Genomic DNA, 57,671 nt, shown 5'->3' on the forward strand with positions numbered 1-57,671 from the left:
CGTTTCCGTCTCTGGCCCCTGTCGGAGCGGGTCGGCCGTCCGGCTTTCGCTTTCCGGCCTTTCCGACTCTATCAGACCCGATTTCGTTCCGTTGCCGGTTCTCATTCGGTCCGATTTCCCGTCGGAGGGGGTTTGCCTTTCGGCTGATCCGACTTTATCAGATTGCTCTGTGCCGGAATTCCGCCTGGTTACACGAGGCGCTCCGTACGCACAAGCGTGCGGCGCTTCCCGATCAGGAGGAGACGTAAACGTACTGGAGCGGGGCGCCCGGATGCAAATCCGGGCGCCCCGCTCCGACTTGAGTACTTCGTGTGGCTCTGTGCGTCAGACCTCGACGACCACGGGGAGGATCATCGGGCGGCGGCGGTAGTTATCCGAGACCCACTTGCCGACCGAGCGGCGGATCAGCTGCTGGAGCTGGTGCGCGTCCGCGACGCCGTCCTGGGCCGCCTTGGCCAAGGCCTCATCGATCTTGGGGGCCACGCCCAGCAGAGCGGAGTCTTCGATGCCGGAACCACGCGCATGCAGGTCCGGGCCGCCGACGATCTTGCCGGTGCTGCTGTCCACGACCACGAAGACCGAGATGATGCCTTCGTCGCCCAGGATGCGGCGGTCCTTCAGGTGGGTTTCCGTGACATCGCCGACCGAGAGGCCGTCGACGTAGACATAGCCCGCCTGAACCTTGCCGACGATCTTGGCAACGCCGTTGACCATGTCGACCACGACCCCGTCCTCGGCGATGACGATCCGGTCCTTCGGTACACCGGTCAGCGCACCCAGCTCGGCGTTGGCGCGCAGATGGCGCCATTCGCCGTGTACCGGCATGAGGTTCTTCGGCTTGCAGATGTTGTAGAAGTACAGCAGCTCGCCGGCCGAGGCGTGGCCCGAGACATGGACCTTGGCATTGCCCTTGTGAACGACGTCCGCACCCCATCGGGTGAGGCCGTTGATCACGCGGTAGACCGCGTTCTCGTTGCCCGGGATGAGGGAGGACGCCAGGATCACGGTGTCGCCCTGGACGATCCGGATCTGGTGGTCGCGGTTGGCCATCCGGGAGAGGGCGGCCATCGGCTCGCCCTGGGAACCCGTGCAGACCAGCACGACCTCGTCGTCGGGAAGATCGTCGAGAGTCTTGACGTCGACGACCAGGCCCGCGGGGACCTTCAGATACCCCAGCTCGCGGGCGATGCCCATGTTGCGGACCATCGAACGGCCGACGAAGGCCACCCGGCGGCCGTACTCGTGCGCCGCGTCGAGGATCTGCTGGATGCGGTGCACATGGCTGGCGAAGCTGGCCACGATGATGCGCTTCTGGGCGTTCGCGAACACCGTGCGCAGGACATTGGAGATGTCCCGCTCGGGCGGGACGAAGCCCGGGACCTCGGCGTTCGTGGAGTCGGAGAGGAGAAGGTCGATGCCTTCCTCGCCGAGCCGCGCGAAGGCGGGAAGGTCGGTCAGGCGGCGGTCCAGCGGGAGCTGGTCCATCTTGAAGTCGCCGGTGTGCACGACCATGCCCGCGGGGGTGCGGATGGCGACGGCCAGGGCGTCGGGGATGGAGTGGTTGACCGCGACGAACTCGCAGTCGAAGGAGCCGATCCGCTCCGTGTGCCCTTCCTTCACCTCGAGGGTGTAGGGGCGGATGCGGTGCTCCTGAAGCTTGGCCTCGATGAGGGCGAGGGTCAGCTTCGAACCGATGAGGGGGATGTCCGGCTTCTCGCGCAGGAGATAGGGGACACCACCGATGTGGTCCTCGTGGCCGTGGGTGAGCACGATGCCGTCGATGTCGTCGAGGCGATCCCTGATGGACGTGAAGTCCGGCAGGATCAGGTCGATTCCGGGCTGCTCCTCCTCGGGGAAAAGCACTCCGCAGTCGACGATCAGAAGCCGGCCGTCGTATTCGAAGACCGTCATGTTGCGGCCGATTTCACCCAGGCCGCCGAGGGGGGTGACCCGCAGGCCACCCTTGGGAAGCTTCGGCGGGGCGCCGAGCTCAGGATGCGGATGACTCAAAAGACTCTCCTCACCACACACGCCACGCTGCCGTCGAGGGCACGTGGCGCGCATGACATTCGTGCACTTGCTATGTGGCGGTTGTTGGTCCGTATTCAGTTGTGAAGTCTGTGGTCAGAGGTGTACCCCACCGGCGGCGAGATCGCGCGTGAGCTGTTCGGTCTCCTCGGGGGAGAGCTCCACGAGCGGCAGCCGCAGCGGGCCTGCGGGCAGACCCTGGAGGCCGAGGGCGGCCTTGGTCGTGATCACGCCCTGGGTGCGGAACATGCCGGTGAAGACGGGCAGCAGCTTCTGGTGGATCTCGGTGGCCTTGGTGACGTCACCGTTGAGGTGGGCGTCCAGGAGGGCGCGCAGCTCGGGGGTGACGATATGCCCGACCACGGACACGAAGCCGACGGCGCCGACCGAGAGCAGCGGGAGGTTGAGCATGTCGTCACCGCTGTACCAGGCGAGGCTGGAGCGGGCGATGGCCCAGCTGGCACGGCCGAGGTCGCCCTTGGCGTCCTTGTTGGCGACGATCCGGGGGTGCTCGGCGAGCCGGACGATGGTCTCGGTGTTGATCGGGACACCGCTGCGGCCCGGGATGTCGTAGAGCATGACCGGCAGGTCGGTGGCGTCCGCAATAGCCGTGAAGTGCCGCAGGAGGCCCTCCTGCGGGGGCTTGCTGTAGTACGGCGTCACCGCGAGCAGGCCATGGGCGCCGGCGTCCTGGGCGGCGCGGGCCAGCTCCAGGCTGTGGCGGGTGTCGTTGGTACCGGCTCCGGCGACGACAAAGGCCCGATCGCCCACCGCATCGACCACCGCGCGCACCAGCTGAGCTTTCTCCGCGTCGCTGGTGGTCGGGGACTCTCCGGTGGTGCCGTTGACGACAAGGCCGTCATTGCCGGCATCCACCAGGTGGGCAGCGAGCCGCTGCGCGCCGTCGAGATCGAGAGCGCCATCCGGCGTGAACGGCGTGACCATCGCGGTCAGCACCCGCCCGAAGGGGGTCTGCGGTGTGGAAGTCGGAGCCATGGGTCCCACGCTACTCGTAGCTCACCGCGGGTTGCGCCTCTGGGGAGCAAGGATGTGGACTCCGGCACTGCCTGCTCGGGGGTTCAAGCAGTGCCGGGTCCGTCTGTTCAGCGTAGATGAACTTCTCAAAATGCCGCAATCCGGACACATCGCACGTCTGTCCCGCGGGCCGCGGAATCCGGCCCGCAACCTGGGCCTTACGGAGCGATCCGGCCGTTCGCATTGAATGCGCCGTACGTGAGCGGCATGAGCTGGGCCCAGTGGGCCTCCATCCGCTCGCCGACCATTTCGATCTCTCGCTGCGGGAAGGAGGGCACCTTCGCCTGCTCGTGCTGGGTGCGCAGACCGAGGAAGTGCATCAGGGAGCGGGCATTGCAGGTCGCGTACATCGAGGAGAAGAGGCCGACGGGGAGCACCGCGCGGGCGACCTCACGGGCGACGCCGGCGGCGAGCATCTCCTGATACGCCTCGTAGGCCCGGCGGTAGGAATCCTCCATGACGCGGCCGGTGAGCTCCTGCTGCGCCGGAGTGCCCTCGACGAATTCGTACTTGCCGGGGCGGCCCTGCTGGACGAGCTTGCGGTCCTCGCCGGGGACGTAGAAGACCGGATCCAGCTGGCGGTAGCGGCCGGATTCCTCGTTGTACGACCAGCCGACGCGGTGCCGCATGAACTCGCGGAAGACGAAGATCGGCGCGCTGATGAAGAACGTCATGGAGTTGTGCTCGAACGGGCTGCCGTGCCGGTCCCGCATGAGGTAGTTGATCAGGCCCTTGGAGCGCTCCGGGTCCTTCTGGAGCTCCTCCAGGGACTGCTCGCCTGCCGTGGAGACCCGGGCCGCCCACAGCACGTCGCTGTCCGCGGCACTGTGCTTGACCAGCTCGACCGTCACCTCGCTCCGGAAGCTGACGGCTGCACTGTCGGGGCTCTCAGTGCTCTCGGCGGGGGTGTGGGACACCGGCGGTTCCTTCCGTTCGATCCTCGTGCGCGACCAGCCTACGGCCCGCCACTGACAGTCCGGGAAACCTGGCGTGATGCCGCGTTAGCCACAAAACGGGCGTCGTATAGCAGCACACGGACCGGCCGTTGATATTTTTCACAGAAGTCCCTGAAAACGGGCACCAACCGGACGCCACACACGTCTAACCCTGTGACAGTGCCCACTTCGAGGTTCCTAGGAGAGCCCGCTCATGTTCCGCCGGCGAGAGCCCGTCCCGTTCGCCTTCGTTGCCGAGGCAGACCGGTTCCGCAGCAATGTCACTCCCCCGCCGCGGCAGCGCGCCTCTCGTGCGCAGCTCCTCGGCCAGTCTCTCATCACGCTGACAGTCGTGGGCGGCCTGGCCGGCGCCCTGCTGTTCGGCGTTCCCGCGCTCCAGCAGGACAGTTCCGGGTCGAGCCGGGTGCATCACTCCGAAGCTGCCCATCGCTGAACGGGCGGGCGGGGCGTGCCGCAAAGTGGTTCCGCCCCGCCGGTCCGGATAGCCTCACCGGTCAAAGCTTCAGTCAGCTTGCCCATGAGTGAGGATCAGCCGTGCCCCTGCCCTTCCTGACGGCCGACCGCGACCTCGATCCCGACACCCCTGCCGCGGATTCGGCCGCCCTTCCGCATGACGAGCCCGACCATTGGCGCCGTCCCTACCGCCCCGGACCGTGGCGGGTGGGGGCGGCGGCGGTGTTTTTGCTGCTCGCCTCGTTCGTGCTGATCTCCGCAATGATCATCGCGATGGCCGGCTCGCTGCCCGGCGCCGCGGCCTGTGCGGTGCTCGGCGCCGTGCTGATCGCCTTTGCCGTACGGCTGCTGCGGGTCGGCGTGTGGGTCAGCGCGCACGGTCTGCGGCAGGTGAATCTGCTGCGTACGGCGACCGAGCCGTGGAGTGCCATCGCCGCCGTGCGTACCCGCCAGGAGCCGGTGCGCTGGCTGGGACTGCCGCGGACGGTGCAGGGGCAGTCGCTGATCATCGAGCGGACGCAGGGTGAGCCGCTGCGCCCTCTGATCACGGACCACAACGGCGACTTTCTGTCCCGTCCAGAGGCGTTCGAGCGGGCCGCGGATGTGCTGGAGGCCTGGGCGGCGGAGTACCGCGACTGAGGCCCGGGGGCCTCTGCCCCCTCCTGGCGCCCACCCGGGCGCCGCATCGAGCCCGTACGGGCCAGGACCGGTCCGGCCAGGTCGGCCGGACCGGGCTCAGGCGGCCGGTACGGGCTTGTTGTCGTGCAGCGCGATGGCGCGCTGCATCGCCTTGCGGGCGCGCGGGGTGTCCCGGGCGTCGTGGTAGGCGACCGCGAGCCGGAACCACGTACGCCAGTCGCCGGGCGCGTCCTCCGTCTCGGCCTGCCGCCGGGCGAAGACCGCGTCGGCCGCGTCCCGGTCGATGCGGCCGCCGGGGGTCCGCGCCGGCTCGTCGACCGGGAGTCCGCCCTCGGCCTCCAGGGCGTGCGCCAGCCGGTGGGCGTTGCGGGCGAAGCGGGTGTTGTGCCAGAGGAACCAGCCACCGATGCCCGGCAGCAGGAAGGCCACCGCGCCCATGCCCATGGCAGCCGGCTCGCCGGTCATCAGCAGGAGTACGCCCTCCAGCGCCACCACGCCGAAGACGATGACCAGCACGGTGGCGAGGAAGAAGTACGTGATCTTTCCGCCCATACCCGTCAGCCCAGGTCGAGGAAGTTTTCCAGGCCCACGGTCAGGCCCGGAGTGGTGACCACGCGGCGCACACCGAGCAGGATGCCCGGCATGAAGCTGCTGTGGTGGAGGGAGTCATGGCGGATGGTGAGCGTCTCGCCCTCCCCGCCGAGGAGCACCTCCTGGTGCGCCAGCAGCCCGCGCAGCCGTACGGAGTGGACGGGGATGCCGTCCACGTCCGCACCGCGGGCGCCGTCCAGCGCGGTGGTGGTGGCGTCCGGCTGCGGGTCGCAGCCGGCCTCCTCCCGGGCCTGGGCGATCAGCTGGGCGGTGCGGGCGGCGGTGCCGGACGGGGCGTCCGCCTTCTTCGGGTGGTGCAGCTCGATGATCTCGGCCGACTCGAAGAAGCGGGCCGCCTGCTGGGCGAACCGCATGGTCAGGACCGCGCCGATGGAGAAGTTCGGGGCGATGAGCACGCCCGCCCCGGGCGAGGCGGCGAGCGAGGTGCGCAGCTGCGCGAGGCGCTCGTCGGTCCACCCGGTCGTCCCGACCACCGCGTGCATGCCATGACGCACGCAGAAGTCGAGGTTGCCCATGACCGCGCCGGGGGTGGTCAGCTCGACCACGACCTGGGCACCGGTCTCGACCAGTGTCTCCAGCTTGTCGCCCCGGCCGAGGCCAGCGACCAGCTCCATGTCCTCGGCGGCCTCGACGGCCCGTACGGCCTCGGAGCCGATGCGCCCCTGGGCTCCCAGTACGGCCACGCGCAGCTTGCTCATCGTTTCCCGTCTCTCTTTCGGTGGTTCGCCGGGCGGGGGCCTAGGCGACGACGTCGTCCAGCCGGGCCGCCTGCCGGTCCTTCAGGGGGCCGATGACGGACAGCGAGGGGCGGGTGCCCAGCACCTCGCGGGCCACCTCGCGCACCTCGTCCGGGGTGACGGCCGCGATCCGCGTGAGCATCTCGTCGACCGACATCTGCTCGCCCCAGCACAGCTCGCTCTTGCCGAGGCGGTGCATGAGCGCGCCGCTGTCCTCCAGGCCGAGGACGGTGGACCCGCGCAGCTGTCCGATCGCGCGGCGGATCTCGTCGTCGGTGAGGCCGTGGGACGCCACCTGGTCGAGTTCGTCGCGGCAGATCTTGAGGACGTCGTGCACCTGGCTCGGGCGGCAGCCGGCATAGACACCGAACAGCCCGCAGTCGGCGAACCCGGAGGTGTACGAGTACACGCTGTAGGCCAGACCGCGCTTCTCACGGACCTCCTGGAAGAGGCGGGAGCTCATCCCGCCGCCCAGGGCGGTGTTCAGCACGCCCATGGCCCAGCGCCGGTCGTCCGAGCGCGACATCCCCGGCATCCCGAGAATGACATGGGCCTGCTCGGTCTTGCGGTTGAGCAGTTCCACGCGGCCGGCGGCACGGATGCCGCGGGTGCCGGAGCGCGGCGCGACCGGAGCGGCGTCCGCCCGGTCCAGGGCCCCGGCCTGCTCGAAAGCGCGGCGCACCAGGCGGACGACCTTGGCGTGGTCGACGTTGCCGGCGGCCGTGACGACGAGGTGCGTGGGGTCGTAGTGCTTCTTGTAGAAGCGGCGGATGCGCTCGGGGGTGAGGGCGTTGACGGTGTCGACCGTGCCCAGGACCGGGCGGCCGAGCGGGGTATCGCCGAGCATGGTGTGCGCGAACAGGTCGTGCACACAGTCGCCCGGGTCGTCCTCGGTCATCGCGATCTCTTCGAGGATGACCCCGCGCTCGGCGTCCACGTCCTCGGCCTCGACCAGCGAACCGGTGAGCATGTCGCACACCACGTCGATGGCGAGCGGCAGATCGGTGTCCAGCACCCGCGCGTAGTAGCAGGTGTACTCCTTCGCGGTGAAGGCGTTCATCTCACCGCCGACCGCGTCGATGGCGGCGGAGATGTCCAGTGCGCTGCGCCGCTCGGTGCCCTTGAAGAGGAGGTGCTCGAGGTAGTGCGTGGCGCCGTTGAGCGACGGCGTCTCGTCGCGGGAGCCGACGTGCGCCCAGATCCCGAAGGTGACGGAGCGGACCGTCGGCAGCGTCTCGGTGACGATGCGGAGGCCGCCTGGGAGGGTGGTCCGGCGGACCGTGCCTGCGCCCGCGGTGCCCTTGAGAAGCGTTTGGGTACGGGCGACGGCCCGCCCCTCCGAAGAGGTGCGGGCCGTCGTCGTGTGCGTCCGGGACGTCACTTGGCGGCGTCGTCCTTCGTGTCCTCGGCCGCGTCCTCTTCCTCGATCACAGGGATCAGGGAGAGCTTGCCGCGCTGGTCGATCTCGGCGATCTCGACCTGGACCTTGGCGCCCACACCGAGCACGTCCTCGACGTTCTCCACGCGCTTGCCACCGGCGAGCTTGCGGATCTGCGAGATGTGCAGCAGGCCGTCCTTGCCCGGGAGCAGGGAGACGAACGCACCGAAGGTGGTGGTCTTGACGACCGTGCCCAGGTAGCGCTCGCCGACCTCCGGCATGGTCGGGTTGGCGATGCCGTTGATCGTGGCGCGGGCGGCCTCGGCGGCCGGGCCGTCGGCGGCACCGATGTAGATGGTGCCGTCGTCCTCGATCGTGATGTCGGCGCCGGTGTCCTCCTGGATCTGGTTGATCATCTTGCCCTTGGGGCCGATGACCTCACCGATCTTGTCCACCGGGATCTTGACCGTGATGATCCGCGGGGCGTTCGGGGACATCTCGTCCGGAACGTCGATGGCCTCGTTCATGACGTCCAGGATGTGCAGACGCGCGTCACGGGCCTGCTTCAGCGCGGCGGCCAGGACCGAGGCGGGGATGCCGTCGAGCTTGGTGTCGAGCTGGAGCGCGGTCACGAACTGCTTGGTGCCGGCGACCTTGAAGTCCATGTCACCGAAGGCGTCCTCCGCACCGAGGATGTCGGTGAGGGCGACGTAGTGGGTCTGGCCGTCGATCTCCTGGGAGATCAGGCCCATGGCGATACCGGCGACCGGGGCCTTGAGGGGCACACCGGCGTTCAGCAGCGACATGGTCGAGGCGCAGACCGAGCCCATGGACGTCGAGCCGTTGGAGCCGAGCGCCTCGGACACCTGACGGATCGCGTAGGGGAACTCCTCGCGGGTCGGCAGCACCGGCACGATGGCGCGCTCGGCGAGCGCACCGTGGCCGATCTCGCGGCGCTTGGGCGCACCCACGCGGCCGGTCTCACCGACGGAGTACGGCGGGAAGTTGTAGTTGTGCATGTAGCGCTTGCGGGTCACCGGGGAGAGGGTGTCCAGCTGCTGCTCCATGCGGAGCATGTTGAGGGTGGTGACGCCCAGGATCTGGGTCTCGCCACGCTCGAACAGCGCGGAACCGTGCACCCGCGGGATGGCCTCGACCTCGGCGGCGAGCGTACGGATGTCCGTGACGCCGCGGCCGTCGATGCGCTTCTTCTCCTTGATCACGCGCTCACGGACCAGGTTCTTGGTCAGCGACCGGTAAGCGGCGGAGATCTCCTTCTCGCGGCCCTCGAACTGCGGGAGCAGCTTCTCGGCGGCCACGCTCTTGATGCGGTCCAGCTCGGCCTCGCGCTCCTGCTTGCCGGCGATGGTCAGCGCCTGGGAGAGCTCGTCCTTGACCGCGGCGGTGAGCGCCTCCAGGACGTCGTCCTGGTAGTCGAGGAAGATCGGGAACTCACCGACGGGCTTGGCGGCCTTGGCGGCGAGGTCCGACTGTGCCTTGCACAGGACCTTGATGAAGGGCTTGGCGGCCTCGAGACCGGCGGCGACGACCTCTTCGGTCGGGGCCTCGGCGCCGTCCTTGACCAGCTGGATGGTCTTCTCGGTGGCCTCGGCCTCGACCATCATGATCGCGACGTCGCCGTCCGGGAGGACGCGGCCGGCCACGACCATGTCGAAGACGGCGTCCTCGAGCTCGGTGTGGGTCGGGAACGCCACCCACTGGCCGTTGATCAGCGCGACACGGGTGCCGCCGACCGGGCCGGAGAAGGGCAGGCCCGCGAGCTGCGTGGAGCAGGAGGCGGCGTTGATCGCGACCACGTCGTAGAGGTGGTCGGGGTTGAGCGCCATGATCGTCTCGACGATCTGGATCTCGTTGCGCAGGCCCTTCTTGAAGGAGGGGCGCAGCGGCCGGTCGATCAGCCGGCAGGTGAGGATCGCGTCCTCGGAGGGACGGCCCTCACGGCGGAAGAAGGAGCCGGGGATCTTCCCGGCTGCGTACATCCGCTCCTCGACGTCGACGGTCAGCGGGAAGAAGTCCAGCTGGTCCTTCGGCGTCTTGGAAGCGGAGGTGGCCGACAGCACCATGGTGTCGTCGTCCAGGTACGCCACGGCGGAGCCGGCGGCCTGCTTGGCCAGGCGGCCCGTCTCGAAGCGGATGGTGCGGGTGCCGAAGGATCCGTTGTCGATAACGGCTTCGGCGTAGTGGGTCTCGTTCTCCACCAAGAAAATCTCCTCGTCAGCGTCCGCTGCCCGTGTGGCAGCAGACCGTCTTCGGTGGAGCGCCGGAACGGGCCGGTCTTCGATCGAAGCACCCGGAGTGATGACGCTTGCGTCAGGGATGTCCGGGGGCCACTACCGAGGACCGGCGGCCAGGAGCGCTCCTACCGCGTTCATTTTTGCGCTACGGCACCAGACTACAAAGCTTCCGTCCACCATGAGAGGGCGTGAGCATCCGGTGCGTATGGCAAAGGGAGCGGCCCCCGGTAGGAGCCGCTCCCCTTACAGCTTCTTACTTGGCGCCCGCCGCGCCGCGGCGGATGCCCAGGCGCTCGACCAGCGCACGGAAGCGCGTGATGTCCTTCTTCGCCAGGTACTGGAGCAGGCGACGGCGCTGGCCGACGAGCAGCAGCAGACCACGGCGGGAGTGGTGGTCGTGCTTGTGGGTCTTGAGGTGCTCGGTCAGGTCCGAGATGCGGCGGGAAAGCATCGCGACCTGGACCTCGGGGGAACCGGTGTCACCCTCCTTGGTGGCGAACTCGGTCATGATCTGCTTCTTCGTAGCGGCGTCGAGCGACACGCGGTACTCCTCAGGGTTCCAGCCGGTGAGCGCCCCTGGTTTACCTCACAGGGAATCTTGGATGACTCGTCCGGGCCGTCACACAGCGTACCAGCTGGAAGCGGCCCCCCGACCGGGTGGTCGGGGGGCCGCGGACAGGCCGGTGAGCGGCCGCGTCAGCTGCCGGTGAGGCCTCGTACCTTGCCGTACACGTCGAGGACCGCCAGGCACAGCGGCACCAGGGACAGCAGGACCAGGCCGTCGAAGATGTCGAAGAGCCGGCCCCAGAAGGGGGTGACGCCCTTCTGGGGGACGACCAGGCCGACACCTACCAGGAGGGCGGCGCCCGCCGCGATGCTGCTGGAGAACCAGACGGTGCGGATGTTCAGCGGACCGGAGTCGTCGAACCGGGCGAGGTCGATGAAGATGTCCGTCGGCGGGTGCAGCGCGATGCCCAGGATGAGCAGGACGATCGTGAGGATGCCGGCGATGGTCAGGCAGGCGACCTGCGCGGTGTAGTCGAAGAGCCGGGCCCGGAGCATGACCGTGATGCCCGCGGCCAGCGCCAGCAGCTGCGCCCAGCCGTTGTCGGAGAAGCCGAGGACGGCACCGGCCGAGCCGACGACCAGGGCGGCGCAGCCGGCGACGAGGCCGAGGAGCAGCTCGTGGCCGCGCTTGGCCTGGTTGCCGATCTTGACGAAGTCGACGGACTCGGTCTCGCCGCCGCCGTCGTACGAGCCCTTGGCGATCTGGTCGGGCGACTTGTAGCCGATGGGCAGCCGGGCGAAGCGGGCGGAGAGGCCGGGCAGCCAGGCGACCATGGCGATGGCGACGACGGCGGTGACGGCGGCGACCTCGCGGGGCGCGGCGTCGGTGAGGATCGCGGCGAAGACCGCGAGGGTGCCGATGGCGGACAGGAACGCGGCGGCGACGAAGGGTGCGTCACCGCGCGGCAGCAGGACCACCAGGAGCACGGACGCGATGAGTACGGTCACACAGCCGACGAGGAGGTGCAGCCGGCCGGGGCCGGATCCCGCCTCGACGGGGAAGATGCCGGAGCCGGCGAGCAGAAGGTGCGGCAGCGAGGCCAGGCCCAGCGCGATGGAGGATCCGTGGTCGTCGTAGACGCGGGCACGGACGCCGGCCAGCGCGACCAGGACGATGCCGACGACACCGGCGATGATGCCGGGCAGGCGGTGCATGTCGCGGTCGACGGGGTTCGAGAACCACAGCGCGAACGCCATCATGACGAGCAGCAGCACACCGGCGGGGAGGCCGACGACACGCATGAGGTCGTCGCTCCAGCGGCTGCGGTTGCGCTTGACCGCGGAGGCGACGGCGTCGGAGACATCGTCGAAGACCGGGAGCGGCAGCGACTCGGCGAACGGCTTCAGAAGAAGGAGGTCGCCGTCGAGGATCTGCTGCTGGGCGAGCGACTGTCCGGCGTCAAGAACCGTGCCGTCGCGGCGTACTAGGTGATAGCCGGTCGGTGCGCCCTCCGCCTGCGACTGGCCGGAGAGCCGCAGGATCTCCGGATAGATGTCGACGAGTGCGACGTCCTCCGGCAGAGCCACGTCGATCCGTGCATCCGGCGCGGCGACTGTGACCCGGCAAAAGCCGGTGCCAGTACTCGTGCTCACCTGGCGGTTCCCCCTATCCGTTGGGCGTTTTGTCGCGTCGCGCGCCCTATATATAGAGCCGTCACTTCAGGACGTGGGCACGCTCGCGAGGCGTCAGCGTACCGTCCAATTCAGCGACTGCCCCACCCACCCCGAGACTTGACGTTTAACAGTAGGATCAACGCCTGGTTCGGGCCAAGCACTTGGTCCGGGGGGACCGTCGAATCCAACGGGGGCGGTCCGAGACTGCGAGATGCATGAAGGACTGATGCCTCGGTGAGCGTTGTCATCGTCAAGCGCCCGCCCCGCGCGCTGCCACCCGAAGTCCCCTCGGAGGAGGTGACACTCGAGGCACCTCCGGAGCTTCCGCGTGAAGGCGAATCAGAGAACATGCTGATGACCCTTATGCCCATGATGGGCATGGCGTCCTCGGCGGGATTCTTGTTCATGGGCAATCAGCCGTTCATGAAAATCATGGGCGGCTTTATGGTGGCGTCCACTCTGGCAATGGCGATCGTGCAGATCGTCAAGGCCCGCCAAGGGCCTTCCGGGCAAATGCTCCAAGAGCGCCAGGATTACCTCAAGTACCTTACGCAGAAGCGAAAAGAGGTACGGCGGACCGCGCGCAAGCAGCGCGACGCGCAGTTGTTCACCCACCCCGACCCGAGCCAGTTGTGGTCGATCGTGGCCGAGGGCAAACGCGTATGGGAACGCCGGACGACCGATCCGGACTTCGGGCAGGTACGGCTGGGGCTCGGCCCGCAGCAGCTGGCCACTCCCCTGCGGGCTCCGGAGACCGCTCCGGTCGACGAGCTGGAGCCGCTCACCGCGCATGCGATGAAGGAGTTCCTCGACAAGCACGGGCAGTTGGACGATCTGCCGCTCGCGGTCTCGCTGCGCGCCTTCTACCACCTGACCGTCTCGGGTGACCCGGACACGGTCTACGGCGCCTCGCGCGCCATCATCGCCCAGCTGTGCACGATGCACTCGCCCGAGGACCTGGTGGTGGCGGTCGTCGCCGCGCCGGGTGCGCAGGCGGAGTGGGAGTGGACCAAGTGGCTGCCGCAGGTGCAGGACAAGACCACGGACGGCGCGGGTACCCGCCGGCTGGTCGTCGGCGACCTCGGTGAGATCGAGGAGCTGCTGGCGGACGAGCTGGAGGGCCGTGGGCGGTTCAACCCGCAGGGCACTCCGGTGACCGACGCCCCGCATGTGGTGATCGTGCTGGACGGCGGCGAGGTCCCGATGGACTCGGTGATCGCCGGGGCCGAGGGCCTCCAGGGCGTCACCATCCTGGAGGTCGTACCGGGCGACCTGGACGAGATCCGGGGCGGTCTGGCCGTGCAGGTGTGGCCGGGCAAGCTGGTGCTGGAGTCGGCCAGCGGCGCGGTCTACCACGGTGTCTGCGACACGCTGTCGATCCCCGAGTCGGAGTCGCTGGCACGTCAGCTGGCCCCGCTGCGGGCGGGCTCCGGCGCCGACGGCGAGGAGCCGCTGCTGTCGAACCTGGACTTCACCGATCTGCTGAACCTCGGTGACGCCGGGTCCGTCGATGTGGCGCGTACGTGGCGGCCGCGCACGCTCCACGAGCGGCTGCGGGTGCCGATCGGTGTCGACAAGGACGGCCAGCCCGTCATGCTCGACATCAAGGAGGCCTCGCAGGAGGGCATGGGCCCGCACGGCCTGTGTGTCGGTGCGACCGGTTCCGGTAAGTCCGAGGTGCTGCGCACCCTGGTGCTGGCGCTCGCGGTCACCCACTCCTCGGAGACCCTCAACTTCATCCTTGCGGACTTCAAGGGTGGCGCCACCTTCACCGGTATGTCGGAGATGCCGCACGTCGCGGCCGTCATCACCAACCTCGGTGAGGACGTCACCCTCATCGACCGCATGCGCGACTCCATCACCGGTGAACTCCAGCGCCGTCAGGAGCTGCTGCGCTCGGCGGGCAACTACGCCAACATCACCGACTACGAGAAGGCGCGTGCCGCGGGTGCCCCGCTGGACCCGCTGCCGTCGCTGGTGATGGTGCTCGACGAGTTCTCCGAGCTGCTGACCGCCAAGCCCGACTTCATCGACATGTTCATCCAGATCGGCCGTATCGGCCGGTCGATGGGTGTGCACATGCTGCTCGCCTCGCAGCGCCTGGAAGAGGGCAAGCTGCGCGGTCTGGACACCTTCCTGTCCTACCGGCTGGGTCTGCGGACCTTCTCCGCGGCCGAGTCGCGGACCGCGATCGGTGTGCCGGACGCCTACCACCTGCCCAACGTCCCGGGTTCCGGCATCCTCAAGTACGACACCGAGACGATGGTCCAGTTCAAGGCCGCGTATGTCTCGGGCCCGTACCGCGGTCCCGGCGCCGGCGGCGGTCCCGGCGGCAGCCGGACGAACCGGCTGCCGGTGCCGTTCACGGCGGCCCCGGTCGTCGAGCAGATCATCGAGGACCCGACGCCGGTCGTGCAGGCCGAGCCGGAGCAGGACGACGCGCTCGCCGACACCGTGCTCGACGTCATCGTCCAGCGCATGCAGGGCCAGGGCCCGCCGGCGCACCAGGTGTGGCTGCCGCCGCTGGACGAGCCGCCCACGGTCAACCAGCTGCTGCCGACGCTCGCGGTCACGCCCGAACGGGGTGTGCACGCACCGGAGTACACCGCGCTCGGCAAGCTCGTGGTGCCGGTCGCGCTGGTGGACAAGCCGTTCGAGCAGCGGCGTGACGTGATGTACCTGGACTTCTCCGCCGGTGCCGGTCACGGTCTGGTCGTGGGTGGTCCGCAGTCCGGCAAGTCCACGCTCATCCGGTCCGCCATCGCCGCGTTCGCACTCACCCACACGCCGTCCGAGGTGCAGTTCTACTGCCTCGACTTCGGTGGCGGCGGCATGCTCGCCATGGAGGGCCTGCCGCACGTCGGTGGTGTCGCCTCGCGTCTGGACGCCGAGAAGGTGCGCCGTACGGTCGCCGAGGTCGTCGGCATCCTCAACGAGCGCGAGGAGTTCTTCCGCTCCAACAACATCGACTCGATCGGGACCTACCGCCAGCGGCGGGCCGCGGGCGCCTTCCCCGACCAGAAGTGGGGCGACGTCTTCCTGGTCATCGACGGCTGGGGAACCTTCAAGACCGACTACGAGCAGCTCGACCCGGTGATCCTGGACATCGCCGGCCGGGGTCTCGGTTTCGGTGTCCACCTCATCCTCGCGGGTTCGCGCTACACCGAGGTTCGGCCCGCGCTGCGTGACCAGCTCCTCAACCGCGTCGAGCTGCGCCTGGGCGACCCGATGGAGTCGGAGTTCGACCGCAAGCGCGCGGAGAACGTCCCGATGGGCAAGCCGGGGCGCGGTATGTCCCCCGAGAAGCTCGACTTCCTGGCGGCGCTGCCGCGCCTGGACGGGATGGCCGACCCGGAGACGCTCAGCGAGGGCATGGCGAACCTGGTGGAGACGGTCAGCGAGCACTGGCAGGGCGAGCCCGCCCCCAAGGTGCGGATGCTGCCGACGATGCTGTACGCCAACGAGCTGCCCAAGGGCAACGACTACCCGGAGCACGGGATCGCGATCGGTGTCGACGAGACCACGCTGTCGCCGGCGTTCATCGACTTCGAGACCGACCCGCTGCTGGTCATCTACGGCGAGAGCGAGTCCGGCAAGTCCTCGCTGCTGCGCCTGCTGACCAAGCAGATCGCCGAGCGGTACCCCTCCGACAAGGCGCTGATGGTGGTCTCCGACTACCGTCGCGCGCTGCTCGGCGAGGTCCCCGAGAGCCACCTGTACAAGTACTGCGCCGCAGGGCCGCAGTTGCAGGAGGTCATCACCGGTCTGGCCGGTTCGCTGGGCCGGCGGATGCCGGGCCCGGACGTCACGCCGGAGCAGCTGCGCAACCGCAGCTGGTACGACCTGCCGGACGCGTTCGTGATCGTGGACGACTACGACCTGGTGGCGACCAGCAGCGGCAACCCGCTCCAGCCGCTGCTGGAGTACCTGCCGTTCGCCCGTGACCTGGGTCTGCGCCTGATCATCGCGCGCAGCTCCTCGGGCGCCGGGCGCTCGTCGTTCGAGCCGGTGATGCAGCGTACGAAGGAGCTCGGCGCGCAGGGTCTGATCCTGTCCGCCGACAAGGCCGAGGGTCCGCTGATGGGCAACGTCAAGGGCCAGACCCTGACGCCCGGACGGGCGACGTTCATCACGCGCAAGCGCGGTGCGCAGCTGGTCCAGACGGGCTGGCTGCCGGCGAGCGGCCGCTGACCGGCCGCTGACCGGCCACGCGCGACAACGGCGGTGGGGCGTTCCTCCTGGGAGGGGCGCCCCACCGCCGTTTCGTCTGTGCGCCCGGTACGTCAGCGCCGGTGCCGCGGGCTGCGGGCTGCGGGCTGCGGGCTGCGGGCTGCGGGCTGCGTCAGCCGAAGGCGCCGTGCTGGGTGACGTCCGGGCCGGTCCGGCCGGGAGCCTCGCCTTCGGGCGCCGAGGTGCCCTTGGGCGGGGCATCGTGGGGCGCGGTGTCGCTCGCCGTGGCGTCGTTGGCCGTGGCGGCAGGGGCGGCGGGCTTCGCGGCCGCCCCCTTCGTCTCCTGCCCGGCCTTCGGGGTCCGCTCCTCGCCGGGGGCCGGTTCCACTTCGGCCGGCCGGCTCCGCACGCCCTTCGCGATGCCCTCGCCGCCGCGCGTCTTGGCCTCGCCGTCCCGCGCCGGTCCGAACGGGTCGGGCCCCGCCGCGGCCGTGGAGGTGTCCCACTGGTGCCGTACGGCCGGCCCCCGCGACTGGCCGCCGCCCCCGCCGCCGCGCTTGCCGAACGCGCCGCCGAGGCCGTTGGCGAGCTGGCCGAGCGCCATGAAGCCATAGGCGGTCTCGGGGCCGGACGACGACTGCGCGGGTGCGGAGTGGTTCACCGGCGGCGCCCCGTGGTGGTCCTCGCCGCCCTTGTCCTCGGCGGGCGCGGCTGCCGCGTTCTCCAGGTCGGCGGCGGCCAGTTCGAAGACCGGCAGCGACTCGTCGACGGACCGCTTGAGGCGGTGCCACTCCCCCGCGAACGCCTCGCCGGCCGGGCCGTGCCAGTTGGCCGCGGTGGCCGTGCCGACGTGCCGGTCCAGATCGCGGACGAGGCCGTCGAGGTGCTTGCCCATCTCCCGCCAGCCGGCCGCCGCTTCGTGCAGGGCCTCCGGGTTGCCTCGCTCGCTCACTGGACCCTCCGGATCATCTCGGCCAGCTCTTCCTCGGCCGTCTGCGCATTGGCGACGGTCTCCTTGATCCCCCCGCCCACCTCGGCCAGGCGCTGCTGAAGCTGGACGAGCGCATGCTCGGCCTGCTCGTACAGCTCGCGGTAGGGCCGGGCCGCCTCGTCGCTGCCGAATCCGTCCCGCAGGGCCTCGGCGTCCGCCCGCCTTCTGAATGCGGCCAGCTGCCGGCTCAGTTCTTCCGCGCGCGTCTCGAAGGTCGCACCGAGCGTGTGCAACTCCTCGGTACTGAGCCGGACTTCCTCGGACATCATTTCTCCCCGAATTGAATGACGACTGCCTGCCGGCATCGCCTCAGGTCTAGCACACCCGCAATAGGCCCGAAGCCGTCCGCGGAGCGGGTGGGCGAGGGATCGCGGAATACCGGTGGAGCAATATCCGGCAATACCGACAACCCCCGCCTTGACGCCCCGTTCACACCCGTCATTACACTCAGGACGCCGGTGCCGCACACGCGGTTGCTGTGCCATCACGTTCAAGGGGGCAGACATGAGCAATGAGCGGCAGATCCAGGATGAGGACCTGATGGACGTCGCCCAGGATCCGGAGCAGGCACACCGGCTGCGCAAGGCGCTGAAGGTCCTGGCGGACAACCCCAATGTCGGCGGCAAGCTCCAGGAAATGGCCCAGGAGGTGCTCTCCGGGCGTATCGGCATGAAGGACGCCATCGAGACACCCGGCTACATGGACGCGCTGGGCGACCGGATGAACCAGATCCGGTCGGCCGCGGAGAACCAGACCATGGCCGAGCGCGAGGAGTCCCGCGAGAAGTTCGCCGCATGGCAGAAGGAGCAGGAAGCCAAGGAGGACGAGGAGCGCGCCGAGCGCGACGGTCCGACGGGCAACATCGTGAGCACCCCGCGCCGCGGCGGCCGGGGCGGCGGACACCGGGGCTGACCGGACCACCGCGCGAGCGGTCCGCGGTGAACGGCCCGCCGCCCGGCAGTTGCCCGGCGTCCCGTCACTCTTTCCTCTCGCCGAAATCCGTTCACAAAGCCGGAGAACCGATACGGAAGAAAGCAGATCGGCCGACGGAACCCTCGGCGGATCTGCTTTCTTTCCGCACAAGGTGATCTCGAATTCTCCACATCGGGCCCCAGGGGCAACTCACTTCACGCTCGCTCCCCCCTTCCTCCCGTGCGACCGCCCGCGCACCGGCCCCGGCCTGCCTGTTCCAGTTCCGGCACAGCCGCCCCCGCGCCATGCCCCGCGCGCGGTCCGGATCATAGGATCGAGGCGGTACACGCAGAATCCACAAAGGTGGAGGCGGGATTGATGGGGGACGAGGAAGCCATGAGCGCCTCAGACGAAGGAAATGCCGCGGCGGCCGGATATGCACCGCATCCGTACGTCGGCGGGCGCACCGCCGTGCTCCGCGCACTGGCGGCCTGGCGCATGCGGTGGCCCGGTGCGCCGCGTGTCATCGTGCTCACCGGAAACCCGGGCAGCGGACGTTCACGCCTGCTCACCGGCTTCCTGATGATGTGCGATCCCGGCTACCGCAAGCAGTTGCCGCTGGACGATCTGGACCCGGCGACGGTGCCCCCGGACCTCCCGGCGCCCGCTGTTCCGAGCCCCGCGGGGCGCACCGCGGCGCAATTGCTGTGGCTCATCTCCGACCATTTCGGGCTGAACGCGGACCACACCGACGACATTTTCACCGAACTCGCCACTCGTGAAGAGCCGGTGACCCTCGTGGTCCCGGATGTCGATCAGGCCGGTCCGGTACGCGCCGCGAACGAGCCGGCCCGCGTCGTCCAGGACGTGCTCAAGCCGCTCGCCGCCACCGAAACGGTTCAGCTGCTCGCCGACGTACCGCGCGAACTGGCCGCGGAGCTGGCCGGGGCGCTGCCGCGCGGCCAGGTGCAGATCATCGATCTCGACGAGGCCGAGTGGGCCGACCCCAAGGGCCTGGTGCTGCACGCGGAGACCGCGCTCACCCCCGAGTCCGGGGCGCCGGAACTCCCCTACACCACCGACCCGTCCGCGCGCCGGGCGCTCGCCGAGGCCATCGCCGCGCGCGCGGACGGCAACCGCCTGACCGTCCAGCTCGCCGTGCAGTCGCTGCTGATGCAGCCCGAGGGCTTCGACCCGGCGGACGCCTCTCTGCTGCCCGGCAGTGTCGGCGAGGCGCTCGATCTGCATGCGCGCCGGCTGGGCGCCGATCCGCAGACCCTGCGGCTGCTGCTGGCACCGCTCGCGTTCGCCGAGGGCGAGGGGCTGCCCGTCCAGCTGTGGGGCGCGCTGGCGAACGCCGTCGCCGGACGGGACATGAGCCAGGATCTCGCCGACGGCATGCTCCTGGCCGCGCCGTTCATCCAGCCGGTCGAGGCCTCCCCGGAACAGGACGAGAACGACGAGGTCGAGGCCTCGGACGACGGCGGGGCCGGATCCGGAGCCGACGCCGGCCGTACCCTGCTGCGTCTGATGCACCCGGGGCTCGCCGAGGAGATCCGCTCCGCCCTGCCGGACACCCGGGACGCCCAGACCAGGATCGCCATGGCGCTGCTGGAAGCGGTGCCCCAGCAGGACTGGTCCAAGGCCGATCCGTACATCCGCGACCACCTGGCGGCGCACACCCTCGACGCCGGCCTGCTCCCCCAGCTCCTCACCGACCCCGGCCTGTTCGCCCATGCCGACCCGGTGACGATGCGGGCCGCCATCGAGGCCGTACCGCTCGAGCAGCTGGGCGCGCCGGCCCGTACGTATCTGCGCACCGCCCCGCTGCTCACCCGCTCGCAGGCGCCGGCCGATCTGCGGGCGGCGTTCCTGGAGTCCGCGTTCGTCGAGGACGGACTGGCGCCGTACGCGGAGGCCCTGCACACGCTCGGCCTCACCCTGCCGTGGCGCACGCTGTGGAGCGTGCCGCTGGTGGGCGTCCGCGCCGTGACGACGGGATCCCTGCCCCCGCAGGGCGGAGACGGCGCGACGGCGGACGCGGCCGGGGAAGCGGACGGCACGACGGCGGCCCAGGCCCCGGACGGGACAACGGCCGCACAGCCCGGCGGCCCGGTACCGGCGTCCGGCACCGCCGCCCCCCGCCCCGTCGCCGCCTTCATCGTCCCCGAGGGCACCCCTGGTTCCCGTACGGTGCCCCGCCCGGACGGCGACGACTCCGAGGGCGACGGCCGGGCACTGCTCCTCCACGACCTGCTGCGTCCCGAGTACGTCGACGCCGACCCGGCACAGGTGCAGCTGCCGTCCGAACAGGCGCAGGCGGCGGCTCCCTTCGGGCTCAGCCGCGGCGCCGACTATCTGCGGGTGTGGGCCCGCGCCGACCGGGAAGTGGTGGCCGCACTGCTCTCCGACACCCCGTTCACCGGCGCCGACCTCTCCCCGGACGGTGTGCTCGTCGTCGCCACCGCGCGCGGTGTGACCGCCCGGCAGATCCTCGCCACGCCTCCGCCGGCCACTCCCACCGTGCCGGCCCAGCGCACCGGCACCGCTGACTCCGACGCTTCCGACGGCCTCGAAGGAGACCACTCGTGATCACCCAGGCGCAGGCACATGCCACCGCCGCCCGCTGGCTCAACCCCGAGGGCCATCAGGGCCCGCCGCGCGAGGTGGCCATGCAGGAGTTCGACCTCGGCTGGGTGGTGTGGGCCGTACCGCCGCCCCCGGAGGTCGACCCGCGGACCGGGCAGCGGCGCCCGTCCGCCGAGGTCGGCGCCGCCTGCGGTGTCGTCGACCGGGCCTCCGGCGAGCTGACGGTGTGGCCGTCCGTACCGGTCGACGAGGTCGTGCGGATGTACCGGCAAAAGCACGGCGCCGGGTCCGGCGCGGCCCCGGCGGCACCCGCCGAGCGGCCGGTCACCGGCCCCGGCAACACCGCCGTCGCGACCTACAACGACCCGTCGACCGGCGAGGAGACCAGCCTCGCCCGGGTGTCGGGACCCGGACAGCCGCCCGCCGAGTACCAGCTCCACGACGAGCTCCGGCGGCTGGGTGTGAACCCCGCGGACGTCCGCGCGGTCCACACCGACCTGCGGTCGGCCCTGCTGCCCGGCGGCTACCCCGGCGACTTCATCCTCCGCACCTTCTCGAACGCCACGTTCTCCTGCACCGAGGGCTACGGCATGCGTCCCGAGGAGCGCACCGAGGGCATCGCCGGGCTGGTGCGGCACGTGGAGATGATGCACCAGCTCGCGGGCCGGCCGGCGCCGCCGCGACCGCACCGGCTGCCGGTGCCGCAGCAGGTCGAGCCCGCGCCGCAGATGCGGGACGTGGCGCTCGGCAAGCACCTGGTGGAGGTCCTCGGGCCGCAGGGCGTCAGCCGCCCGGACGCCGACGATCTCGCCACCACCCAGCTGCCCGAGGCCACGAGGAACACCCTGATCTGGGCCGGACTCCCGGCCGAGGTGCCGTTCTTCTTCCACGCAGACCGGTCCGACGCGCCACCTGCGGGCGGCCTGTTCACGGACGTGGCGACCTATCTGCGCGAAACCGGCACCGAAGCCCGCGAACAGACGCTGACCACCCTCGCCGGCTACGTCCGGCTCGGCACGGACGGTCTCTACACGCTCGCCGTCCAGTGCACCGCTCCGGAGCAGAACCAGAGCCTCGTCGGCACCGTCTGGGCGGTCCAGCCGTCCTCCGGCGGCGGCCGCTTCGTCAACCGCACGCTCTCCGCATACCTGCGCTCGCTCGCCCTGCTGGTCACCACCCGCCAACAGATGCAGGGCATGGACCCGTACGCGGCAGGCGCGGCGGTCGCCGCCTTCCAGGAGCAGATCGCGGCGATCGACTCGTGGGCGCTGGACGACGACGGCAACTGGTGGTCGCTGGTCATCGAGCAGATGTGGCACGGGTTGTTCTGAGGGGCCGCCGGGCCGGGTGCTTCTCGAGAGGGGGAGGGTTCCGGGAGGGGTTGCTTGGGCTTCGGGGGCGGGTTTCCGGGGCTCCCGGGGGCGGGTTCGCGAGTGCGGGGTCGGCTCCCGGGGCCGCCCTTGCTCCGCTCCCGTACGAGCCCCACGGGGCGGTGCGCCCCGCCCTCCCACTCTCAGGGCAGCAGCAGCCAGTCCGCGGCCAGTGCGGCCGCCAGGCCGATGCCCAACAACCAGGTGCCGAGCCGGGTACGCCCGTTCCGGCTGAGTTCGATCACCACACCACAGAGCACCAGCGCAGCTCCGTACACCCCGACCACCAGCACCGACGTACGCGACGCCAGGCGCACCACGAGCACCCCCGCCATCGCGGCCATCAGCACCGAGGCCAGGACGATGCGTATTCGCCGAGCCTGACGAGGCGTCAGCCCCATGGGGCTCTCGACGAGGGACTCTTCATTGCCGGGTACGTCCATGAGCGGGAATGCTACGGGACCAGTGATCGCCGGTCCGCCCCGCTCCCCCCGCAAAGCCACCACAACTCCGCCCGTGCCCCGGCTCGTTCGGCCGATCCACCCCTCGCCGGGAAACCTACGACGGTACGACCGGACACCGGAGCAACAACACCACACACCCGGTCGAATTACTCACTTCCGCACGCCCATTCCGCCATGGGTCCCTTCGTCCACGACCGTCAACATGCCACACCCACTCCTGCGAGCCATTCCCTGACGCACTCGATTGACGCCGCAGACACCCGCCATTGCTCACACAGCCACCTCCCGGCAACCAACAGAGGACGACCCTGCCCCACAATTGACCAATGCCGTACCAATATTTAACCTGCCCTTTCAGTACGTCGGCCGGGAACCCTGACGCCCCCTCCCCCCACCGGATTCACCAATGCCACAGGCAGGTCAATTCACCAAAATCCGCACGGGATTCAGTCTCAGGATTCCCACGTTCCCTCCACACATCTCGCCTTGACATGCCTGCGCTCAGATCGCCTAATGTGTGAGATCGCTAAGAACGCGACAAGTATCTGTGTGGCACACCGCATAACGGGGGCAAGGGTGGCAGGCAAGGCATTTGACGTCGATCCGGATGTGCTGCGCACGCAGGGCAACGCATTCGTCCACATCGGCAGCGATTTCTCCAAGGCGTCGAAGAAGCTTCAAGACGATCTTGAAGGCCTCGGCAGCCCCTGGGAAAACTGCGACTTCGGCGACATCTTCGAAACGATCTACACGCCCATCAGGGACGGCATGTTCGAGTCGATGGACTCCCTGGGCGAGCGCCTCGAAGGCATCGGCGACAAGCTCCAGAACATGGCCGGCTCGTACACCGAATCCGACGAGCAGGGCATCCACACCATCAGCGCGGTCGGCCGCCCGGCAATCTGACGCCCGGCCCACCGCACGTGCGGCCGGTCGTACCTCTCATACGCTCGGGCCCGCCACGCCCGTGAAGCGGCCGCCCGAAGCCTGTCAGCGGCCTCTCGGCGCCAGAAGTCCCGCCGCCACCACCCACACCCCACCCTCTTCTTCACCACCACCTTTCCACTCCGCAATCGGCTACAACTGCACGGGGGACGATCGCTGTGTCATTGACGCTGCCAAGCGAGGTAGCTTGGGTCTTGGACCTCCTCGGCTACAACTGGCCGGATGCCGACGAGGACAAGCTCCACGAATGCGCGCAGGCCTGGCGCAACTTCGCCGAGTCGGTCAATCAAGCGTCTTCCCAAGGCTCTTCGGCAGCCAATGAAGTCGTCTCCGCCAACTCCGGCGAGGCGATCGAGGGCTTTTCGAACGAATGGGGTTCCTTCTCCGGCGGCGGGGACAGCGGGGACAACTACCTCCGCGACGCCGCCGCGGCGGCTGAAGTCATCGCCCTCGCCTTCGACGCGGCCGCCATCGCCGTTCTCGCCGGCAAGATCGCCGTCATTGTCCAGCTCGTCATCCTGGCCGCCGAGATCATCGCCGCCCAGGCCGCTGCGCCCTTCACACTGGGCCTGTCCGAGATCGGCGCAGCAGGCGGCACCCAGGCGACCCGCGTGATGGTCCGCCAAATCCTCGACAAGATCAAACGCGAGGTCATGGAGGCGGCCACCAAGGCCATGGAGCACGCCACCATGGATGCCATCAAGAAGATGGCAAAGAAGGCCGTCTCCAAGGAAGCCCGCAAGATCGCGGCGGACTACGTGAAGAAGACGGTCAAGGAGACCGTCAAGGACAAGGTCATCGACCAGGCGAAGGAAATCGCCAAGGACAAGATCGTCGAAGAGGGCAAGGCAAAGGCCCAGGAGGCCGCCACGGAGATGGCCCAGAACGTTGCCCAGCAGGGCATCGAAAGCCACTTCGGCGCCCGCGACGGAATTGACTGGGGCGAAACCGCCGACATCGGCAAGGAAAAAGCCGGTGAATACGTCGACGGCATCAAGGAAGGCGCCCAGGAGTACAAGGACGGCGTCACCAGCCTGGCCGACCCCACCACCTACATCGACCACGCCAAGGAAGACCTCACCAACCGAGGCCTCGACCACGCCCAGCGCCATACCGACCGCCACACGGGCGGCGCGGCCACCCGCCACCAGGACGTAACGGACGAGGTGCGGTCGGTGTTCGGCTGAGGCGCTCACGGGAAGCGTCTCGGTACGCGCGTCAGAGGCCGCCGCTCAACAGCGGACGGCGCCCGCCACCGTGGGAAGCCGCCAGGCATCGTGCACACTCCCGTGTGCCTTGGCCCGCCATGCACGCCAGGCCTCCGCCTCAAGGGCCCGGCGAACTTCCTGCCGTGCAGGCTCCTCCTCGCTGCTCCCAAGGGAGGCGAGGCACCCGAGCGCACAACGGCGCCGCCTCACCCACCGCAGAACAAAAGGTGGGTGAGGCGGCGTCGTGCGCCTCCCGGCGCGAGAGGCGTCAGAACAGAACTACTGGCGCAGCTTGAGAGCGACCATGGCGTACGTCTTCGTCCCCACGATCATGTCTGCGGAGCCGATGGCCGTCATGTACAGCCGACCGTCCCGCCAGTAGGGCCTGGCAGAGAGATCGAGGCCCTCGTCTACCTCGGCCGGGTACTCGACCACGGTGTGGGGAGTACCGGTCTTGGGGTCGTACTCGACGAGTTCAGGGCCCTTGTCCTTGGAGTTGTTCCGCGCATAGGCGAGGATCTTGTCGCCGACCGCACCCGGCAACGGGTAGTAGTCCCTGGACTTGTCCGCCTTGGTCTTCCACAGCAATTTACCGCTGTCGAGGTCGTAGGCAGCCAGCAGCTGACCCTTGTTGCTCCCCTCTGAAGCACCCACGACAAAGGTGTTCCCGAAGACTCCGTCCTCCATCCACGGCGTCCCTTCGGGACTCTGGCTCTGCACATACTCGGCCGGAGTGTGGGGGGAGAAACGGCTGCGGAGCTTGCCCGTCTGATTGTCCAGCGCGATCAGACCCGTGTCCTCGCGCTCCGGGTACAGCACGACCGGGTCCGTGCTGATGACCTCGCCACCGTTGGACATCCCCGGGTTGTAGCGTCCCTTCTCGGGATGGAACGTGTAGGTCCACTTGGCCTTGCCCGTGGCGGGATCAATCAGGGAGACCTCGTCGTACTGCACTCCGTCCAAGGGTTTGGTGCTGCAATTGCGCACACGGATCAGGGCCTTGCCGCCGGTGTACTCACCTGCGCCCCCGCACTTGCCGGACTCCTCCGGTTCCCATGCCGGGGAACCGTCGGAGATCTTCAGGGCCTGGGTGGTTCCCCATACCTGCGCGATCACGACGTCACCCGAGCGTGCGTAGGAGGCATCCCGTGTGTCGGGGGCGCCGGAATCACCTGGCTGGAACCTGCCGTCGGAGCCAGGCTTGGCCTTGGACCTTTTCTTGAGCCCCTTGGTCCACATCTGCTTGCCGGCACCGAGGTCATACGCGACGAGGTGGTCGCAGGCGCCGGCCTCACCGTACGCGACGATGCCGATGCCGCCGGCTGACTGCGACGGCGCGGAACAGACGGTGTTGCTGTCACCCGGAAGCGGCGTCGCCCACATCCGCTTGCCCGTGGCGACGTCGTACGCCTTCACACCGTCGGGAAGGGTCTGAACGACGGTCTTGTCGGTGATCCATGTGCCCTCCACCTCCTTGGACATCTCGCCCGGGAGCCGCTTGCCCCCCTTGTAACTGGGCTGGGACCACAGCACCGCGTCGTCCGAGGAGGACCCGGCCAGCAGATACCAGGCACCGGCACCGGCACCGGACAGCACCACCAGAGCCACGACCAGCAGCACGATCAGACCGGCCTTGCCCTTCTCGGCCGGGGGCGGGGCCGGAGCGCCGTACGGGACCTGGGCCGGGTACTGTCCCTGCGCCGGGAAGGGGGCGGGCGGCGACTGCCGAAGTCCTGGAGCCGCCTGAGGGCCGGGCGCGCCACCGTACCCCGGCGCCACGCCCCCCGCGGGCGGAGGCGGAGGCTGCTGCGGAGCGCCGTACGCCGGCTGTCCGAAGGGCGCGGAACCGTGCCCTTGGGCGGGCGGTGGAGCTTGCTGCGGGAAGCCGTAACCCTGCTGCGGCTCGGCCTTCTGCCACGACACCCCTCCGGACGGAGGTGGCGCCTGGGGCTGCTGGCCTGCGGGGCCCTGGGCGCCCGGAGTGCCATCGGCTGTCATCGGACCACGCTCCTCACGTACTTGGCCCAGCCGCTCTCGAACGCGGTGCCGCTCTGCCCCACGGCCTCCTGCAATTGCTGGTCCAGCTTCTTCGGGTTCTGATAGTGGTCCACGACGAACTTCAGCGTCTTGGCCTGGCCGCCCTGCTTCTCGATGTACTTGAGGGCGAGATAGCCAAGGGCGTAGTCCATGTGGACGCTGTGTGGGTAGGAGCCGAATTCGGTGTCCGGCAGCTTGCCGTCGAACTTGGCTTTCGGGTCCGAGTAGCCCGAGCGCATCTTCTCCGCGGCGGCCCGCGGGTCGAACTGGGAAGCTACGTACTCGGCGAATCCTTCGACCACCCATGTGCGCGGGCCGCCGTCGCCCATCGTGAGGATGCTGTAGTCGCCCTTGTCCAGCGCCTGCGTGATGGAGTGCGCCATCTCGTGGTGAGAGATCGCCTTCACCCCGCCCGGCCAGTCCTTGGTGGTGAAGTAGTTCGAGGTGGCGTCCATCTTGATCCGGGCGCCGCCGAACTGCGGCTTGTCACGCACATCCTCGTAGGCCTCGGAGAACGCCGGCATTCCCACGCTCATCCCCGCGTCCCAACCGGGGTCTTTATCCGCACTCGCGTACATCGTCGCGTATGTCTTCCGGTTGGGCTCCACATTGACGAAGAACGCCGTGGGAGTCGACGCACCGGACGGCGCGTTCGCGCTCCAGAAGGAGAGGTCGTCCGCAGCCGCCTTCTCGATGTGCGGGGCATAGCGGCCGGCCTGCGCCGCGTTCTTCTTGTCGGCGACAATCACCGTGTGTGCCTGCCGCTTGACGTACATGTCGTCGTAGACGTCCCAGGGGGCGGGGTAGTAGACGAACCCCTTCGCCCCGTAGGCGGACGGTGATCCGCCCACCTTCGTGATGGACGGCTTCTCGCCCTTCGACGCCCGCTTGACGACCCACCGGTACCACTCGGCGACCGGCTGGACATCGACATTCTCGATCTTGTGGACGAACGCCACGTCGAGCGCGACGGTCGCGCCGTCACCGTAGTCACTGCTGCCCGAACCGGTCTGCCTCAGAACGCGGTAATCAGCCTGCGCAAAGGGCACCTTGCGCAGGTTCTCGTAGATCTTCTTCTGATGGACCCTCGCCGCACCCGAGAACGGCGAGAGGAAGGCATCCTCGTCCCCGTTCTTGAGTGCCTGGGTCCGCCCTCGCAGCAGGCTGGAGATGTCGGACTCGCTGAGCAGCTTCTCCTGCGACCCGTCTCCGCCGGCGGCTTCCGGCAGTTCATTGCCACCGATGCCCTTGGAGATCGCCACCCCGCCGATCCCCAAGAGCGCCAGCACGGCCAGCACGACGACACCGATGACCACCCGCTTGAGCCCCTTGTTCTCACCACCGGGCGGCGGGGGCGGAGGCGGTGACACAGGGCCACCGGCCTGCTGGGGCCAGGCCTGTGCCACATACGGCGAGCCCTGAGGGACCGGGCCCTGTCCCCCAGATGCATAGGGAGGCGAGGGTACGTGGCCTGGGGCTGCGGGCGGTGCGCCGGCGGACTGGGAAGGTGGACTCGCCTGTCCGTACGCATGGCTGCCGCCCGGCCCTCCAGGCTGCGGAGGGTACGACATATGTTTCCTTTCGGACACGGAATGATGGCGCGGCGCCGCACTGCTACGCACGCGGGCAGAGGTGGAGTGGGCCTCAGGCAAAGCTCCCGAAAGGGCCGGGAGCACAATGGAGATGATGGCCGGTCGATGCCGACGCACGTGATCCGCGCCGCACCCAGATACCGCTGACAACACCCCGTTGGCCAAGGCGCGAAGAAGGCAAGCCTTGACCACTCCCCCGTTACTGCTGACGCGTACTCTACAAGCGCGGCTACCACTCATCGGCGACAGGTCCGACGTTGTCCGATAAACGCGCCTTAGACGCGAACGACTAAGTGGCGTTTGCGAATTCTCGCCCGGTTATGTGCAGCACCCGGGGGGCCTTACATCCCGACGACGCAGCTGAGCGACGAACGCCCGTAACGCAACCAAGCTCTGGGGGTATGCGAAGGCCCCCGCCAGGGTCCAACACTGGTGGGGGCCGTCAAGCGCATATCACATGCCTGCGGCATAGCTGTGGGCCAGGAAAGATCCCTGTGGCGCCACGAATTCAGCCGAATCAAACACTTGGGTCCGCAGCCTGATGGCTGCGGACCCAAGGAGACTATGGCGATTGGCGCCGACGAGCTACGCGCCATCCTCAACCATCAGGAATCGGAACGTTCTGTCTGAGACAGTCCAGTCGAAAACTGACTGGTTCACGTACTCAATTCCGGCTGAGGCACGATTTTTTGCAGCAGGCCGTCACTGGCCCGGGGGCTGGGTGGGCGGCGCGGGCGGAAACGCACCCGGAGCGCTGGGCTGCTGCTGATACGGCCCGGGCTGCTGGTACGGGCCCGGCTGCTGGTACGGACCCTGCTGCTGCGGCGGGAACCCAGGACCGCCGGGGCCGCCAAAGCCACCAGGACCACCGGGGGGCGGGCCGTTGCGGCCGTTCTTCTTCTGCCGGACCACGACGATGACGATGATCGCGACAACGGCCAGGACACCGACCCCGATGCCCACGATGGCACCCGTGCCGAGTCCGTCGTTCTGCTCGCCGGCCTGGTCACCACCGGTGCCCGATGCACCGGGAGCGGACGCCCCACCAGCGGCCGGAGCCGACTCGGCCTTAGGGGTCTTCAGCGGGCCGTTCTTGGAGCCGGCCGGGATGTTCTGCGTCAGCGCGCGCAAGGGCCGGATGAAGCCGTAGCCGTAGTGCGGGTCCGGAAGCTTCATGCCTTCCTGCCCGGGCGGCAGACCAGCGGTCTTCACGAGCCGATTCGCAACTTGACCGGCGGTGAGGTTGGGGAACTTGGCACGGAGGAGGGCTGCGGCTCCCGAGACGTACGCTGCCGAGTCAGAGGTGCCACTTGCCAACCGATACGGCTTGGATGCCGCCGCAGATCGGATGTGGGTGCCAGGTGCCGCGAGCATCGTCTGCGAACCAGAATTTGACTCGTCCCACACCTGGCCAGCTTTGTCCACTGCACCAACAGCGACTACCCCCGGGTAGGCAGGCAACTCGCCAAGGCGCCCACGACTTTCGTTACCTGTGGCAACAGAAAGGAAAACATCCTTCTTGATTGCATAAGAAAGAGCCTTCTTTTCTTCCTCCGTCAGCACGGAAAAGTCAACCGACATGTTGATGACAGATGCGCCGTGATCAACAGAATACTTCAGCGCCTCAGCCAGGCTATCCTCATCCTGCGCGGATACGTCATCTTCGCCAGGGATTGCTACCGGCAAGATCTTGGCCTCTGGAGCCAGGCCCTTCACTCCTTGCGAATTACCGGAACCGTGCCCATGGCCGGCAATAATCGAGGCCATTGACGTACCGTGATCATTCGCGCCTTCTTGATTAGCAGCCCCGCCTTGACTCACGTCTTTTCCTGGCAGGACGTTTCCCTTCAGATCAGGGTGGCTGCCGTTAACGGCATCATCGATCACTGCGACCGTGACGCCCTTGCCTGTCGAGACCTTCCACACATTTTCGGCGTCAAACGACTTCAACGGCCATTGATCATCTCTGATCTGGTCCGCAGAAGCAGCCGAAGCGGAGCCGAAGAGCAGTGCTCCCGCCACCACCGCGCCGCCAACTGCACGCAGCGTCCGCGTAAAGCTCATGCCGTTACACCTCTCCCTAACAGGGGGCGGGCCCGCAGTCCGGGGACTGCGGGCCCCACTTCGATTCCGCTGTGCGTCGGAACTAGCCCGACAAGGTTCTACTCGATGACCTTGGGCGCCACGTTACGCTCCGGCGTCCAGGTCTCCTCATCTTCTACCAGGTAGTCCGGACGCTGTCCGTTCTCGCCGCCCTTGTCCTTGCCCTTGGCGCCGTGAGCACCATGCGCTCCGGCCATCCCCGCCGGACGGCGACCGCCTGTCGCACCCTGCTGCGTACCGCCACGGCTGCGGTGCAGACCGGATCCTCCCTGCCCTGCGGCTCCGGCCTTGCCGCCCTTGCCGCCGACGAGGCCGCCCTTCTGCCGCGCCATCGCGCCGCCCTTGCCGCCGGCGCCCTTGGCACCAGCGCCCTTGGCTCCGCCACCAGCGGCACCGCCCATCCCGGGCATACCGGCACGGCCGCCCCGTGCGCCTCCTCCAGCCCCGGCGCCACCGGTACGAGCTCCGGCGCCGGCGCCTCCGACCATGCCTGGCATGCCGGCGCCGCCCATACCCGGACCTGAGCCTGCGCCACCGCTGCCGGAGCCTGCGCCGAGACCGCCAGTGCCCACGCCTCCGCCGACACCGCCACCGATTCCCCCAGCACCTGTGCCACCGCCGGGCCCAAGACCGCTGCCTCCTGAGAGGCCGTCAAGGCCGGTTCCAATGTGGGGTGCAGGCGTCTTCGGGATGCTGCCGACGCCGCCGTCGATGCCGTGCGGCCGAGGCGCTTCCATCGGCTGCGGGGTCGTATATCCACCACCCTTGACACCGGGAATGTTCGGTGTCGTGCCACCCTTCGGGCCGGACGGAGCCGGGCCATACGGGCCAATTGGGGGGATGGGGCCGCCACCGTCGTAGTCAGGAACTTCGTCGCCGTTGTCCTCACGGCCACCACGCCCAGTACGCCCACCAGGCTTCCCAAGGGCCCTAGCGCCCGCCCGATAGGTCGTAGCCAGCTGCTCCATGTAGTGAGCAGCCTGGAGCTCACGCTCCCGGTCGATCGACAGGCTTCCACGGTTCTTGTTGACGGCATCGAAGATGCTCATCTTCGGATTGGCGAGGTCAGCATTCAGCTGGGTGTCATCCCGGCCGTCGCCCCCGGTCATCCCACCGATCAGGCCGCCGACCAGGGCGCCCCCTCCACCCGGCATGATGGTATTCCCGATGGCTGCACCCTTACCGGCCCCAGAACTCAATCCGTCGGCAGCCCGGTCCTTGATGCGATCCAGCTCACTGGGCTCTTCAACGTCCGCGACCGCCTTCTTGACGTCCGCCAGATGCTCGCTGATCTGGTGAAGGACATAGCCGGTGTTGTGCGGGTAGGCAGCAAGCTTCGCGAAGTTGTTGCTGATCTTCTGCGCCGCAGTCGCGAACTGTTCCGCGGAGTGTCCGTGCCAGGTCTCCAGGACCTTGGTCACGGCATCATCGAATTTCTTCTTGATGCCGTCATTCCAGTCCTGGGCGTTCCAGTCGTGACCGCCGCCCACCAGCTTGATGCGAACAAGCTTCCAGCCCTCGGCGACATTGCCGACTTCGCCCGGATTGGAGCCCTCGACCATCTGCTTGACCTGGTTCAGCCTCAGCTTGGTGAACTGAGGGCGACTCTGGCCGATTTCGTAGCTTTCCTCTTGCGCCGCGCCCGAACCTGTGGGCGCCGGGTCAGCGTTCTTCGGTACGTGGACCTCGGCGGGCTTGAACTTACCGTCATTCGATGCCATCTACTGTCCCCCACTCCGTCATCGAACTTGCTCTCTCTGTCACTGCAATCCGCCCGCTGACGTCAACTCATGCTGACGGTGTTGTCGGCCTCGGCGTCCTGATACGCGCCCCGGACCTTGGACGACTTCTTCCCGAAGCGATCGACCAGGCCCTCGACCATCTCCATCAGCTGCTCGATCTCGCCCTTCATCGCGCCGTGAGCCTGGTACAGCTGGCCTTCCTCGGCGAACCCGTGCCCCAGGGTGCCCTTCGCCAGGTAGGTGCTGTTCTTGGCCGTGCTCTTCGAGTCACCCATCATCTGGAGGACGTGGTTGAGCTCCTTGACCACTTGGTCCAACGCGTCCAGATCGACGCCGTACTCGTCTTTACCACCCATGATTAAGCCTCCCCGTGTGTCTTCAAACCAGTCTTACGGCGCCAGTCCCGGATAGCGATCGAGGATCCGACGACCGCGCCGACGGCGAGAAGTCCGCCGCCGACAATGTAGATGGAAATGCGGGCACGTCGTTCCTCGGTGCTTTCGCCGATGGTGAGGACGGCCGGTTGGATGTTGGAGCCGTCAGCCGCGTTGGAGGGCTTGTCCGGCTTGGGTTCGGCAGTGGGCTCGGTGTCGTCGTTGAGGGCTGCCACCGGGTCGATGACGCCCCAGCCGATGAAGTCGTCGCGGTTCGCGCGCACGCGCTCGGCGGTCTGCTCGAGGTGCCAGATGAGCTTCTGCGGCGTCCAGGTCTTGTGCTTGGCCTTGAGGAGGGCCGCGGCTCCCGTGACATAGGGAGCGGCGAAGCTGGTGCCCTGGTCGACGCAGTTGCCGCCGTCGGGGACCGTGGAGACCATGTCGACGCCGGGAGCGGCGATCTGGACGAACTTTCCGGACTGGGAGAAGGGCGCGCGCTCGTTGTTGCGGTCCGAGGCGGCCACTGCCAGGACGTTGGGGTAGTCATCCGAGAAGGCGGCGGGGTACATGTCCTTTTCGCCGCCGTCGGCGCCGCCGTTGCCGGCGGAGGCGACCACGAGAATGTTCTTCTGCGCGGCGTTCTGGATCGCTTGCTCAAGGGTGGGCAGAAAGCGACGGTCGGCGCCGGTTCCCTGCGAGATGTTGATGATGTCGACCTTCTCAGCCACGGCCTTGTTGATGGCCTTGGCGAGGCTTTCGGCGGTGCCGGGCTTCTCTTCCGAGGTCTGCTGGAACGGGATGACGGTCGCCTTGGGCGCGATTCCGAAGAAGCCGGAGCCCTTGATAGGGCGGGCGGCAATGATTCCGGCGACCTTGGTGCCGTGGCCGACCTTGTCCTCGGTCGGCTTGCCCTTGACGAAGGTCGCGCCGCCGCTGCCGATCGCGCCCTGGAGCTGCTTGTTGCCCGCGTCGATACCGGTGTCGATGACGCCGACGCGAATTCCCTGACCCTTCATCCGGCCGTTCGCCCACAACTGATTGGTCAGGAGGCGCTGGAGCGACCAAGGGGTCTCTTCGATGTTGTCCGTGCCGAACTTGCACTCACCGCTGTTGAGCGGCACGTTCTCGTCCGCGATCGCCGGCGCGGCGGTGACGCTGGAGAGGCCGGCAATGCACGCCGCCGTAACCAGAGCGCCCGCCGCTCGGCGGCGGTGCCCGGCTCGATGACCAATGGCGCGAGATCCCACGGGTTGTCTGCTCTCCCTGTGTGACGGAATGGGCGGGGACGAGGAGTGAGGAAACGGCGGAGAAAGAGGCGATGTGGAGGAGGTGGTGGGGGAGTTACGGGGCGGTGCTGGACGGCAGAAGGGCGAGCGCACTGATGCAGCGCGCTCGCCCTCATTGACCACTGTGCGAGCCGTCGGGCTGCTCAGCCGATCGCTATCCGTGCTTGTGCCGACGCGAGGTCAGCCCGCCCAGATACCGGAGTTCTTGTGCTCGGTGGCCTGGTAGTTCTGGGCGGCCTGGTCCAGCGCCTTGGCGATGGCCTCAAGCGTCGAGTGCAGGGAGGCGGCGCGCTGGTCCCACTCGCGCTGGCGGGCCTGGTAGCCCTCCTGCGCCGCACCTTCCCAGCTGGCGGCGATCTTCTTGACACCCGACTCGAGGTCGTCGAGCTGCTGGCGGATGTTGTTGGCAGTACCGCGCACGTCGGAACTGGCCTGCGAGATCGTCGCGAAATTAACGAGGATCTGGCCTGACATGGTGTCTCCTCAGGAGTTGATGAAGCCTGGTCGATACATGCCACAGCGGGCCGACGGGGACTGCCCGGCTGGCCCGTGCTGTGGCTGCTGAGCTACGCCGCACAAGCGCGACGCGGCCCCATCATCCGAACGGGGAAGCCGAGGCGGAGACGTGCGAGATCGACTGGGCCTGCTCCTCTTCGGAGGCGGAGTAGTTCTTCGTGGTCTCGTCGATCGCTTCCTTGATCTCACCCAGAAGCTGGTTGAGACGGTTGGCGTCCTCGTTCACCTGCGACTGCAGCTGGTTGTACGAGGAGGCCGCAGCACCCTTCCACCCGGACGTGATGGTGTCGACGACCGTGTTCAGGCGCGAGATCTCGCCCTGGATCGACTGGTTGACCGAGGAGATCTTGCCGCTGAACGCGACCATCTCCTCCTCGGTGGTTGTGTACTGCTGACCAGCCATAGTCAACGTCCCCCATGAGACTCGTACGTCGTACCGCGGCATGCCGCCACAGGCGCTCGCGCGGTAGGCATCTCCTGCTGACGCCTTTGGCTACTTTACCCACTCCATATGCCCGTTCCCAACAGGGGGACGGTTGTTGTGACGGGATCACAACATTGTCAACTGGCCGTCGCTGAAACGTTGTTCAAAAGAATCGGACAGAAGTGATGCTATCGGTCAGGACCGGGCTCGCCGGAGTGCGACGAAGATCGCACCGAGAAGGCAGCGGACGACCTCGTGAATTTACGGTGCAGAGAATCGGCGATGCGCCGAAGTCCGCGCCGGTAGCCCGTCCCGGGCGTCGGCGCGGACTTCACACATATCAGGACGACTGCGGCTTCTGGGCGCTCCGGATGTCCAGCGAGGGGCCCTCGGAGAGCAGCGAGGACCAGGCCTTCAGAATCAGCGGCGGATGCGAGGCCCCGTAGCCGAGGTGGAGCCTCGACTGGTCCTGCTCCTGCTTGTCGTTGCCGGCCTTGTTCCCGCCGTCGTTGTTCCTGGGAATGGAGTAGCGCAGTCCCGTGTCGGTCACCAGGAACAGGCTGCCGCTCTTCGCGGAGGGGGTGGGCACCTCCGTGTAGAGCAGCCCGCTGCCGGGGGTGACATACGAGCTGGCGCCGCTGGCGATCTTGGCCGGGTAGTCCGTGCCGACCCAGGCCTGCATCTTCGGCACGCCGTTCGGGTAGCCGAGCTGCTTCTCCTCGCCGCCCGGGTACTTGTCGTTGGTGCCCTTGTAGACGCTGCACGACACGCCGCTCTTGGTGGGGCTGGTGAAACCACCGGTCTGGGAACCGTGGTCGAAGTCGTTGGCCGCCGAAACGGCGTCGGTCGGCCACGGCGACGGGACGCCGAACAGCGTGCCCATGAAGTCCGTCGGCTTCTGTGCGTCGTCCAGCTTCGGGTCGACACTGCCGGTGGCGATCGGGACGGGCGTCAGCGGCGAACCGTCACCGTTCAGCGTGTCCGCGTTCGCGCCCTCCTCCAGGAGCTTCGCCACGAAGTTGGACACCTGCTCGACGCCGTCCTTCTCCACGACGTACTTCTGGCCGTTGCTGTCCTTGAGGATCGAGCCGACCTTCCTGGCCTTCTGCGGGACCTTCGGGTCAGTGGTCTCGCTCCCCGCGCCGGCGACCGTGGGCATGCTGATGCCGGCCTTGTCCGGAACCGTCAGGAGGGTGTCCATGAACTGCTGCGACACCTTCTGCGGGGTGGCGTCGGAGCCGAAGATGATGCGCCGCAGGGCGGCCCGGCCCGTTTCCTGGGGGGAGTTGAACGCGAAGGCCTTGCCGCTGTTGTCGACCAGCCACTTCTTGCCGTCGGGGTCCTCGACGTACAGCGCCTGGTGCAGGTCGAGCTTGCCCTTGTTGTCCTCGACGAGCTGCTTGTCCTTGCCGGCCAGCACGAAGACGGCCTGCTGCGGCTTGCTGTTTTCACCGGTGCCGGGGCGGTTGCACACCGCCCAGGTCTTGGGCTTGTCGGCGTCCTCCGTGGCGGGCAGCCGGTCGGGGGCGTACGGGATGCCGATGGCGGGCCCGTGCGGGAGCTTTCCGTCCAGCTCGGATTCCTTGACCTTGACGACGCTGAACTTCGGGTCGAGAAGAAGGCGGGCGGAGGCGAGGTTCAGGATGGGGTGCAGCAGTTTCTGGCTTTTGCCGTTGCGGTCCTTGTTTTCCAGCACGATGTAACGCGTGGTGGATTGGTCCCCGACGATGACATTCTTGCCGACTTCGTCCCACCCCTGCGGCGCAACGGGCTTGAGAATGCCGCAGGCCCCAAATCCCACAAGCACCAAGACACCCACGACGATGCTGGGCACCACCGCCTTGAGCGGCCTGGGGGCGCTCTCGATCGAACCGTTCGGCAGCGGCTTCAGAAATGCCGCATTCGTGCGCTTTCGAGCAAACGAATACGCATTCAGCTCGTCCCGACGTGATGCCATTGTTGCTTTCTCTCCCCGCCTGTTGGATCCACAGCGACCGCCCCCGGCACTCACGCCGTAGCGCCCTCTACTATGCCGTGTATCGATCGACCCGTACGGTACGGGTGCCACCTTCCAACGCACCAGCCTCAGCGGGCGACCGATACGCCTAGAAGCCACACCACCAGTAGAGGAGCAGGCCGGGGGATGTCCAGCGCCACCAGGGCTCGACGCCGCAATGGGCGGCAACAGCAGCAACAGCCTTCCGCTGCCCCGCAATACGCGGGAAATGCTGGCCAAAACGGTACAGCTTCGGGCAACAGAGGAAATGGCGGCCGGGATTCCGCGGCCCGTCCGGCCGGTCCGGTGGCACCGCGGCTGCGCCAACAGGCCGGAACCATCGGCGGGGTGCGCGTCCAGCAGCTGGCCATCATCGAACTCGCCGCGGCACTGGTGCTGGTGGGCTGGACGATCCACCCGGCCGCACTGACCGCGGCCATTGTGATCGCGGCCCTTCTGGTCGTTTTCGCGCTCGGCCGGCGACGGAAGATTCCGCTGCCGGAATGGATCACGACCGTGCGCGCCATGAAGCGCCGCGGCAAGGACAGCGCCTCCGCGATCGCGGCCACGCAGGGCGTGGATCCGGCCTTCGCCCCGGTGGTGGAGTGCGAACCGGCGCTCCAGACCTACGAGTTCACCACCGAGGCGGATCAGCGCGCCATCGGGTTCGTCGGTGACGGGACGTTCCTGACGGCCATCGTGCAGGTGGACGCCCGGGACGAGCCGCTGCGGCCGCAGCGCGGCAGCCACATGCTTCCGCTGGAGGTACTGCACACCGCGCTGGACATCGAGGACATCCACCTCGAATCGGTGCAGTTCGTGCAGTACACCCAGCCCGCGCCGGCGCCGCATCTGCCCGAGCAGGCCGTCGCGGCCCGCTCGTACGCGCCCCTCCAGGCCCAGGCGCAGACGCCGGCACTCCAGCTGACATGGATCGCGCTCAAGCTCGACCCCGAGCTGTGCTCGGAGGCGATCGAGGCCCGCGGCGGCGGCATGGAGGGCGCCAAGCGTTCGCTGCTGCGCGCCGCCGACCAGCTCGTCAGCCGGCTCACCGCACACGGCGTCCGCGCCAAGGTGCTCGCCGAGCGCGAGGTCGTGGCCGCGATCGGTACCGCGGTGTGCGTCAGCCCGCGGGCCGCCAACGGCGCGATGGGGCGTGACGGCCGGGCGGCCCGCCGCACCCAGGAGACGACCCGCGCCATGCGCTGCGACGACCGCTGGCACACCACGTACTGGATCGGCCGGTGGCCCCAACTGGGCCAGGGCGGTGCGCCGTTGGCGGCCGTCACCCAGCTGCTGACCAGCACCAGGGCCATGGCCAGCACCTTCGCGCTGACCGCCACGCACGGCGGCGGCCGCGCCCCGGCCATCTCGGGCTACGTCCGTCTTTCCACCCGCAGTGAGAACGAACTCTCCGCCGCGCAGAGCGAGTTGGAGCGCCGTTCCGGTTCCGTGAAGGTCGGGCTCGTCCGGCTCGACCGGGAACAGCTGCCCGGCCTGCTGGCCACGCTCCCCCTCGGAGGTACCCGCTGATGGCCTCTCCCACCTATCAGCCCCGCGTCAACACCAGTGGCAACGGCTGGCGCAATCCCCCCATCGGGGGCTCCGGCACCGGCGGCGGCCGGCTCTCGCACCAGCCGCGTCCGGACGAGGAGCAGTCGGGCCCGACCGGTCCCAAGCCCCGGCCCGGCTTCGGTCTGCGCGGCCCGCGGCGCAGCCCGCACGTCCTGACGGCCGAGTCGCTCGCCTCGCTGACCCTGCCGGTCGGTGACGACGGCGTGATCATCGGCATCGACCCGCAGAACCAGCCCGCCGTGCTGAGCCTGCTGCGGCCCGCGCCGATGGAGATCGTGCTGGTCGGCAGCATGTGGATGGCCCAGGTGCTGGCGCTGCGTACGGTCGCCACCGGCGCCCGGGTCGCGGTCGAGACCGCGCGGCCGCCGGCCTGGGGGCAGATGGCGCAGGCCGCGGGCGGCGGACAGCAGTGTGTGTCCGTCCACGAGGTGCGTCAGATCGCACCCCAGGGGCCGTCGGTTTCCAGCCCGGTGCTGGTCGTACGGGACATGGGTGCCCGGCCGCCGCGCAATCAGCTCGCCCCGAGCCCTTGGCAGTCGGTGCTGACCGTGCTGCCGTTCCTCGGGCCGCGGTCGCCGCAGATGCTCAGCCGGGCGGATCTGGTCGCTCTCCAGCGGCTTTCGCCCGAGGAGGCGGAAGTTGTGACGCGAATCATGCGGCTGCCGGAGCAGGTCGGTGCGGTGCTGCCGACGCTCAGCGACAACGCCATGCTGTGGTGCTCGCGCGACGGCCATCAGTTCGTCATGACCCAGCCCACGGAAGCGGAGACCAACCTGCTCGGCGGGCCGCGCCGTATGGACTGACCGTTCACTGCGGGCCGGTTGCCCGCGGGCCGCTGCGCGCGGCCCGTACGCAACCGGCCGCAGGCACGACTTACGGGCGCACCCACGGGTGCGCCCGTAAGTGTGCCGAAGGGGCTTGAAGACCACATGACACCGACTGCCGATATGGGCCGACTCTTGATTAGGCTGTGTGGGAGAGCCGCAGGAGCACAGCGCGACGGCAGTCGAAACGGGGACGGAGACAGTTAGTGTTGGCGCAACCCCGGGTGGTGTGTTCCGACTTCCGCTACATCCGATCGATCCGCCTGTATCCGGTCCTGCCGTTCAGGTGCGTTGCAGTACACCAGGAGGCACAGTGAACGAGCAGGAGGCTTTCCGTCCGGACGGAAACGATCCTGACGACGACCAGTCCGAGTTCGACCTGACCGGTGAGTTCAAGATCGATTTCGCCGCACCGGCCTGGTACGCGAGCAACGACACCAGTGGTGGGGGCACGAGCGCTGCCTCCCCCGCGGCTCCTCCTGCGTCTTCGCCCACCGCTCCACCCGCCGATCCCCCGCCGCCGCTCGGCCGGCCGCTGCCCGGCCCCGCCCAGGGTGCTCCCGGCATTCCGCAGCAGGGTGCACCGACGGCCCCGCCGCCCGTAGAGGCCGCACCGCCGGGCTTCCCGACGCTGCGTCCGCAGGACGCCGGCACCGACGCGCCGGCTGCCGCACCTCCCGCGCCGGAGGCGTCCGCGGAGGCCGCGCCGGCCGCGAACGACGGTGCAGGCTCGGGCAATCGTCGTGCGGGCACGGGTGTCGACCCGTCGGCCTCTCTCTGGGACGACGACGATGACTCGGAACCGCAGGCGGTGAGCGCGCCCGAGCCCGAGGCGTCGCCCGCCGTGCCGCCGGAGGCCGCACCCGCCATCGCGGCGCCGCAGCCGGAGGCCGCACCTCCGCACGCCTCCACCGAGGGCGGAGCTGGGGCCCCCGAGGCCGCCGCTCCCGTCCAGCCGGCCCCCGATGCCGCCGCGCAGGGCGCACAGCCCCCGCAGGGCCAGCAGCAGCCGCAACAGGGCGTGCCCCAGCAGGGCGTGCCCCAGCACGGTGTGCCGCAGCAGGGCATGCCGCAGCAGCAGGGGGTTCCGCCGCAGGCGGCTCCGCAGAGCGTCCCCCAGCAGGGAACGCCTCAGCAGGGCGCTCCCTGGGGCGCCGCGGCGGAGGGGCAGCAGCAAGGTGTTCCCGGGCAGGGCGCACTGCCGCCACTGCCGGCGGAATTCCAGCCCGCGGACCCGCGGATGGCGCAGGCCCAGGCCCAGGCTCAGGCCCAGGCCGGTCAGCAGCCGCAGGGCCAGCCACAGGCGCAGCAGCACCAGCAGGCCCCGCAGCAACAGCCGCAGGCGCAGCAGCCGCAGGCCGGATATCCGCAGGGGCAGCCCGCTCAGGGCGGCTACCCGCAACAGCAGCCGGCACCGCAGCAACAGCCTGCGTACGGCTACCCGCAGCCCGCCTACGGCTACCCCCAGCAGGGCCAGCAGCCGCAGCAGGCACCGCACACGGCCGCGCAACAGTCGGCTTACGGCTATCCGCAGACCGGTGCGCAGGGCTATCCCCAGCAGGGCCAGCACCCCCAGCAGGCGCAGCAGGCACAGCCCGGCTACGACCAGCAGCAGGCCGCCCAGCAGGCGGCGCAGGCCCAGGCCGCCCAGGCGCAAGCAGCGCAGGCAGCGCAGGCACAGGCTCAGCAAGCCCAACAGGCCCAGCAGGCCCAGCAGGCGCAGTACCAGCCGCTCCCCGGCCAGCAGGCCGGCGACCCCCACGCGGCGGCGAACTACGCGTCGTACTCGCAGCCGGGTCAGCAGCAGCCGCAGCGAGCCGCTCCCGGCGCGCCGCTCGGTTACAGCGCCGCCGTGGAGCTGACCTCCGACCGGCTGCTGCGCAACCAGCCCAAGAAGCGCAAGCCGGGCGCCAATGCCCAGCCGTCCAAGTTCAAGCTGGGCGCGAAGAAGGAAGAGGCGGAGCGGCAGCGCAAGCTGGAGCTGATCCGTACACCGGTGATGTCCTGCTACCGCATCGCGGTGATCAGCCTCAAGGGCGGTGTCGGCAAGACCACCACGACCACCGCGCTGGGTTCCACGCTCGCGTCCGAGCGGCAGGACAAGATCCTGGCGATCGACGCCAACCCGGACGCCGGCACGCTCGGCCGACGGGTCCGCCGCGAGACCGGTGCGACCATCCGTGACCTGGTACATGCGATCCCGCATCTGCACAGCTACATGGATATCCGCCGGTTCACCTCGCAGGCCCCCTCGGGCCTGGAGATCCTCGCCAACGACGTGGACCCCGCGGTCTCCACGACGTTCAACGACGAGGACTACCGGCGGGCGATCGACATCCTCGGCAAGCAGTACCCGATCATCCTCACCGACTCGGGTACGGGTCTGCTCTACAGCGCGATGCGCGGAGTCCTGGACCTCGCCGACCAGTTGATCATCATCTCCACGCCGTCCGTGGACGGTGCGAGCAGCGCGAGCACCACCCTGGACTGGCTGTCCGCGCACGGCTACGCCGACTTGGTGCAGCGCGGCATCACGGTCATCTCCGGTGTCCGTGAGACCGGCAAGATGATCAAGATCGATGACATCGTGTCGCACTTCGAGACCCGCTGCCGCGGTGTGGTGGTCGTCCCGTTCGACGAGCATCTCGCCGCCGGTGCCGAGGTCGACCTGGACATGATGCGGCCCAAGACCCGCGAGGCGTACTTCAACCTCTCCGCCCTGGTGGCCGAGGACTTCGCGCGGGCCCAGCAGGCGCAGGGGATGTACCCCCAGCAGCAGATGGGCGGCGATCCGTACGCCCAGCAGCAGTACCCCCAGCACGGCCAGCCCCCTCAGGCGCAGCCCCAGCAGGCACAGCAGCCCCAGCAGGGCCAGCCGCCTGCCGGTTACCCGCCGCAGCAGGGTGGCTGGACCCAGCAGCCCGCCCAGCCACCGGCCCACTGGCAGCAGCAACAGCCTGCTCCGGACGCACCGCAGCCGGAACAGCCGGGCCTGGCGCCGGGGTGGCAGCAGCAGCCGCCTCCGCAGTGAGGCGGGCGTAACGCAATACGGGGCGGGCCCGGCACCAACGAGGTGCCGGGCCCGCCCCGTATCACGTCATCCCACGATCGAGTGAACCGCTCTCGGCCGAACTCCGCCTGGAATCAGCCGAGTTGGCGCTACCGCATGACTACACCCGCCCACCCCCCGAAGGGGGGTGGGCGGCGGGGAAAAAGAAGGAGGCGGGCGCCGGGGGGGGAACAGGACTCCGACGCCGAGAAAACGGGAGGCGAGCACGGGGAAAGCCAACGGGACCCGGCGGCGCGCGCAAGAGGAACCAAGCGGCGGGAAAAGCAGGAAGCGGGAGAAACCACGGCAGGCAAGCCCCGAAGGGGGCCCGCAGGGAAAACGGCCGGTCAGGCCGCCGCCGAGATCAACTCGCCTCCGCGATCAGCCCCCGCGCCAGCTTCACATCGACCGCCATCCGCTCCAGCAACGCGTCGAGGGTGTCGAACTTCTCCTGGCCGCGGATATAGGCGAGGAAGTCCACCCCGACGTGCAGGCCGTACAGGTCCAGGCCGACGCGGTCGATGGCGTACGCCTCTACGGTGCGTGCCTTGCCGTCGAACTGCGGGTTGGTGCCGACCGAGATGGCCGCCGGCATCGCCTCGCCCTCGACCTGAAGCAGGCCCGCGTAGACGCCGTCGGCCGGGATCGCGGTGTGCGGCAGCGTCTCCACATTGGCCGTCGGGAAGCCCAGTTCGCGGCCGCGCCGGGCACCGCGTACGACGACGCCCTCGACGCGGTGCGGCCGCCCGAGAACCTCCATCGCACCGGCCACATCTCCCTCGGCGACCAGGCGTCGGGTGAGCGTGGAGGAGAACGGCTCGCCGCCGCCCGCCGCCCCGCGCTCGTAGAGGTCGATGACCTCCACGGTGTAGTCGTAGGTGGTCCCGAGCTCGGCGAGGGTCTCGACATTGCCGGTCGCCTTGTGCCCGAAGCGGAAGTTGGGGCCCTCGACGACGACCTGGGCGTGCAGCTTGTCGACCAGCACCTTGACCACGAAGTCGGCCGGGGCCAGCTTCGAGAACTCCTTGGTGAACGGGAGGATCAGCACCGCGTCCACCCCCAGCCCGGCCATCAGCTCCGCACGCCGGTGGTGCGGCGCCAGCAGCGGCGGGTGGGTGCCGGGCCGCACGACCTCGCTCGGGTGCGGGTCGAAGGTGACGACCACCGCGGGGATCCCCAGCTCACGGGCGCGCGCGACGGCCTTGCCGATGATCAGTTGGTGGCCGCGGTGCACTCCGTCGTACGAGCCGATGGTGACGACGCTGCGTCCCCAGCCCTCGGGGATGTCCTCCAAGCCACGCCAGCGCTGCACAGTGCCCGCTCCTCGCCCGAACCCTTGTCCGTCCATTGCGCCAATTCGGCATGGCGCAGGTCTAAGACTGCCATGCCGCGGGTGATGCTCCGTGCGAAGGGGTGGCTCCGGGCACCTCTCCGAGCAACTGTCCGTCGGCGGATTGCGCGGAGGGCGGAAAGGCAGGGAGGGCGCAGATGAAGCCGAGAGCGCGGATGGTCTGCACAGGCCGGGACCGCACCCGTCCGGCCCCGGCCCCCGGCCCCGGGCCCGAGCCCCGGCCCGCCGGACCGCCCACCCGCCCCGTCAGGTATGACACCCGGCCAGCGTCGCACGGGCGCTGGGCCCCACCACCGCCGCCCACTCCCCCGGCTCGTCCGCCACCCAGTCCTGCACCCGCCGGGCGAAACCGGGCACCCGCCGCCCCAGTTCCACCAGTCGCCGGTCGAAGCAGGACGCGCCCTCCGGTGTGCGGACCAGCAGCATCCCGGTGCGGTGCACCAGCTCCCGGGTGCGCTCCGCCGACCGCAGCTCCGCGCCCTCGGCGGCCGCCTGGAGCAGCGCCTCCAGCACCCGGGTGTCCCGGCCGGTCTCGTCGTACACGCCGTGCGACGCCGCGTACGACGCCTCGTGCGCCAGCAGCACATCGAGCAGCTCGCGGCGCAGCGGGACCGAGTCGCCGGAGCCGGTCTCGGCCACCACGGCCGCGAGCGCGCACCGGACCGGCACGGGAGATCCGGTCAGCAGCTCCACGGCGAGCGGGCGGAGTGCGGCGCGGGCGGCCGGGCCGCGGTCGAGGCGGCGGTCGACGAATTCCGCCACCGGTCGTGCGGCGCGGTCCGGGCAGTGCCGGGCACAGTCGCGGACGAGGTCGGCGACGCGGGCGGCGAGATCCGGCGCATCGGCGCGGGCGAGCATGCGCAGCAGCGCGGCCGCCACCGGCGGGCCCTCGCCCCCCACCAACCGCGCCCGGAAGGCTTCCAGCACCCGCCCCGGGTGCTCGTCGAGGGCCACCGTGAACGCCGTGGGCGGCAGCTGCGGATCCCCCGCGACGAAGCGGGCCAGCGCTCGGTCCAGGAAGCGGGAGCGGGTGGCCGGATCGCCCATCAGCAGGGCCAGCGCGGAGCCGTGGTGGGCGCTGTCTGCGCTGCGGGCGAGGAGGCAGAGGGCCGCGTAGCGCAGCAGGGCGCGGTCGGCTTCGGCGACGGCGTGACGGGCGGCTCGCAGGCCGTACGACACGGCGGCGGCCCGGCGCGCGGGGCGTTCGTCGTGCGCCCAGCGGTCCACGGCCCGGCACACCGCCGCGGGCTCGTCCTCGGCGAGCGCGTCCATCAGCTCGTCCCCCTTGGGGTGCGCGGCCTCCACCAGCGCCTCCGTGAGCGCGTCGAGCGCCCGATGGCGATGGGTGTGCAGCAGCGCCTGCGCGGCGGCGGCCACCGTGATCTCGCACGGCAGGAGGCTCCCGGGGTGAGCCGGGCCGCCGTCCTCCGCGCCGGGGCGTTGCAGCGGGCGGGTGTCGTCGAACCAGGCGCACAGCAGCGGCTGCATCCGCTCCGGATCCGTGCGCAGCAGCTCGGCCGCGGCGTCGAGGAACCGCGGCGAGCGGGCCGCGGCGGGCTCGCTCCCGGATGCGGCACCGGCCTCTGCCGGCGTTCTGCCGTCGGTGTCCGTACCGGCGGGGGTGGGGCGGACCCCGCCGGTCGCGTCGGCCCAGCCGTCGCCGTCCCGGGCGGACGCCGGGTCGTCGGCGGGGTGGACGCGTACACGGGGCGGCGGCGCGAAGCCGTGTTCGGCGCGCGGCCCGTCACCGGGCACGGCGCCCGACGGCGAGACGCCCGGCCGGGGATCGGACGACAGCGGACCGGAGGACGACAGGGGACCGGAGGGCCAGGGATCGCACGGCAGGGGACCGGACAGCCAGGAATCGCACGGCAGGGGACCGGACAGCCAGGAATCGGACGACGCCGGCGGACGGGACGGCGACGCCCCGTCGGACCGCGACGACGCACCGGACGACGACAGCCGACCGGCCCCTGACGACACACCGGACGACGACCCCACACCGCCCCGCGCACCGCCCCACGCACCACCTGGTGCCGCACCGCCCCACGCATCGCCTGGTGCCCCACCACCCCGCGCACCACCCGTGGCCTCCTCTCCCGCGCACCGCGTCGCACCGTCCGGCGCCCGCCCCGCCCCGGCCGGTGGCCCATCGGCCGGCAGCAGGCGGCGCAGCAGATCCATCCGGTCCTCGTCGGACAGTGCCAGCCGCTCCCAGAACCACGGCCCGAAGGCCTCCAGTCCCGTGTGCACGAAGCCGCCCGCCCGCAGGGACCGTTCCGTGATCCGGTCGGCGAGCAGCCGCAGGACGCCCGTGTACGGCCTCGCGTCGGGGACCCGGAACAGCACGCCGGACAGCAGATGGGTGGCCCACCAACGGCCGTCCACGGCCCCCGGGGCGGGTGTGCCGGCCGCTGGGGCGGTGGCCATCGGCACCAACTCCGCCAGCCGGAAGGTCAGTTGCACCGTGCCCTCGCGCCGTCCGAGCAGCAGCAGCGCCTGGACGGCCGGCCCGGCGCGATGTCCGGGGACGGGGAGCAGATCGAGGTCGACATGGGCGCCCTGCAACCACTCCGCGAACTCCTCGTGCGCGAAGCGGTACCCGGAGCCGGCCGGGACCAGCAGCCCCTCGGCCAGCACCGCGGAGGCCCAGCCGGGCTCCCGCGGGAAGACCTCCTCGAAGGACGTACGGTCCAGCGCGCCCGGCCCGGGGCCGAGAGCACGGCGGGCCGCCTCGTGCACCTGGCCGGCGACCTGTGCGGCCAGCCGGCGCACGGCGGTGCCGCGCAGCGCGGGGCGGTGCGCGGCCGCGATCCGTACGGCGATGCGCAGGCACACCAGGTCCAGGTAGGCGTCGAAGATCTGATGGCGGTCGGGAGCGCCGAGGCCGCCCGGATCGTCCCCCCGTCCGGCCTCGTCCCCCTTGGGGAGCGCCGCACCGACCTCCGCGAGCAGGCGCAGGGCCAGCGGGTGGCGGGCATCCGCCGCGGCCGGTGCGCCCGGCGGGAGGCCGTAGCGGCAACGGGCGCGCTCCGCCGCCTCCTCGGGGAGGTCACCGAGCTCCACACAGGCGGGCAGCGCGGGAGCCGGACGGCACGGCCGGTGCAGCAGGCCGGGCGGGAAGAGCGCACCGGCCCGCTCCCAGTACTCGGGGCGGCAGGCGATCACCAGCCGCACATCGGCCGTACGCAGCCAGTCGGCCGTCGCCTCGGTCCACCCGGCCAGCCGCTCCCGCCGCGCCAGGGCCGACGGCATCTCCTCCGGCCCGTCGAGCAGCACCAGCAGCGGACGCCCGGCCGCCGACGCCACCCGGGCCACGCCCTGCGAGGTGGTGTCCGCCGGGTCACCGGCCGTACGGCCCGCCCCGGCGACGGTCCGGGCGGCGGACCGCAGCGCCCGCTCGACCGCGGTGTGCACCCCGTCGTCGTCGGGCCGCAGCTCCGCGCCGCGCAGCCAGACTGTCGAAGCCGGTTCCGGACCCTGTGCCCGGCGTGCCGCGAGCCCGGCCAGCTCCGTACTCCGTCCGGTCCCCGGCTCCCCCACCAGCGCCAGCACGCGCGCCCCTGCACTCTCGTGGCCCTCCCCGAAGCGCACGAACTCCGCGACGGTCTCCGGCCGTTCGACGGGCTCCCGCCACAGCCGCAGGCGCTCGGCGGAGCCCATCGACACCTCGGCGAGATGCCGCGCACCGGCCGGATTCAATTCACTGCCGTATGCCCGAACGGTCGCCGCGTTGCGCTCCAGCAGCGCGGCCAGCGCGCCCTGGGGCGCGGCCTCGGCGACCGCGCGCAGCGGAATCGCGAAGCCGCCCGCCCGGCGTCCGAACGCGCTCTCCCCCGGCCGGGCGCGGCCGGGCGCCTGGGGATGCAACGCGGTGCCGAGGACGCCGAGCACGGCGCCCGTCCGGGCATCCAGCACCGGCCCGCCGACCGCGGGGCCGCCCAGCCGCAGCGCCTCCCGGCCCCCGGCGCACAGTCCGAGCTCCAGCGTTTCGTCGAGGAGATGGACGCGCTCGGTGGCCGTGTACATCACCCCGGAGCCCGGCCCGACGACCGTGCCGTCGAGCCAGCCGCCCGCCCAGAGCCGTGCGGTGGTGCCCGCGGCCGGCTTGCCGACGGCGATCGGCAGCGGCGCGAGCCGGTGCGGCCCGAAGCCCCCGGCCCGTACGAGGGCGAGCCCCGCCTCCGGAAGGGGCGTGAGGGCGTCGGCCGCCACCACGCAGGTCCAGCCGCCGCCCCCGGCCGCGCCGCCGCCGGCGCCGTCCGCCATGGGCTGGAGCACCAGCTGTGTCGCCCCGTCCACCGCTTCGTGGCTGGTGATCACGGTGCCCTCGTGGTCCGCGAGGAACCCCGTACCACGCGTCCGACCTGCCAGATCGCGGATCCGCACCAGTGCCGCGTCCACATCGGCATCCAGCAGTGCCATCGCCGGTCCTCTCGCCCTGTCCAGTCCTCCGAACGGTAAGCAGGCGGTGATCGTCTCGACAGGGACCCGTGCCAACGCGCCCCCCTCCACGCCTTGCTTCACTTCGAGCGCCTCACCGAATGAGTGAATAGCCGGACCGCGCCGGTGAGGGAGGGAGAGAGGCGAAGGGAGCAGAGGGGCGGAAGGCAAGGGGGAAAGCCCGCGGACGGCGCCCGGAGCCTCTCCCGGCGGCGCGGCGGCCCGGCCGCCCTCCGTTCCCCACCGTCCCCGGGCGGCTGCCCACGCTCCCCGTACGCCATGCGAAAGGTCTCCGCACGCCCTGCGAAAGGCCCCTGCACACCCATGCGAAAGGCCGGGCCCGGAGCGCTTCACCACGCCTCCGGACCCGGCCCCAAGCGCCAGGTGACCCAACCGCCCGTAGGCCGGTCCGGCCCTAGACCGCGAACACCGCCAGGCTCTTCGCCTTCCCGCCCTGGTTCTCCACCAGCGCGAGGAACCGGCCGTCCGGTCCGAACGCCGCGATCGGGCCGGTGCCCTCGAACAGGGGCATCGGGATCCGCGCGCCGTTGAGCAGCAGCCGGGCCTGCGCCTCGGCGACGTCCCAGCGGGTGAACGCCGCGGCGGCCGCCTCACCGAGCGGCATGACCGGCAGGCCCTCTCCCTCGGCGTCGTCCACGGCGGCCTGGAGCTGTTCGAGGGTGCGCGCCCGGTCCAGCTTGTACGGGCCGACGCGGGTGCGGCGCAGCGCCGTCAGATGGCCGCCGACCCCGAGCCCCTCGCCCAGGTCACGGGCCAGGGCGCGGATGTACGTACCGGACGAGCACTCGACGGAGACCAGCAGATCGGTCACCGGGGTGCCGTCCTCGGCCTCGGTCTCGTGCGCGGAGTGCACCACGAACGAGGAGACGGTGACCGGCCGGGCCGGGATCTCCACGTCCTCGCCGTCGCGCACCCGCGAGTACGACCGCTTGCCGTTGATCTTGATTGCGCTGACCTTCGACGGGACCTGCATGATCGCGCCGGACAGCCTGCCGACGCCCGCGTCGATGTCCTCGCGGGCGAGACCGTGCGCCGCCTTGGACGCGGTGAGCTCGCCCTCGGCGTCATCGGTGATCGTCGTCTGGCCGAGCCGGATCGTGCCGACGTACTCCTTCTCCGTCAGCGCGAGATGGCCGAGCAGCTTGGTGGCCCGCTCGATGCCCAGGACGAGCACGCCCGTCGCCATCGGGTCGAGCGTGCCGGCGTGCCCGACCCGGCGGGTGCGCGCCATACCGCGCATCTTTGCCACCACGTCGTGCGAAGTGAAGCCGGCCGGCTTGTCGACGATGACAAGACCGCCCGGCTTGTTGCTCTCACGCTTCATTCTGCCGCGGTGCCCTCGTCGTCGTCCTCGCCCGGCTTGCGGTACGGGTCGGCCTCGCCGGCGTACTGGGCGCCCGAGGAGACCTCGCGCACCGCGGCGTCCGAAGCCCGTGCCTTGTCGAGCAGGTTGTCGATCGTCTTGGCGTTCTCCGGCAGGGCGTCCGGCACGAAGGCCAGGGTGGGCGTGAACTTCGTCCCCGCCGCGGCCCCGACCGCGGAGCGCAGGATGCCCTTGGCGCTCTCCAGCCCTGCGGCGGCGCTCGCACGCTCCTCGTCATCGCCGTAGACCGTGTAGAAGACCGTAGCCTCCCGCAGGTCGCCGGTGACCCGGGTGTCCGTGATGGTCACGTGCGAACCGAGCCGCGGGTCCTTGATACCGCGCTGGAGCTTCTGGGCGACCACCTCCCGGATGAGGTCCGCCAGCTTCTTCGCCCGCGCATTGTCGGCCACTGGTCCGTCTCCTTCTTTCTTCCACAATTGTGCTTCCACCGGCGGCGGCCTGCCCGGTCCCCGGGTCAGTCGTCGTCGCCGTGCAGCTGTCGGTGTACCGACAGCAGCTCCACTTCGGGCCGTGCGGCGACCATGCGCTCGCAGCGGTCCATGACATCGGTGAGGTGCCCGGCGTCCCCGGAGACCACCGCCAGGCCGATGGTGGCCCTGCGGTGCAGATCCTGATCCCCGACCTCCGCGACGCTTACCGCGAATTTGCGGTGCAGCTCGGCGACGATCGGGCGGACGACGGAGCGCTTCTCCTTCAGCGACCGTACGTCGCCGAGAAGCAGGTCGAAGGACAGCGTCCCTACGTACATGCAAGACGGGTCAAGCCACCCGTGGGGCCTTGGGGGCACCTCCCGGCGTGAGCTGGGAGGCGTTCGCTTCATGGGGAACCGTACACGGAACGGCCGGGGCCGATCGACGGAAATATTCCGCCGACCGGCCCCGGTCCCGCGTGTCGCCCGGCCGCCGTCTCCGGCGACCGTGCTACACGCGGGCAGTCACGCGCATGATCAGCCGCGCGGCTTCTCGCGCATCTCGTACGTCGCGATGACGTCGTCGATCTTGATGTCGTTGAAGTTTCCGAGGTTGATACCGCCCTCGAAGCCTTCGCGGATCTCGGTGACGTCGTCCTTGAAGCGGCGCAGGCCCTGGATGTTGAGGTCCTCCGCGACCACCTTGCCGTCGCGGATGAGGCGCGCCTTGGTGTTGCGCTTGACCTCGCCGGAGCGGATGAGCACACCCGCGATGTTGCCGAGCTTGGACGAGCGGAAGATCTCGCGGATCTCCGCGGTACCGAGCTCGACCTCCTCGAACTCCGGCTTGAGCATGCCCTTGAGGGCCGCCTCGATCTCCTCGATCGCCTGGTAGATGACCGAGTAGTACCGGACGTCGACGCCCTCGCGGTCGGCCATCTGCGTGGCACGGCCTTCGGCGCGCACGTTGAAGCCGATGACGATCGCGTCGGAGCCGGACGCCAGGTTGATGTCGGACTCCGTGACCGCACCGACGCCGCGGTGCAGCACGCGGATGTCGACCTCTTCGCCGACGTCGAGCTGGAGCAGCGAGGACTCGAGAGCCTCCACCGAACCGGACGCGTCGCCCTTGATGATGAGGTTGAGCTGCTGCACCTCGCCGGCCTTGAGCACCTTGTCGAGGTCCTCGAGGGACACCCGGCGGGTGCGCTTGGCGAAGGCGGCGTTGCGCTCGCGCGCCGCGCGCTTCTCAGCGATCTGACGGGCCGTACGGTCCTCGTCGACAACCAGGAAGTTGTCGCCGGCACCCGGGACGTTGGTCAGACCCAGGACCAGGACGGGGGTCGACGGACCCGCTTCCTCGACGTGGTTGCCCTTGTCGTCGAGCATCGCCCGGACTCGGCCGTACGCGTCGCCGACCACCATCGTCTCGCCGACGCGCAGCGTGCCGCGCTGGACCAGGACGGTCGCCACGGCGCCGCGGCCACGGTCGAGGTGTGCCTCGATCGCGATGCCCTGCGCGTCCTGCTCCGCGTTGGCGCGCAGGTCGAGCGAGGCGTCCGCGGTCAGGACCACGGCTTCGAGCAGCTGCTCGATGTTCAGGCCCTCACGAGCGGAGATGTCGACGAACATGGTGTCGCCGCCGTACTCCTCGGCCACCAGACCGAACTCGGTGAGCTGACCGCGCACCTTGGTCGGGTCGGCACCCTCGACGTCGATCTTGTTGACCGCGACCACGATCGGCACGTCGGCCGCCTTGGCGTGGTTCAGGGCCTCGATCGTCTGCGGCATGACACCGTCGTTGGCCGCCACCACGAGGATCGCGATGTCGGTCGACTTGGCACCACGGGCACGCATGGCGGTGAACGCCTCGTGACCCGGGGTGTCGATGAAGGTGATCCGACGCTCTTCGTCGTTGACCTCGGTCGCGACCTGGTAGGCACCGATGTGCTGGGTGATGCCGCCGGCCTCGCCCGCGATGACGTTCGTCTTGCGGATGGCGTCGAGCAGTCGCGTCTTACCGTGGTCGACGTGACCCATGACGGTCACCACCGGCGGACGCGCGACGAGCATTTCCTCGCCGCCCTCGTTCTCACCGAAGTCGATGTCGAAGGACTCGAGAAGCTCGCGGTCCTCCTCCTCCGGGCTGACGATCTCGACGACGTAGTTCATCTCGTCGGCGAGCAGCTGGAGGGTCTCGTCGGTGACCGACTGGGTCGCGGTGACCATCTCGCCCAGGTTCAGCATGACCTGGACCAGCGACGCCGGGTTGGCGTTGATCTTCTCGGCGAAGTCCGTCAGCGAGGCACCGCGCGACAGGCGAACCGTCGCACCGTTGCCACGGGGCAGCATGATGCCGCCCACCGACGGGGCCTGCATGGCCTCGTACTCCTGACGCCTCTGCCGCTTCGACTTGCGACCACGACGCGCCGGACCGCCGGGACGGCCGAACGCACCCTGCGTGCCACCACGGCCACCGGGACCGCCGGGACGGCCGGCGAAGCCGGGACGACCGCCGAAGCCGCCGCCACCACCGGGACCGCCGCCACCGGGACGACCGGCGAAACCGCCGCCGCCACCCGGACGACCGCCGCCGCCACCACCGGGACGACCGGCGAAGCCGCCGCCGCCACCGGGACGACCGCCGCCGCCACCGGGACGACCGGCACCGGCGGGACCGCGACCGCCGCCACCGCCGCCGGGGCCCGGACGCGGGCCGGCAGCCGGACGCTGCGGCATCATGCCCGGGTTCGGGCGGTTACCGCCGCCACCACCGGGACGCGGGGCGCCACCGGGGGCCGCACCCTGCGGTCGGGGCATGCCACCGGGGGTGGGACGCGCGCCGCCCTGGCCGCCCTGCGGACGGGGAGCACCCTGGCCGCCGCCCTGCGGACGCGGGCCGCCGGGACCACCCTGGCCACCGGGGCGCGGGGCGCCACCGGGACGGGGGGCCTGCGGACGGGCCATGCCCGTGGAGCCACCGGACGTGAAGGGGTTGTTGCCCGGACGGGGGCCGGACGGACGGCCACCGGGACGCGGGGCCGGACGCTCGCCACCGGGGCGCGGAGCGTTACCGCGGCCCTGGCCGCCCTGGCCGCCCTGACCACCCTGGCCGGACGCCGGACGGGCCGGACGCGGGCCGGGGGCACCGGGACGGGGAGCCGACTGACCGGCAGCGGGAGCGGCCGGTGCGGACGGCGGAGCCTGGAACTCGGGCTGCGCGGGGGCGGCCGGAGCGGGCTTGGGAGCCGGAGCCTTCGGGGCCGGCGTGGGCCGCGGGCCCGGGGTGGGGCCGGCGGCGGGAGTGCTCTTGGGAGCCACCGGGGCCTCGGGGGCCTCAGGGGCCTTCGGTGCCTCGGGGGCTGCCGGAGCCGCGGGGCCCGGCTTGGGGGCGCCCGGCTTCGGGGCAGCAGGACGTGCCGCCTGCGCCGGAGACGGCGCGGACGGCTTCGCGGGGGCCGACTTGCGCGGCGCCGCGGGCTTACCGGCGGCGCGGCCATTGCCACTGCCTGCCTGGAAAGCGTCGGTCAACTTGCGAACAACCGGCGCCTCGATCGTCGAGGACGCCGAACGGACGAATTCACCAAGTTCTTGGAGCTTGGCCATGACGACCTTGCTCTCAACGCCGAACTCCTTGGCGAGTTCGTATACCCGGACCTTAGCCACTTCGCTCCTTCTAGGTCCGGGTTTGTCCACCGGACCGTCGCTACTTCATGGGCGTACTCATCGCGTACTCATCGAGTGCTCATCGCAATCTCGACCTACTTCCGACTCGCGAGGTACCTGACCGCACGGTTTTCCGTGCGCTGTGCGTTTCTTGCTGCTGTGCGTTATTGCAACGGCGGCTGCTCGACGGGCTTCCGCTCGATGAACCGACGGAGATCCGTCGTGTCGAACGGCCCCCGGGCCCGGTAGGCCCGGTTGAACGCCCGGCGGCGAACCGCCAGGTCGAGGCAGACCAGTGTCGGGTGCACGTAAGCACCCCGGCCGGGCAGCGTACCGCGAGGATCGGGGGCACACTCACCCTCGATCTCCACGATGCGCAGCAAATCGCCCTTGGCCGCTCGCTCCCGGCATCCCAGACAGGTGCGCTCAGGGCATGCGCGGGCATGCGTCCGGCCAGACACTGCTTAAGTCTACCTCCCCGCGCCGACCCGGCCCCGATGGGGTAAGGCGGAACGGCTGCTCAGAATTCCGGGCGGAGCGCCGCGGCACCACCGATTTTTCGGTGCCGCGGCGCAACTGTCCGTTTTGTACGGTCTCAGTCCTGCGGTGCGACCTGCTCGGTGTCCGGGCGGATGTCGATCCGCCAGCCCGTGAGACGGGCGGCGAGCCGGGCGTTCTGCCCTTCCTTGCCGATGGCCAGTGACAGCTGGTAGTCGGGGACGGTGACCCGGGCGGAGCGCGCCGCCAGGTCCACGACCTCGACCTTGCTGACCCTGGCCGGCGACAGCGCGTTCGCCACCAGCTCGGCCGGGTCGTCCGACCAGTCCACGATGTCGATCTTCTCGCCGTGCAGCTCGGCCATCACGGCACGCACCCGGCCGCCCATCGGGCCGATGCAGGCACCCTTGGCGTTCAGGCCCGAGCGGGTGGACCGTACGGCGATCTTGGTGCGGTGGCCGGCCTCGCGGGCGATGGCGGAGATCTCCACCGAGCCGTCCGCGATCTCCGGGACCTCCATGGCGAAGAGCTTCTTCACCAGATTGGGGTGGGTGCGCGACAGCGTCACGGACGGGCCGCGGACACCCTTGGCCACCCGTACGACGTAGGAGCGCAGCCGGGTGCCGTGCGCATAGTCCTCGCCGGGGACCTGCTCCTGCACCGGCAGCATGGCCTCCATCGGGCCGATGTCCACCAGCACGTTCTTGGGGTCCTTGCCCTGCTGGACGACACCGGTGATGACATCGCCCTCACGCCCGGCGAACTCGCCGAAGGTGATCTCCTCCTCGGCGTCCCGCAGCCGCTGGAGGATGACCTGCTTGGCGGTCGTCGCCGCGATCCGCCCGAAACCGGAGGGGGTGTCGTCGAAGTCGCGGGGCTCGGCGCCCTCCTCCAAGTCCTCCGGGTCCTCCTTCGCCCACACCGTCACATGGCCGGTGTTGCGGTCCAGCTCCACCCGCGCCCGCCGGCGGCTGCCCTCGGTGCGGTGGTAGGCAATGAGGAGGGCCGACTCGATCGCCTCGACCAGCAGGTCGAACGAGATCTCCTTCTCCCGCACCAGTCCCCGCAGGGCACTCATGTCGATATCCACGGCTACGCCTCCTCCTTGTTCTCGTCGGTCTTCTCGTCGTGCTGCGCGTCGCGCTTGTCCGACTTGTCGGCCTTGCGGTTGAACTCCAGCTCGACACGCGCCTTGGCGATCTCGTCGAAGGAGAGGCGGCGGGCGGTCGGCTTACGGCCCTTGACGCCCGGTACCTCGAGGTCCAGCCCTGCGTCGTCGAGTGCGATGATCCGCGCCACCAGCTCCCCGCCCTCATGGAGTTGGGCCTTGATGAGGCGGCCGACGGCGCGGCGGTAGTGCCGCAGCTCGGTCAGCGGCCGGTCGGCGCCGGGGGAGGTCACCTCAAGGGTGTACGGGGCGCCGCCCATCGCATCGGAGTCGTCCAGGACCTGGGAGGCCTCACGGCTCAGCTCGGCGCACTCGTCCAGCTGGACGCCCTCGTCGGAATCGACCACGATCCTCAGCACCCGCCGCTTGCCTGCCGGTGTCACCTCGATCTCTTCCAGATCCAGGTCTCGCGCGGCGACGAGCGGTTCAAGCAATCCGCGCAGCCTCTCGCTCTGGGTGGTGCTCATCCGGGTGACTCCTCGGCCGCGTGTGCTGTTGTGGGTGGGTCGCGTGTCGGGTCAAAGCCTATCGGTTCCGGCGGGGTACTGACGATTCGGTGGGTGGTCACGGATACTCTCGCCTGCGGTGATCACTACGAAAGACCCCGGGAAGTGCAACGTGCCGAAAGTGGCGCTCACGCGCAGAAGGACCCTGCTGGCCGGCGCCGCCCTCGGGGGCGTGGCGCTGCTCACGGGCTGCTCCGAGGAGCCCGGCCCCGAACGGGCCGAACACTCCTCCGCCGCCGACCGGCTGCGCGAGCGCTCCGCCCGCGACAGTACGACCCTGCTGGCGCGCTATGACGCGACGCTGGCCGCGCATCCGGCGCTGGAGTCGCGGCTGCGCCCGCTGCGCTCCGAAGTCGCCCGGCACGCCGAGGCGTTCACCGACGAAGGGGCCGCCCCCTCGCCCGGCGGCGGCGCCTCCGACGGCCCGGCGCGCGACGCCGGTGTGCCCGCGTCCGGTGCGTCGCCGCACGGCTCCCGGCGCCCGTCCGACCCCCAGGTTCCCCAGGACGAGAAGGGCGCACGCGCGGCCCTCGCCGAGGCGGAGCGCAAGCTCGCCGACGTCCGCACCAAGGCACTGACCGCCGCGCCCCCGCAGTTGGCCCGGCTGCTCGCCTCGGTCGCGGCGGCCGGAGCGGCGCATGCGTATCTGCTGGCGGAGCCGGCCGGATGACGGGCACGGCAGCACAGCAGCGGGCAAGGACCGGCGAAGGGGCATGTGCATGAGGGCCACAGCAGTTCACGGCAGGAACAGGCGCGAGGACGAGGGCGAGGACGAGGACAGCGGGCACGACGAGCTGACGGCCGTGCAGGCGGCGCTGGCCGCCGAGCATGCGGCGGTCTACGGCTACGGCGTGGTCGGCGGCCGGATCGCCGACGACCGGCGCAAGGAGGCCCAGGCGGCGTACGACGGGCATCGTGCGCGCCGGGATGCGCTGCGCCGCGAGGTGCGCGACCTGGGCGGTACGCCGCGGGCCGCGGCCGCCGCCTACGAACTGCCCTTCCCGGTCCCCGACGCGGCCGCCGCGGCCCGGCTGGCGGCGGAGCTGGAGGACCGGCTGGCCGCCGTCTACGCGGACCTCGTACGGGCCGGCGGCAGGGCCCGGCGCACGGAGGCAGCGGCCGCGCTGCGCGAGGCGGCGGTGCGGGCGGTGCGCTGGCGCGGCAGCGGCGTAGCCTTCCCTGGGCTCGTGGAGCGGGCCGCGGCCGCCGCCCCGACCGGCGCCGCGAGCGCCTCCGCCGGCGCGCTCTGAACGACCGGCCGCGGTGCGGTCACGGCCCCAGGAAGGGGACAGCTCAAGCATGGCAACGGCACCCATCGAACCGCCGCAGCGGTTGGTGAGTTCGCTGAGCGGCGATCCGGAAAGTCCCGTGCGCAAGTGGCTCGACACGCTGCCGACGCTGGTTCAGCAGCGGCTGGACGCCTGGGATCTGACGCTGGAACGGGTGCACGCCCCCGGTGGCCGCAGCAGTCTGCTCGCCCTCGTACGGCAGCAGGACGGGACGCCGGCGGCGCTCAAGTTCCCGGTGCCCGGGCGGGTGTCCGCGCACGAAGGGGCGGCGCTGGAGGCATGGGACGGCTGGGGTGCGGTGCGGCTGCTGCGGGCCGACGACACGAGCGGTGCGCTGCTGCTGGAGCGGCTGCAGGGCGCGGTGTCGCTGCGGTCGCTGCCGGAGGCCAAGGCGTTGCTGGAGGCGGCCGGTACGGTGCGGCGGCTGTGGGTGGCGCCGGGCCCCGGGCATGCCTTCGAGACGCTGGCCGGGCGTACCGAGGAGGCCGTGGAGGC

44 protein-coding genes (1 of these 44 running past the window's edge) are annotated in these 57,671 nt (G+C 70.0%); 14 read left to right on the forward strand and 30 right to left on the reverse strand.

What is annotated here, in order from left to right:
• Window positions 1–324 precede the first annotated feature (324 nt).
• The 3 genes from IF67_RS0132880 to thyX all read right to left on the reverse strand — a co-directional run bounded on the left by IF67_RS0132880 (window position 325) and on the right by thyX (window position 3,980).
• Window positions 325–2,010, reverse strand: coding sequence for a ribonuclease J (locus IF67_RS0132880; RefSeq protein ID WP_030991930.1), 1,686 nt, complete (start codon window positions 2,008–2,010; stop codon window positions 325–327).
• A gap of 114 nt (window positions 2,011–2,124) precedes the next feature.
• On the reverse strand, window positions 2,125–3,024 hold the full coding sequence (gene dapA, locus IF67_RS0132885) for a 4-hydroxy-tetrahydrodipicolinate synthase (protein WP_030991931.1): 900 nt from the start codon (window positions 3,022–3,024) through the stop codon (window positions 2,125–2,127).
• Window positions 3,025–3,221: 197 nt separating this feature from the next.
• Window positions 3,222–3,980, reverse strand: a complete 759-nt coding sequence (gene thyX, locus IF67_RS0132890) for an FAD-dependent thymidylate synthase (protein WP_030991932.1) — start codon at window positions 3,978–3,980, stop codon at window positions 3,222–3,224.
• Between the two features lie 232 nt (window positions 3,981–4,212).
• Here thyX and IF67_RS0132895 point away from each other — a divergent pair, with 232 nt between their 5' ends.
• Together IF67_RS0132895 and IF67_RS0132900 are read left to right on the forward strand one after the other, a co-directional pair.
• Entirely contained in the window at window positions 4,213–4,452 is a 240-nt protein-coding gene (locus IF67_RS0132895) for a hypothetical protein (protein WP_030080836.1), read from the forward strand.
• A gap of 101 nt (window positions 4,453–4,553) precedes the next feature.
• On the forward strand, window positions 4,554–5,111 hold the full coding sequence (locus IF67_RS0132900) for a phage holin family protein (RefSeq protein ID WP_030991934.1): 558 nt from the start codon (window positions 4,554–4,556) through the stop codon (window positions 5,109–5,111).
• Between the two features lie 96 nt (window positions 5,112–5,207).
• Here the strand turns inward: IF67_RS0132900 and IF67_RS0132905 are convergent, their stop codons facing one another.
• From IF67_RS0132905 to eccD, 6 genes are all read right to left on the reverse strand, one after another.
• The gene (locus IF67_RS0132905; RefSeq protein ID WP_030991935.1) at window positions 5,208–5,663 is read right to left on the reverse strand and encodes a hypothetical protein; all 456 of its coding nucleotides are present in this window, start codon (window positions 5,661–5,663) and stop codon (window positions 5,208–5,210) included.
• Window positions 5,664–5,668: 5 nt separating this feature from the next.
• A complete protein-coding gene (dapB, locus tag IF67_RS0132910; RefSeq protein WP_030991936.1) occupies window positions 5,669–6,421 on the reverse strand; it encodes a 4-hydroxy-tetrahydrodipicolinate reductase in 753 nt (250 codons plus the stop codon).
• 40 nt (window positions 6,422–6,461) lie between these two features.
• A complete protein-coding gene (locus tag IF67_RS0132915) occupies window positions 6,462–7,841 on the reverse strand; it encodes a M16 family metallopeptidase (RefSeq protein WP_030991937.1) in 1,380 nt (459 codons plus the stop codon).
• The gene (locus tag IF67_RS0132920) at window positions 7,838–10,057 is read right to left on the reverse strand and encodes a polyribonucleotide nucleotidyltransferase (RefSeq protein WP_030991939.1); all 2,220 of its coding nucleotides are present in this window, start codon (window positions 10,055–10,057) and stop codon (window positions 7,838–7,840) included. The genes IF67_RS0132915 and IF67_RS0132920 overlap by 4 nt, the downstream gene beginning before the upstream one ends.
• Before the next feature lie 289 nt (window positions 10,058–10,346).
• Window positions 10,347–10,634: a 30S ribosomal protein S15 gene (gene rpsO / locus IF67_RS0132925; RefSeq protein WP_030991941.1), complete on the reverse strand. Its 288-nt coding sequence runs from the start codon at window positions 10,632–10,634 to the stop codon at window positions 10,347–10,349.
• 155 nt (window positions 10,635–10,789) lie between these two features.
• Window positions 10,790–12,253, reverse strand: coding sequence for a type VII secretion integral membrane protein EccD (eccD, locus tag IF67_RS0132930; protein WP_030991943.1), 1,464 nt, complete (start codon window positions 12,251–12,253; stop codon window positions 10,790–10,792).
• Between the two features lie 255 nt (window positions 12,254–12,508).
• Here eccD and IF67_RS0132935 point away from each other — a divergent pair, with 255 nt between their 5' ends.
• The gene (locus tag IF67_RS0132935) at window positions 12,509–16,465 is read left to right on the forward strand and encodes a type VII secretion protein EccC (protein WP_030991945.1); all 3,957 of its coding nucleotides are present in this window, start codon (window positions 12,509–12,511) and stop codon (window positions 16,463–16,465) included.
• A gap of 151 nt (window positions 16,466–16,616) precedes the next feature.
• On the opposite strand, the gene IF67_RS0132940 is transcribed toward IF67_RS0132935, so the two are convergent.
• Both IF67_RS0132940 and IF67_RS0132945 read right to left on the reverse strand, forming a co-directional pair.
• On the reverse strand, window positions 16,617–17,396 hold the full coding sequence (locus IF67_RS0132940; protein ID WP_030991947.1) for a WXG100 family type VII secretion target: 780 nt from the start codon (window positions 17,394–17,396) through the stop codon (window positions 16,617–16,619).
• Complete coding sequence (locus IF67_RS0132945; RefSeq protein ID WP_030991948.1) at window positions 17,393–17,701, reverse strand: hypothetical protein; 309 nt, start codon at window positions 17,699–17,701, stop codon at window positions 17,393–17,395. The genes IF67_RS0132940 and IF67_RS0132945 overlap by 4 nt, the downstream gene beginning before the upstream one ends.
• A 238-nt stretch (window positions 17,702–17,939) precedes the next feature.
• Here IF67_RS0132945 and IF67_RS0132950 point away from each other — a divergent pair, with 238 nt between their 5' ends.
• From IF67_RS0132950 to IF67_RS0132960, 3 genes are all read left to right on the forward strand, one after another.
• Window positions 17,940–18,347, forward strand: a complete 408-nt coding sequence (locus IF67_RS0132950) for a hypothetical protein (RefSeq protein ID WP_030991949.1) — start codon at window positions 17,940–17,942, stop codon at window positions 18,345–18,347.
• Between the two features lie 396 nt (window positions 18,348–18,743).
• Window positions 18,744–20,939, forward strand: coding sequence for an ATP-binding protein (locus IF67_RS0132955; RefSeq protein ID WP_234341493.1), 2,196 nt, complete (start codon window positions 18,744–18,746; stop codon window positions 20,937–20,939).
• Window positions 20,936–22,267 carry an SUKH-4 family immunity protein gene (locus tag IF67_RS0132960; protein WP_030991952.1) on the forward strand — a complete coding sequence of 444 codons (1,332 nt, stop codon included), beginning with the start codon at window positions 20,936–20,938 and terminating at the stop codon, window positions 22,265–22,267. The genes IF67_RS0132955 and IF67_RS0132960 overlap by 4 nt, the downstream gene beginning before the upstream one ends.
• Window positions 22,268–22,449: 182 nt before the next feature.
• Here the strand turns inward: IF67_RS0132960 and IF67_RS0132965 are convergent, their stop codons facing one another.
• Complete coding sequence (locus IF67_RS0132965) at window positions 22,450–22,749, reverse strand: hypothetical protein (protein WP_030991954.1); 300 nt, start codon at window positions 22,747–22,749, stop codon at window positions 22,450–22,452.
• A 597-nt stretch (window positions 22,750–23,346) separates the two neighbouring features.
• Between IF67_RS0132965 and IF67_RS0132970 the strand changes: the two genes are divergently transcribed.
• Both IF67_RS0132970 and IF67_RS0132975 read left to right on the forward strand, forming a co-directional pair.
• The gene (locus IF67_RS0132970; protein ID WP_030080342.1) at window positions 23,347–23,676 is read left to right on the forward strand and encodes a WXG100 family type VII secretion target; all 330 of its coding nucleotides are present in this window, start codon (window positions 23,347–23,349) and stop codon (window positions 23,674–23,676) included.
• A 233-nt stretch (window positions 23,677–23,909) separates the two neighbouring features.
• A complete protein-coding gene (locus IF67_RS0132975) occupies window positions 23,910–24,902 on the forward strand; it encodes a PE-PGRS family protein (protein ID WP_234341495.1) in 993 nt (330 codons plus the stop codon).
• Between the two features lie 300 nt (window positions 24,903–25,202).
• Here the strand turns inward: IF67_RS0132975 and IF67_RS0132980 are convergent, their stop codons facing one another.
• The 9 genes from IF67_RS0132980 to IF67_RS0133030 all read right to left on the reverse strand — a co-directional run bounded on the left by IF67_RS0132980 (window position 25,203) and on the right by IF67_RS0133030 (window position 36,954).
• On the reverse strand, window positions 25,203–26,921 hold the full coding sequence (locus tag IF67_RS0132980) for a PQQ-binding-like beta-propeller repeat protein (RefSeq protein WP_158713200.1): 1,719 nt from the start codon (window positions 26,919–26,921) through the stop codon (window positions 25,203–25,205).
• Window positions 26,918–28,330 carry a hypothetical protein gene (locus IF67_RS44000; RefSeq protein WP_158713201.1) on the reverse strand — a complete coding sequence of 471 codons (1,413 nt, stop codon included), beginning with the start codon at window positions 28,328–28,330 and terminating at the stop codon, window positions 26,918–26,920. The genes IF67_RS0132980 and IF67_RS44000 overlap by 4 nt, the downstream gene beginning before the upstream one ends.
• A gap of 924 nt (window positions 28,331–29,254) precedes the next feature.
• On the reverse strand, window positions 29,255–30,616 hold the full coding sequence (locus tag IF67_RS0132990; protein ID WP_030991961.1) for a S8 family serine peptidase: 1,362 nt from the start codon (window positions 30,614–30,616) through the stop codon (window positions 29,255–29,257).
• Window positions 30,617–30,714: 98 nt separating this feature from the next.
• Window positions 30,715–32,376, reverse strand: a complete 1,662-nt coding sequence (locus tag IF67_RS44005; RefSeq protein ID WP_158713202.1) for a hypothetical protein — start codon at window positions 32,374–32,376, stop codon at window positions 30,715–30,717.
• A 62-nt stretch (window positions 32,377–32,438) separates the two neighbouring features.
• Complete coding sequence (locus IF67_RS0133010; protein WP_030991966.1) at window positions 32,439–32,753, reverse strand: hypothetical protein; 315 nt, start codon at window positions 32,751–32,753, stop codon at window positions 32,439–32,441.
• A gap of 2 nt (window positions 32,754–32,755) precedes the next feature.
• Window positions 32,756–34,018 carry a type VII secretion-associated serine protease mycosin gene (gene mycP / locus IF67_RS0133015; RefSeq protein ID WP_030991967.1) on the reverse strand — a complete coding sequence of 421 codons (1,263 nt, stop codon included), beginning with the start codon at window positions 34,016–34,018 and terminating at the stop codon, window positions 32,756–32,758.
• Between the two features lie 219 nt (window positions 34,019–34,237).
• Complete coding sequence (locus IF67_RS0133020) at window positions 34,238–34,531, reverse strand: WXG100 family type VII secretion target (RefSeq protein WP_030991969.1); 294 nt, start codon at window positions 34,529–34,531, stop codon at window positions 34,238–34,240.
• A gap of 121 nt (window positions 34,532–34,652) precedes the next feature.
• A complete protein-coding gene (locus tag IF67_RS0133025) occupies window positions 34,653–34,976 on the reverse strand; it encodes a WXG100 family type VII secretion target (RefSeq protein WP_006602761.1) in 324 nt (107 codons plus the stop codon).
• A 361-nt stretch (window positions 34,977–35,337) separates the two neighbouring features.
• Complete coding sequence (locus tag IF67_RS0133030; protein ID WP_030991970.1) at window positions 35,338–36,954, reverse strand: type VII secretion protein EccB; 1,617 nt, start codon at window positions 36,952–36,954, stop codon at window positions 35,338–35,340.
• Window positions 36,955–37,299: 345 nt separating this feature from the next.
• Between IF67_RS0133030 and eccE the strand changes: the two genes are divergently transcribed.
• From eccE to IF67_RS0133045, 3 genes are all read left to right on the forward strand, one after another.
• Complete coding sequence (gene eccE / locus IF67_RS0133035; RefSeq protein ID WP_030991971.1) at window positions 37,300–38,526, forward strand: type VII secretion protein EccE; 1,227 nt, start codon at window positions 37,300–37,302, stop codon at window positions 38,524–38,526.
• Window positions 38,526–39,371, forward strand: a complete 846-nt coding sequence (locus IF67_RS0133040; RefSeq protein WP_030991972.1) for a hypothetical protein — start codon at window positions 38,526–38,528, stop codon at window positions 39,369–39,371. The genes eccE and IF67_RS0133040 overlap by 1 nt, the downstream gene beginning before the upstream one ends.
• Before the next feature lie 334 nt (window positions 39,372–39,705).
• The gene (locus IF67_RS0133045; protein WP_030991973.1) at window positions 39,706–42,423 is read left to right on the forward strand and encodes an SCO5717 family growth-regulating ATPase; all 2,718 of its coding nucleotides are present in this window, start codon (window positions 39,706–39,708) and stop codon (window positions 42,421–42,423) included.
• Between the two features lie 382 nt (window positions 42,424–42,805).
• On the opposite strand, the gene IF67_RS0133050 is transcribed toward IF67_RS0133045, so the two are convergent.
• From IF67_RS0133050 to rimP, 9 genes are all read right to left on the reverse strand, one after another.
• A complete protein-coding gene (locus IF67_RS0133050; protein ID WP_030991974.1) occupies window positions 42,806–43,753 on the reverse strand; it encodes a bifunctional riboflavin kinase/FAD synthetase in 948 nt (315 codons plus the stop codon).
• A 285-nt stretch (window positions 43,754–44,038) separates the two neighbouring features.
• Window positions 44,039–48,217 (reverse strand): hypothetical protein, encoded by a 4,179-nt coding sequence (locus IF67_RS0133055; RefSeq protein ID WP_030991975.1) that lies wholly within the window; start codon window positions 48,215–48,217, stop codon window positions 44,039–44,041.
• Between the two features lie 433 nt (window positions 48,218–48,650).
• On the reverse strand, window positions 48,651–49,580 hold the full coding sequence (gene truB / locus IF67_RS0133060; protein ID WP_030991976.1) for a tRNA pseudouridine(55) synthase TruB: 930 nt from the start codon (window positions 49,578–49,580) through the stop codon (window positions 48,651–48,653).
• Window positions 49,577–50,029 carry a 30S ribosome-binding factor RbfA gene (gene rbfA, locus IF67_RS0133065; RefSeq protein WP_030991977.1) on the reverse strand — a complete coding sequence of 151 codons (453 nt, stop codon included), beginning with the start codon at window positions 50,027–50,029 and terminating at the stop codon, window positions 49,577–49,579. The genes truB and rbfA overlap by 4 nt, the downstream gene beginning before the upstream one ends.
• 65 nt (window positions 50,030–50,094) lie before the next feature.
• The gene (locus tag IF67_RS0133070) at window positions 50,095–50,388 is read right to left on the reverse strand and encodes a DUF503 domain-containing protein (RefSeq protein ID WP_030991978.1); all 294 of its coding nucleotides are present in this window, start codon (window positions 50,386–50,388) and stop codon (window positions 50,095–50,097) included.
• Window positions 50,389–50,586: 198 nt separating this feature from the next.
• The gene (gene infB / locus IF67_RS42325) at window positions 50,587–53,715 is read right to left on the reverse strand and encodes a translation initiation factor IF-2 (RefSeq protein WP_078889778.1); all 3,129 of its coding nucleotides are present in this window, start codon (window positions 53,713–53,715) and stop codon (window positions 50,587–50,589) included.
• Between the two features lie 164 nt (window positions 53,716–53,879).
• Window positions 53,880–54,176 carry a YlxR family protein gene (locus IF67_RS0133080; RefSeq protein ID WP_078889779.1) on the reverse strand — a complete coding sequence of 99 codons (297 nt, stop codon included), beginning with the start codon at window positions 54,174–54,176 and terminating at the stop codon, window positions 53,880–53,882.
• Window positions 54,177–54,310: 134 nt separating this feature from the next.
• Window positions 54,311–55,303 (reverse strand): transcription termination factor NusA, encoded by a 993-nt coding sequence (nusA, locus tag IF67_RS0133085; protein ID WP_030080300.1) that lies wholly within the window; start codon window positions 55,301–55,303, stop codon window positions 54,311–54,313.
• A gap of 2 nt (window positions 55,304–55,305) precedes the next feature.
• Complete coding sequence (rimP, locus tag IF67_RS0133090) at window positions 55,306–55,848, reverse strand: ribosome maturation factor RimP (RefSeq protein ID WP_030991980.1); 543 nt, start codon at window positions 55,846–55,848, stop codon at window positions 55,306–55,308.
• A 118-nt stretch (window positions 55,849–55,966) separates the two neighbouring features.
• Here rimP and IF67_RS0133095 point away from each other — a divergent pair, with 118 nt between their 5' ends.
• The 3 genes in view from IF67_RS0133095 to IF67_RS0133105 are tightly spaced (at most 49 nt apart) and all read left to right on the forward strand, a layout consistent with a single transcriptional unit that may run on beyond the window.
• On the forward strand, window positions 55,967–56,557 hold the full coding sequence (locus IF67_RS0133095; protein ID WP_234341497.1) for a hypothetical protein: 591 nt from the start codon (window positions 55,967–55,969) through the stop codon (window positions 56,555–56,557).
• Window positions 56,558–56,606: 49 nt separating this feature from the next.
• Window positions 56,607–57,137, forward strand: a complete 531-nt coding sequence (locus IF67_RS0133100; protein WP_051818867.1) for a ferritin-like domain-containing protein — start codon at window positions 56,607–56,609, stop codon at window positions 57,135–57,137.
• Between the two features lie 49 nt (window positions 57,138–57,186).
• Window positions 57,187–57,671 carry the 5' portion of an aminoglycoside phosphotransferase family protein gene (locus tag IF67_RS0133105; protein ID WP_030991985.1) on the forward strand. It continues 427 nt past the right edge of the window, so 485 of the gene's 912 nt are visible here — the first part of the coding sequence; its start codon is at window positions 57,187–57,189; the stop codon falls past the right edge of the window.

The sequence above is a fragment of the Streptomyces sp. NRRL S-1813 genome (assembly GCF_000719605.1).
Lineage (GTDB): Bacteria > Actinomycetota > Actinomycetes > Streptomycetales > Streptomycetaceae > Streptomyces > Streptomyces decoyicus.

Coding starts and splice junctions, on each gene's coding strand:
- dapA (WP_030991931.1), bottom strand. CDS start 3,024: ATGGCTCCGACTTCCACACCGCAGACCCCCTTCGGGCGGGTGCTGACC.
- IF67_RS0132895 (WP_030080836.1), top strand. CDS start 4,213: ATGTTCCGCCGGCGAGAGCCCGTCCCGTTCGCCTTCGTTGCCGAGGCA.
- IF67_RS0132905 (WP_030991935.1), bottom strand. CDS start 5,663: ATGGGCGGAAAGATCACGTACTTCTTCCTCGCCACCGTGCTGGTCATC.
- dapB (WP_030991936.1), bottom strand. CDS start 6,421: ATGAGCAAGCTGCGCGTGGCCGTACTGGGAGCCCAGGGGCGCATCGGC.
- IF67_RS0132945 (WP_030991948.1), bottom strand. CDS start 17,701: ATGTCCGAGGAAGTCCGGCTCAGTACCGAGGAGTTGCACACGCTCGGT.
- IF67_RS0132950 (WP_030991949.1), top strand. CDS start 17,940: ATGAGCAATGAGCGGCAGATCCAGGATGAGGACCTGATGGACGTCGCC.
- IF67_RS0132955 (WP_234341493.1), top strand. CDS start 18,744: ATGAGCGCCTCAGACGAAGGAAATGCCGCGGCGGCCGGATATGCACCG.
- IF67_RS0132965 (WP_030991954.1), bottom strand. CDS start 22,749: ATGGACGTACCCGGCAATGAAGAGTCCCTCGTCGAGAGCCCCATGGGG.
- IF67_RS0132980 (WP_158713200.1), bottom strand. CDS start 26,921: ATGACAGCCGATGGCACTCCGGGCGCCCAGGGCCCCGCAGGCCAGCAG.
- IF67_RS0132990 (WP_030991961.1), bottom strand. CDS start 30,616: ATGAGCTTTACGCGGACGCTGCGTGCAGTTGGCGGCGCGGTGGTGGCG.
- IF67_RS44005 (WP_158713202.1), bottom strand. CDS start 32,376: ATGGCATCGAATGACGGTAAGTTCAAGCCCGCCGAGGTCCACGTACCG.
- IF67_RS0133010 (WP_030991966.1), bottom strand. CDS start 32,753: ATGGGTGGTAAAGACGAGTACGGCGTCGATCTGGACGCGTTGGACCAA.
- IF67_RS0133020 (WP_030991969.1), bottom strand. CDS start 34,531: ATGTCAGGCCAGATCCTCGTTAATTTCGCGACGATCTCGCAGGCCAGT.
- IF67_RS0133025 (WP_006602761.1), bottom strand. CDS start 34,976: ATGGCTGGTCAGCAGTACACAACCACCGAGGAGGAGATGGTCGCGTTC.
- IF67_RS0133030 (WP_030991970.1), bottom strand. CDS start 36,954: ATGGCATCACGTCGGGACGAGCTGAATGCGTATTCGTTTGCTCGAAAG.
- IF67_RS0133040 (WP_030991972.1), top strand. CDS start 38,526: ATGGCCTCTCCCACCTATCAGCCCCGCGTCAACACCAGTGGCAACGGC.
- IF67_RS0133055 (WP_030991975.1), bottom strand. CDS start 48,217: ATGGCACTGCTGGATGCCGATGTGGACGCGGCACTGGTGCGGATCCGC.
- truB (WP_030991976.1), bottom strand. CDS start 49,580: ATGAAGCGTGAGAGCAACAAGCCGGGCGGTCTTGTCATCGTCGACAAG.
- IF67_RS0133070 (WP_030991978.1), bottom strand. CDS start 50,388: ATGTACGTAGGGACGCTGTCCTTCGACCTGCTTCTCGGCGACGTACGG.
- rimP (WP_030991980.1), bottom strand. CDS start 55,848: ATGAGCACCACCCAGAGCGAGAGGCTGCGCGGATTGCTTGAACCGCTC.
- IF67_RS0133100 (WP_051818867.1), top strand. CDS start 56,607: ATGAGGGCCACAGCAGTTCACGGCAGGAACAGGCGCGAGGACGAGGGC.